We start from the raw sequence: 43,638 nt of genomic DNA on the forward strand, positions 1-43,638 counted from the left end.
GCGACGGTCAGTACGTCGCCCACCCCTCGGGCCACCTCGGCCGCGTCCGGTGGGGTCGTGACCGGAGTGGTCGCGTCCGGAGTGGTCGCGTGCGGTGCGGTCGTCTCCGGTGCGGGAAGCTGCCCGGCCACCGCGTGGCCCGCCACGCTGTCCGGCAGGACGACGAAGTAGTCACGCAGCAGGCCGGGCATCTTCACCTTTCGGAAGTTCTCACACCGTGCACAAGGAGCGGGTCGGCAGATCAGATGATGCGCCGGACCCAGTACTCCTTGTACGAGCCGTAGAAGTAACCGGCGGTCTTCTTCGAAAAGTCGCCCTGCTTGAACAGCGACGGCTTCACGTAAGCCTTCTTCTGCTGCTTCATGACACCTTCCCTTCTGTGCGGTTGACGACCGTTATGCCCAATTATTGTGTGCATAACTGAAGTTATTCCTGCGACTGGTGTTCACCAGGTGAACACCAGGGCCATCATGTCCCGCTGCTGAACCGGTACGCATGATTCCGACTTATCGCGCGAAGTTGGCTGGATAGCGCGAGCGGGAAGGGCGGGGCGGGTCCGGTACCGGGCCGCCGACCGCACGACGGGGCACCGGCCGGTCGGCATGTGCAGTCGCACATCGACGAGCCGCCCATGGGCCCTGGACTGAACCAATGACCGTGCGAAGCCCTCGTACGGGGCAGTGAGCTGCCAAGAAGGTGAAGGGGCGTGGCGAGAACAGAAGAACCAGCCGCCCACGGCCGCCGGCAGCCCCGGCCCGCGGACGGCCGACGCGCCACGGGCATCGGTGAACGCGCGAGAAAGCGTTGCCGTACGGGAATGAGCGCAACAAGTGTCTATTCGGCCAAGCCGACCGCTCGCGACCTCGGCTCCTTGACGGGTCGGGGGCTCCCCGCGACGAGGAGAAGCACCCTCGCGGCGGGGCCCGCGCCCCTCGGCGACGCCGAACGCCGAACGCCGGGCATCAGGTGCCTGAGGGCCGGCGCCGGGCCTCAGGCACCAGACCTCAGGCCTCAGGCGTCCACGTCCGGCGTTCAGGCCTCAGGCGCGTGGCATCAGGCACCTGGCGCCACGCGTCCGGCCTCAGAAGGGACCAGCAACAGCCGTCACGATCGCTCGAAGCGGCTGGGGAAGGGGAACTTCCACTCCAGGAAGCCGTCGACGGCCCGCCGGATCGAGTCCCGGGCCTCGACATCCGTGTCCACGTCGTTGAGGCAGAAGAAGTCGACATCGTTGTGCTTACGCAGCCGCGCGAGCCTGTCGTGCAGGTCCGGCCTGCCGACGTCGACGTACCGGAAGGAGTAGTCGCCGGGAACGGCCCGTCCGGTGAGGATCGCCCAGTGGTGGTGGAAGGTGGCGGCCACCGCGACGTCCTCCGTCGAGCGGAACCGCGAGTGCGTCGTGCGCTCGAGCTCCGGGAAGCCCGCTTCCGCTATCTCCCGCATGACCGAGCGCAACTGGGGGTGCGGAGTGTGCAGGAACTTGTTCGTGATGAACCTGTCGTGCTGTTCCTGGATGACCCGGCGCACGTTCTTGCCCGCCGAGTTCGGGGCCGGCTCCCCACCGTGCGGCAGGCCGAGGCCCAGCTTGTACGGGGAGAAGGGGATACGGGCGATCCCGTTGCCGTGGAAGAAGTGCTCGGCGCGTACGGGGCGGCCGAAGAACACGTCGTCGTTGAGGTACAGGTAGTCCTCGGAGAGGCCGTCTATCCGGTACAGGCAGGTCTCGATGGCGTGCGAGTTGAACACCGGGAGCGCCGAGGCCGGGAGTATGTCCCGGTGGTCGACGACCGTGAGGCCGGGGGCGTTCACGTCGAGCCAGGGAGGCGTCTGGCCGTCCGTCACCAGGTACACGTGGCGGACGAAGCTGGCGTGCATCTCCAGCGACCGCAGGGAGTACCTCAGCTCGTCGCTGTCGGTGTAGCGGGACATCCCGACCTCGCGCCCGGCGATGGCGGAGGAGCCGTCCCGGTAGGCCTCCCGCTTGGCCGCCAGCTCCGGCTCGTCGCCGTCGACCCAGGTGTAGACCGCGTCGACGGCGAAGGAGACCTCGTCGACGGTCCGCTGCGCGAACGGCTGGAACGTCGGAACCTGAAGGCCGCCCACGGTGACCGTCGCCTGCTTCTGCGCCTCCGCCGGTACCACCTCGGATATCCGGTTGAGGCGGGGGGCGACCAGCGACTCCGGAAACGTGTCCGTGAGGTCGCTGCCCGGGACGCTGAACCAGAACTTCCCGTCGCCGCCGGGGGTGCCGCCGGCCTCCTCGCCCCGCTGCCAGAACTCGATGTCGCAGCCGTCCTCGAACCCGCCCAGCACCTGGCCCCGCGGGCCGAGGTGGACGATGCCCATGCGCACCACCGCGGCCTCGCGGACGGCCTGGGGCAGCCGGCCGTCCGAACAGTGCCCGGTGACCGACAGGCCGTCGTCGCGGTCCACGGCTCCCACGTAGACCGGCGTCCTGGACAGCTCCCGGGTCGCCGCCTCCAGGAAGGCCGCCCGGTGCTTCCTCTCCACACTGACCACGTGGCGCAGCCAGTTGTGGCCCGGCACCAGGAAGTAGGGGATGCCGGCCGTCTCCAGCACGTCCGAGACGAGCTTCAGCGACTGCGCCGCGGCCTCGGTGGAGACGTAGCTCTCCGCCGGCCTGCCGAGGACACGCCGTCGCTCCACGACGACGGGCACCACGTCGGGGAGGACCCGCCGCAGCACCGCCCGGCGCCGGGCGACCCGTATCCGCCAGATCGGCGCGACGGCCCCTCGCTCAGCCCTCCGGGCAGCCCGCTTGCCCAGGCGCCAGGCGCGGGAGGCCGTACGGCGGACGAGACTCATTCCGGTGTTCCATCAGATCGCCTTTCGAACGAACTGGGGAACGGGAAATACTCCTCCAGGAAACTGTGCATGCGCACGCTGACTTCTTCGCGCTGGTCCGGAGCGACATCGACGTCGTTCAGGCAGAAGAAGTTGAACCGACGCGTCGTGAGAAGGCCCTCCAGCCGCTTGTCGGCGTCCTCCCGGCTGATGTTCACGTAGCGGAAGCTGTACTTGCCGGGGATGCCCTTCCCGGTGATCAGCGCGTACTGGTAGAGGAGAGGCGCGGTGAGCGCGATGTCCTGGGGCGAGCGGAATCGCGACGCCGTCGTCCGGGAGATGTCCTCGGAGAACGTCTCCTCCAGTTCCAGCAGCGTCTTCCGCTGCTGAGGGAGGGGCGTGTGCATGAAGTTGTTCGTGGTGAGCGTTCCGTACTTCTCCATCAGCAGCCGGCGCACGTTCTTGCTGGCGGAGTTGGTCGCCGTCTCCTCGGCGTGCGGCTTGCCGACGCCGATCTTCAGCGGCGAGACCGGGACCCTCATGACACCACTGGGGTGGAAGAAGGCCTCGGGCGTGACGGGGCAGCCCACGAACACATCGTCGTTGAAGTAGAGATAGTGGTCGGAAATGCCCGGAATGTGGTGAAGCCGCGTCTCAATGGCATGCGAGTTGAAGACGGGGAGAACACCTTCGGGGAAGATGTCCCGGTGATCGACGACGGTGATGCCGTCCGCGTCCGGGTCGAGCCAGGCCGGCGTCTGCCCGTCGGTGACGATGTAGACGTGGCGCACGAAGGGCGCGTACATCTGGAGCGAGCGCAGCGAATACTTCAGCTCGTCGTGGCTGGTGTAACGGGAGGCGTTGACCTCCTTGTCCAGGATCTCGGCGGTACCCAGCCCCTTGTACTTCGCCCGCTTCTCGCGCATGGCCGGCTCTTCGCCGTCCACCCAGGTGTAGACGACGTCGACGGGGAACGTCACGTCGCCGACCGTCGGGCCGGCGAACGGGGCGAACGTCGGTACGTCCCGGTCGCCGATGCGTCGACTGGCGATCTCCTGCTCGGAGTTGGGAAGCACATCGGCGATGCGGTTGCGTCGGGGTGCGACCAGCGCCTGGCTGAAGACGTCCGCCGAGGCCTGCGGCTGCACCTTGGCCAGCTCCCGGTCCCCGTCCTCCCCGGCGAGGAGGTCGGCCCCGTTCTGCCAGAACTCGACGTCACACCCGATCTCGGGACCACCGAGCACCTGCCCCGAAGGCCCGAGGTGGATCTCGCCCACCCGCAGCACCGAGGCCGCCCGGAGGGCCGACGGCAGACTGCCGTCGATATACAGAGCGGGGCGCTTCAGAACGCGCCCCACCGTCGGCTGCCCGATGAAGACCGCCTTACCGGCGTATTCCTCCTCCATCGCATCGTGGAAACGCCCACGGTCCGCTTCGTTGACACCGATGGTGTGACGAATCTTGGAGATGCCGGGTACGAGGAAATAGGAGATGCCCGCACGCTCAAGGGCCCGGGTGGCTATCGCCAGATTCTCCGCGGCCGCGTCGGTCGCCGAGAATCCCGGCACCACACGCCCGTACAGTTCCTGGCCGTTCACGACGACCCTGCGCACATCGGGCTGGCCGCTGACGGCCCTGCGCCGGTTGCGCGCCGAACGCATCCGCCATGACTGTTCAGCGGCCTTCCGCTGGACTCGCGGGCCCATTCTGCGTGCGAATGAACGAACAGTCACATTCTTTCCTCTCTACCGTCGGGAAGCAAGGGGGGAACCGGTCGTGACCCGAGTGCGATCCCTCTGCCCGGTCAGGAGCGTCCACCGCTTCCCACCCGCCGCCCACTCGCCTGGCCGGCGCGCTTCAGCACGCCGAAGGATAGCTCGAAGCCGTCCTTTTACCGAACGGCAGTTTAACGACCAGCAGACAGTTTGAGCACCGTGCAAGTCCGGGCCCCGGAGGGTCACCGCCGGCCCTGTCTCCCCGCCGATCCGGGGCTGTACTGGTCAGTGGCCCGCAACGGGAGCGCCGTCGAGCGCGCCGTACCGCCCTGACCGCCGCCCGCGTTCGCCGGGGACGGTGACCTTTGTCGCATGACGAAACCGCCCCAGGCCGCCGTTCCGGTGCCCAGCAGTAGCGGGATCAAGCCATAGCCGACGACCGACGACGAGTGCGCGTACCACCGGCCGCCGTCGGACACCTGGGTCGCGGTGATCGTCGCGGGGTCGTTCCTGCCGTCGTGGTCCGCGAAGAGGATGCGCGTACGCCCGGTCCGGGCCGGTTCGGGCATGCCGTCCACATGGACGCGCAGCGCCCCCGCGGCGACCCGCTCGCGCTCCGCCTCGTTGGCGCGCTGCTGGGCGGGGCTCTCACCGAAGCAGTGCCAGACGGTCTGCCCCTTCTTCGTCCGCGTGTCGTGGCAGTCGATCCGGCCGAAGGTCTCCACCCGCATGCCGAGGAGGCCGGAGAGGCTCGTACCGACCGTCACGATGAACAGCCCCGCCGCGAACAGGGCCGCGCCCGCGAGGACGAGCCCGGCGCCCTTGATACGTCTGGTACACAGCGCTCCGTCCGACCGTCCGCTGCTTAGCCGCTTCCTGTCCGAGCGCCTCCTGGCCCACCGTCCCCTGTCCGACCGCTCCTTGTCCGACCGACCGCGTTCCGGACCGCTGTTCCCCGCCTGCGTAGCCGTCATGGCCGTACCGCCCCCGTTCACGTGCCGCCCGCGTCCCCCGCGCGCGTAACAACCGTTCCCGCATTGTCCCAGGAGCACCCGCCGCCGCCCTGGACACGCCACAGGGGCGGCACCTCCCGTGAAGGAGGTGCCGCCCCTGCGGGACGTACTGGTGCGTACCGCCCCGACCGGGACGTACGCGGAACTTCGATCAGCCGGAGGGCGCCCCGGGCGGACCCGGGGCTCCGTGGCGGATCAGAAGTCCATGTCACCGCCCGGCATGCCGCCCGGAGCGGCCGCGCCGGCCTTCTCGGGCTTGTCGGCGATGACGGCCTCGGTGGTGAGGAAGAGCGCGGCGATGGAGGCGGCGTTCTGCAGAGCGGAGCGCGTGACCTTCGCCGGGTCGATGATGCCCTCGGCGATCATGTCCACGTACTCGCCGGTCGCGGCGTTGAGGCCGTGACCGATCGGCAGGTTGCGGACCTTCTCGACGATGACGCCACCCTCGAGACCACCGTTGACGGCGATCTGCTTGAGCGGGGCCTCCAGCGCGAGCTTCACGGCGTTGGCGCCGGTCGCCTCGTCGCCCGTGAGGTCGAGCTTGTCGAAGACGGCCGAGGCCTGGAGCAGAGCCACGCCACCACCGGCGACGATGCCCTCCTCGACGGCGGCCTTGGCGTTGCGCACCGCGTCCTCGATGCGGTGCTTGCGCTCCTTGAGCTCCACCTCGGTGGCGGCGCCGGCCTTGATGACGGCCACACCGCCGGCCAGCTTCGCCAGGCGCTCCTGGAGCTTCTCGCGGTCGTAGTCCGAGTCGGAGTTCTCGATCTCGGCACGGATCTGCTTGACGCGACCCTGCACCTGCTCGCTGTCCCCGGCACCGTCGACGATCGTGGTCTCGTCCTTGGTGATGACGACCTTGCGGGCGCGGCCGAGCAGGTCCAGGCCGGCGTTCTCCAGCTTGAGACCGACCTCCTCGGAGATCACGGTGCCACCGGTGAGGATGGCGATGTCCGCGAGCATGGCCTTGCGGCGGTCACCGAAGCCCGGGGCCTTCACGGCGACGGACTTGAACGTGCCCTTGATCTTGTTGACGACCAGGGTGGAGAGCGCCTCGCCCTCGACGTCCTCGGCGATGATCAGCAGCGGCTTGCCCGACTGCATGACCTTCTCCAGCAGCGGGATCAGGTCCTTGACGCTGGCGATCTTCGAGTTGACGATCAGGATGTACGGGTCGTCGAGCGACGCCTCCATACGCTCCATGTCGGTGGCGAAGTAGGCCGAGATGTAGCCCTTGTCGAAGCGCATACCCTCGGTGAGCTCGAGCTCCAGACCGAAGGTCTGGGACTCCTCGACGGTGATGACGCCTTCCTTGCCGACCTTGTCCATCGCCTCGGCGATCTTGGCGCCGATCTCGGTGTCGGCGGCGGAGATGGAGGCGGTCGAAGCGATCTGCTCCTTGGTCTCCACGTCCTTGGCCTGCTCCAGCAGAGCGGCGGAGACGGCCTCGACGGCCTTCTCGATGCCCCGCTTGAGAGCCATCGGGTTGGCGCCTGCGGCGACGTTGCGCAGACCCTCGCGGACGAGAGCCTGAGCCAGAACGGTGGCGGTGGTCGTACCGTCGCCGGCGACGTCGTCCGTCTTCTTGGCGACCTCCTTGACCAGCTCCGCACCGATCTTCTCGTACGGGTCCTCGAGCTCGATCTCCTTGGCGATGGAAACACCATCGTTGGTGATCGTGGGCGCGCCCCACTTCTTCTCGAGGACGACGTTACGGCCCTTGGGGCCGAGGGTGACCTTGACGGCGTCGGCGAGCTGGTTCATCCCGCGCTCGAGACCGCGCCGTGCCTCCTCGTCGAACGCGATGATCTTGGCCATGTGAAGTGGTCCTCCCGGACAGGGGTGGATTCTCCGGACCGAGAGGCGCCCGCGACGGACGGCCTGCGTGCGTGGCGGTTCCTTGCCCCGCCGCGCCTGCGGGCCTCACCGGCCCGGTCCAAGTTTCTGTCACTCTCACCTGGAGAGTGCTAATGCCAATGATTAGCACTCGACCCCCGAGAGTGCAAGCGCCTTCGACCAAGGCACGCCATGCGAAACCGGAGCAGAACAGGGCGGAACCAGAGCGTCCGCAGGAGGGAGCCGGAACGGCGTCCGCAGGACTGAGCCAGGACCGCGCCCGCAGGACGGACCCAGCAGCACCGCGTCCGCAGGGCGGAGCCAGGACGCACGTAGGGCCCGATCCCCTGGTGGCGAACTCCGGGGTCGGGCCCTGCGTGCGTGAGTAGTGACGTCGGACGGCCTGCGCCGAGCTCAGCCGACGGCGAGCTTGACCATGTCGGCCTGGGGCCCCTTCTGGCCCTGCGAGATCTCGAATTCAACTCGCTGACCCTCTTCGAGGGTGCGGTACCCGTCCATCTGGATCGCGCTGTAGTGGACGAAAACATCCGCACCACCGTCGACCGCGATGAAGCCGTACCCCTTCTCCGCGTTGAACCACTTGACGGTGCCCTGAGCCATGCCTAACTCCCCTATAACTGGCCCTTGCACGGGACCGCACTTCGCGGCCCCGGGTCGTAACTCACCCTCCGTCAGGAGAGGTGCGCGGCGCCGCAGCGCGTCGACCGCGGCCGAATGTATCCGCCCAACTGCCCTCTGCAACAGGTCAATCGGACGAGAATTCCGGGCACAGGCGAACGCCCGAATATGCGGGATTGCTGAGATTACGGGCAAGTCGGGCCAGGCAAAGGCCACTTATGCCTCAAGGGGTTCACGCACTTTGGCTGCTTCTTATCGGAGCCGGGCGCATTCTCATATGCGGGCGGCATGCGCAGCGAAGGGGGCTTCCCCAACTGTACCGTGCTCAACCATGCAGAATTGCCCCCTCCGCTTTGTGTCGCGGAGGGGGCAACCGGGGTCAGGCGAAGGCGCGGTGGGGGCGCGGCGGCCCCAGGGGGTTCAGCAACCGCCGGCCACGGCCGGGATGATCGAGATGCCGGCGCCGTCCGGGGTGACCGTGTCCAGGCCGCTCTCGAAGCGCACGTCGTCGTCGTTGACGTACACGTTCACGAAGCGGCGCAGCTTGCCCTGGTCGTCCAGGACGCGTGCGGCGATGCCCGGGTGGTCCTTCTCCAGGGACGCGATGACCTCGGAGAGCTTCGCGCCCTCCGCCGTGACCTCGGCCTGGCCGCCCGTGTACGTGCGGAGGATGGTGGGGATGCGGACCTTGACGCTCATGGTGGGTGCCCTTCTTGCTTCGGACGCGGTCTCGGACGCGGACGGCGGTCTCGGACGCGGTCTCGGACTCGGACTCGGTGGGTCAGGCGGAGGCGAGGCCCGCGGCGCGGAACGCGTCCAGGCTCGGCTTGATGGTGGCCGTCGCCTGCGAGGTCGCGGAGACCGCGTCGAGCGTCTTGAGCCCGTCACCGGTGTTCAGGACGACGGTGGTGAGCGTCGGGTCGATGACGCCGGCCTCGACGAGCTTCTTCGTCACGCCGAGCGTCACGCCGCCCGCCGTCTCGCCGAAGATGCCCTCGGTACGCGCCAGCAGCTTGATCGCGTCTACGACCTGCTCGTCGTTCACGTCCTCCACCGCGCCGCCGGTGCGGCGGGCGATGTCCAGGACGTACGGGCCGTCCGCCGGGTTGCCGATGGCCAGCGACTTGGCGATGGTGTCCGGCTTCTGGGGCCGTACGACGTCGTGGCCGGCCTTGAAGGCGGCGGAGACCGGGGAGCAGCCCTCGGCCTGGGCGCCGAAGATCTTGTACGGCCTGTCCTCGACGAGGCCGAGCTTGATCAGCTCCTGGAACCCCTTGTCGATCTTCGTCAGCTGGGAGCCGGACGCGATCGGGATGACGATCTGGTCGGGGAGCCGCCAGCCGAGCTGCTCGCAGATCTCGTACGCCAGGGTCTTGGAGCCCTCGCCGTAGTACGGGCGCAGGTTGACGTTGACGAAGCCCCAGCCCTCGCCGAGCGGGTCGCCGATGAGCTCGGAGCAGAAGCGGTTGACGTCGTCGTAGTTGCCCTCGATGCCGACCAGCTCGCCCCCGTACACCGCGGCCATGACGACCTTGCCCTGCTCCAGGTCGTGCGGGATGAAGACGCACGAGCGCAGTCCGGCGCGGGCGGCGGCGGCGCCGACGGCACCGGCCAGGTTGCCCGTGGAGGAGCAGGAGAGGGTGGTGAACCCGAAGGCGCGGGCGGCCTCGACGGCGATGGCGACGACCCGGTCCTTGAAGGAGTGCGTCGGGTTGCCGGAGTCGTCCTTGACGTACAGACCGCCGGTGACGCCCAGCTCACGGGCGAGGTTGTCGGCCTTGACCAGCTTGGTGAAGCCGGGGTTGATGTTGGGCTTCTCCGCGACGTCGGCGGGGACCGGCAGCAGCGGGGCGTAGCGCCAGATGTTGTTCGGGCCGGCCTCGATGCGCTTCCTCAGCTCCTCGGGGGAGCCGGTGGGCAGGTCGTACGCCACTTCCAGCGGCCCGAAACAGGACGCACAGGCGAAGAGGGGGCCGAGCTCGAAACGCTCGCCGCACTCGCGGCAGGAGAGCGCCGCGGCGGGACCGAGGTCGACGGCCGGGGCGGAAGAAGAAGCGGTGTTACCTGCAACAGTCTGAACAGCCATGATGGCGGAGGCCCTTTCTCCTCATCTTCCTTGTGACGCGTTTCGCCACAAGACGGAATTGGCACCTTCCCCACCGTGACCTCGCGGTCGGTAGGAGGGTTGCCGGGACTTCAACGGGCCGTTCCCTCAGTCCCTCTGGATGAGCTCTGTGGCACTGGATCTTCGATCCAGGCGTTTGTGTGCGGACGGACCCCGACATGCGACGGTCATCCGCGTTGTTCAAGACTGTAACCGAAGGACTGGACTGTTGAGATAGTCGTCCGCACCGCGAGATGGATCACATACGAGGAGTCCCGACCGTGCTCGAAGAGGTGGAACGCTGGCTGACCAGGCGTTCCTGGTCGTCCGCCGACCGCCCGCTGGACCGGCTCACCGACGCCCGGAACGCCGACCCGCACCGCACCTCGGTGAGTGTGGTGCTGCCCGCGCTGAACGAGGAGGCCACGGTCGGCGCGATCGTGGCGACGATCCGGCGGGAGCTGATGGAGAAGGTCCGGCTGGTCGACGAACTGGTCGTGATCGACTCCGGTTCCACCGACGCCACCGCCGCCGTCGCCCGTGCGGCGGGAGCCCGGGTGGTCCACCGGGACGCGATCCTGCCCCGCGTCCCGGCCCTGCCCGGCAAGGGCGAGGTGCTCTGGCGGTCGCTCCTGGTGACCAGCGGTGAGATCGTCTGCTTCGTCGACGCCGACCTCAAGGACTTCTCCGCCGACTTCGTCTCGGGGACGGTCGGGCCGCTGATCACCGACCCCACCGTCCAGTTCGTCAAGGCGATGTACGACCGTCCGCTGGGTGACACCGCAGGTCAGGGTGGTCGCGTCACCGAGCTGGTGGCACGCCCCCTGCTCAATCTGCACTGGCCGCAGCTGGCCGGCTTCGTGCAGCCGCTGGGCGGCGAGTACGCGGTGCGGCGGTCCCTGCTGGAGCGGCTGCCCTTCCCGGTCGGTTACGGAGTGGAGTTGGGGCTCCTGGTGGACGCGCTGCACACCGTGGGGCTGGACGCGCTGGGCCAGGTCGACGTCGGGGTGCGGCGCCACCGCCACCAGGACGGGCAGGCGCTGGGCCGGATGGCGGCGGCGATCTACCGCACGGCGCAGCTGCGGCTCTCCCGGGGCCATCTGGTGCGGCCCGCGCTGACGCAGTTCGAGCGGGGCGATGAGGGGTTCGTGGCGCGCACCCACGCGGTGGACACGGAGGAGCGGCCGCCGATGCGGGAGATCGAGGAGTACGCGGAGCGCCACGCGGCGTGAGGGGGCCTCCCGGGCGGCCCGCGCGTTTGGGGGCTTCCCGAACGGGCTAGGTTCCGCTACATGGTCTCCGAGCACGCAACCCCCTCGACTGCCCAGGTCCTCGTCGCCTCCAACCGCGGCCCGATCACGTACACGCTCGGCGAGGACGGCACGCTCGACGCCAAGCGCGGCGGCGGCGGGCTCGTCTCCGGGCTCAGCGCCGTCGACGACAAGCTGTGGGTCTGCGCGGCCCTCGGCGACGGCGACCGCGAGGCGGTGCGGCGCGGGGTCGGTGAGCCGGGCGTACGGATGCTCGACATCGACGCCCAGGTCCACGCCGACGCGTACAACGGCATCGCCAACTCCGTGCTCTGGTTCGTCCACCACCTGCTCTACCAGACCCCCGTCGAGCCGGTCTTCGACGCGGAGTTCCGGCGCCAGTGGGCCTCGTACGAGACGTACAACCGGGCCTTCGCCCAGGCGCTCGCCGAGGAGGCGGGCCAGGGGGCGGCGGTCCTGGTGCAGGACTACCACCTGGCCCTGGTCCCCGGCATGCTGCGCGAGCTGCGCCCGGATCTGCGGATCGGCCACTTCTCGCACACCCCGTGGGCCCCGGTGGACTACTTCCGGCTGCTCCCCGACGACATCGGCGAGCAGCTGCTGCACGGCATCCTCGGCGCGGACCGGGCCGCGTTCCTGACCCGGCGGTGGGCGGACGCGTTCATCGGCTGCTGTACGGAGATCCTCGGCGGGACGGGCCGCACCAGGATCGGGGTGCACGGGCTCGGGGCCGACGCGGACTTCCTGCGGCAGCGGTCGCACGAGGCGGACGTGGACGAGCGCATGGAGGCGCTGCGGGAGCAGGTGGGCGAGGGCCGGAAGACCATCGTCCGGGTGGACCGCACCGAGCTGTCCAAGAACATCGTGCGCGGCCTGCACGCCTACCGGGCCCTGCTGGAGACCCACCCCGAGTGGCGCGAACGCGTGGTCCACGTGGCCTTCGCCTACCCCTCCCGCCAGGACCTCTCGGTCTACCGGGACTACACGGCGGCGGTGCAGAGCCTGGCCACCGAGATCAACGGGGCTTACGGCACGGACGGTTGGACACCCGTGGTCCTCCACGTGAAGGACGACTTCGCCCGCTCGCTCGCCGCGTACCGGCTGGCGGACGTGGCGCTGGTCAACCCGATCCGCGACGGCATGAACCTGGTCGCCAAGGAGGTCCCCGTCGTCTCCGACCACGGCTGCGCCCTGGTGCTGTCGCGGGAGGCGGGGGCGTACGAGGAGCTGGGCGAGGACGCGATCGTGGTGAACCCGTACGACGTGGTGGGCACGGCCGAGGCGCTGCACGAGGCCCTGTCGATGAGCGCCGAGGAGCGGACCGGCCGTACGAAGCGACTGGCCGAGGCGGCCACGGCGCTGCCGCCGCAGCAGTGGTTCCTGGACCAGCTGGAGGCGCTGCGGCAGGAGTGAGGGGCCGGGGGGCGGCCGGGCGCCCCCCGGGGCCCGCCTCTCAGAGCCGCTCCGCCAGGGCCGCCAGGAAGTCCACCACCGCGGCCGGGCCGGGCACCGACAGGTCGGCGCGCTCGGCCAGTTCGGGCACCTCCGCGCTGCCGCTGCACACCAGCAGCCCCGGGATGCCGTCCTGGCCGCCGCGCAGCTTCTCCACCGTGGCGAAGGCGGCGAGGTCTCCGAGGTCGTCGCCCGCGTACAGGACGGACTCGGCGCCGACCTCGCGTACGTACTCCGCGAGCGCGACGCCCTTGTCCATGCCCGGTGGGCGCAACTCCAGGACCTGGCGGCCCGGTTCGAGGACCAGGCCGTGGCGGGCGGCCAGCTCGCCGAGGGGGCCGCGCAGGGTCTCGAAGGCCGCCCGCGGGTCGTCGGCGCGGCGGGTGTGGACGGCGACGGCCTGCCCCTTCTCCTCGATCCAGGTGCCGTGCCAGGCGGCGAACTCGTGCAGTACGCCGGGGAGTTCGGCCCTCGCCGTGGCGACGCCGGGGTGCGGGGCGGGGGTGTTCACGGCGCCGGTCGCAGCGTCCCAGCGCTCGGCGCCGTAGTGGCCGAGGACCACGAGGTGGTCGAGGCCGGGGACGCCGGCGAAGCCGCCGTAGCGGACCGCCACGCCTGCGGGGCGGCCGGTGATCACGGCGACCGAGGCGACCTTCGGGGCGAGCGCGGCGAGTGCGGGGACGGCGCCGGGGTGGGCGCGGGCCTGCTCGGGGTCGGGGACGATGTCGGCGAGCGTGCCGTCGAAGTCGAGGGCGATGACCGCGCGGCCGGGGCGGGCGAGGATGGCGTCCAGGCCCTCGCGGCCGGCCGGGGTGGTCGGGGTCGGGATCGGCGGCTGTACGGAGTGGCTGCCCATGGGGTCGAGCCTAGCGGGGTGCGGGCGGGCACGGGGGCGGGCCCGGCCCCCGACACGGGCCGTCAGCGCCGCTCACGCCTCTCCGCTCGCAGCCGGCGCAAGCGGTTCACCGTGACCGGATCCTCCCGCAGCGCCCGCTCGTCCTCGATCAGCGCGTTGAGGAGCTGGAAGTAGCGGACCGGGGACATCCCCAGCTCCTCCCGGATCGCCCGCTCCTTCGCCCCGGGCCCCGCCCACGGCCTCCGCTCCAGCGCGAGCAGAGCACGGTCACGGTCGGACAGCCCCCGGGCGGAAGGCGCGGGCTCGGCGTCGGAAGCGGTCATACAACCAACCTAACCGCGCAACCGGCCCCGACGCGCCCGCCTGCCTGCCTACTCCGCGCCCTCGGCCCTCGTCGCCTCGGCCGCTATCGCCCCGAGCACCCGCTCCGGACTGCCACCGGGGGCGACCGCCTCGCCGATGTTCGTCTTGATCGACTCGCTCACCGTCGCCCAGGACGTCTTGCCGAAGGGGGGCAGCTGGGAGTTGGGCAGCGCCGCCAGGAACTCGCGCAGCTTCACGTGCTTGGTGTCGGTCTCCATCTCGGCGGAGGCGCTGCCGGTCACCGGGAGCATGTCGTACTCGTCGGCGAAGGCGAGCACGTTCTCGTCGGAGTAGGCGTAGTCGAAGAACTTGCCGATCTCCTGGCGGTGGCCGTTCTGCTTGAAGCCCATCATCCAGTCGGCGACGCCCAGCGAGCCCTTCGTCGGCCCGTCGACGCCCGGCAGCGGCACCATGCCGACCTTGACGCCCTTGGCCTCGGCCTCCTCCATCAGGGTGGGGTGGCCGTTCAGCATGCCGACCTCGCCCTCGGTGAACGCCTTGAACGCCTTGGCACGGTCCAGCTTGCCCGGCTCGACGGGTCCGGTGAGGCCCTTGCCGACGAGGTTGTCCCGCAGCCAGGTGAACGTGGCGATGTTCTGGGACGAGTCGATGTCGTACGAGCCGACGTCGTCGACGTAACCGCCGCTGCCGCTGAGCAGCCACATCAGCGTCTCGGCCTGGGACTCCTCCGGGCCGAGCGGCAGGGCGAAGGGGAACTTGACGCCCTTCTCCTTGAGCGCGGTGGCGTCCTTCTGGATGTCGTCCCAGGTCTTGGGGGCGTCGAGGCCCGCCTGGGTGAAGAGCTTCTCGTTGTAGAAGAGCAGCCGGGTGCTGGCGACGAACGGGAGCCCGTACAGCGTGCCGTCGACCTTGCCCGCGTCGGTGAGGGAGGGCAGGAAGTTCGCCTGGGTGCGGATGGCGAGCATCTGGTCGGCGGTGTAGAGCTTGTCGGTCTTGGCGTAGTCGGCGTAGGCGCCGATCTGGGCGATGTCGGGGGCGTTGCCCGCCTTCACCATCTCGGCGACCTCGCGGTCGACGTCCTTCCAGTGCAGGACGTTGACGTCGACCTTGATGCCGGGGTGCTCCTTCTCGAAGCCCGCCGCGACACCGCTCCAGTACTTCTCCGAGCTGTTGGCCGCGGTGGTGCCGTAGTCGGCGGCGACCAGCTTGAGGGTGACGTCGCCCGAGCCGCCGTCACCGCCACAGCCCGACAGTGTCGCCGTCATACCCAGTGCGGCAACCACCGCGGTCAGAACCGTAAAGCGCCGCTGCACAGCCTCGCCCATCCTCGTCGATCACCTTGGCTCACGGACGGTGGGCGCGGCGTCACCGTGCGGACCTCTCGCCGGCCGGCCGCAGCGTCGCCACCCGTCTCTGCCACCGTCCGGATGAACTGCGATTTTCCCCCACAGCGAAGGGGGAGGTCTACACCACCGGCGTATCGCTTCGGCAACGTATGGGAACCCCGGAGGCCACAACTGGCTTACGCGCACTGGCAGTCGAGGCCCCGAACCCGTATCTTGGTCCAGACCATTGGTCGAGCGTGGACCGTACGAGCCCTGCCCCGGGTGCCCATTTCGTGGCTTTCCGGCAGGAAACGGTCCGCCTTCACTCGTTCATCATTTTGTATGGGTGCGCAACAAACCTCGCTAGTGGACTAGACCTTTTAGGGGTCGGCGGGCGAAACTGTCTCTCGTGAGACATGTCATCGCCCTCGATGTGGGCGGCACCGGAATGAAGGCCGCACTGGTCGGGACCGACGGCACGCTGCTTTACGAGGCGCGCCGGGCCACCGGCCGGAAGCGCGGCGCCGACGCGGTCGTCGAGACCATCCTCGCGTTCGCCGCGGATCTGCGCGCCTACGGCCAGGAGCACCTCGGCGAGAGCGCCGTCGCCGCCGGGGTCGTCGTGCCCGGCATCATCGACGCCGAGAAGGGGATCGCGGTCTACTCCGCCAACCTGGGCTGGCGCGACGTACCGATGCGCGCCCTGCTGGGCGCGCGGCTCGGCGGGATCCCGGTCGCGCTCGGCCACGACGTCCGCGCCGGCGGGCTCGCCGAGGGCCGGATCGGGGCGGGCCGGGGCGCCGACCGCTTCCTGTTCGTGCCGCTGGGCACCGGGATCGCCGGGGCCATCGGCATCGGCGGCGCCATCGAGGCGGGCGCCCACGGGCACGCGGGGGAGATCGGCCACATCGTGGTCCGCCCCGACGGCCCCGAGTGCGGCTGCGGCCAGCGCGGCTGCCTGGAGACCCTCGCCTCCGCCTCCGCGGTGAGCCGGGCCTGGGCCGCCGCCTCCGGGGACCCCGAGGCCGACGCCGCCGACTGCGCCAAGGCCGTCGAATCGGGCGATCCGGCGGCGATCGGCGTCTGGCGGGACGCGGTCGACGCGCTCGCCGCCGGGCTCGTCACCGCACTCACCCTGCTGGACCCCAGCACGCTCATCATCGGTGGCGGTCTCGCCGAGGCCGGGGAAACCTTGTTCACACCACTGCGTGCGGCCGTCGAGGAACGCGTCACGTTCCAGAAGCTGCCCCACATCGTCCCGGCGGCCCTCGGGGACACCGCCGGATGCCTGGGCGCGGGGCTGCTCGCCTGGGATCTACTCTCCACGGAGGTTTCCGCCTGATGGCCGGACGCGCAGCAGACAGCACGGTCCTCGCGGGCGCCCGGGTGGTCCTGCCCACCGGGACCGTGGAGAACGGCCGGGTGACCGTCGAGTCCACCCGTATCGCCGGCTCCGCACCCCAGGACGCCCGGGTCGTCGACCTCACCGGCCACTGGGTGGTCCCCGGCTTCGTGGACATGCACAACCACGGCGGCGGCGGGGCCTCCTTCACCTCCGGCACCGTCGACGAGGTCCTCCACGGCATCCGTACGCACCGCGAGCACGGCACCACCACCCTGGTCGCCTCCACGGTCACCGGCGAGATGGACTTCCTCGCCCACCGCGCCGGCATCCTCTCCGAGCTGGTCGAACAGGGCGACCTGGCCGGCATCCACTTCGAGGGCCCCTTCATCTCGCCCTGCCGCAAGGGCGCCCACAGCGAGCAGCTGCTGCGGTACCCGGACCCGGCCGAGGTCCGCAAGCTGGTCGACGCCGCGCGCGGCGCCGCCCGGATGGTCACCCTCGCCACCGAGCTGCCCGGCGGCATCGACTCCGTACGGCTGCTCGCCGAGCACGGGGTGATCGCCGCGATCGGCCACACGGACGCCACGTACGAGCAGACCGTCGAGGCCATCGACGCGGGCGCCACCGTCGCCACGCACCTGTTCAACGCGATGCCCCCGCTCGCCCACCGCGAGCCCGGCCCGATCGCCGCGCTCCTGGAGGACGACCGGATCACCGTCGAGCTGATCAACGACGGTACGCATCTGCACCCGGCCACCCTGGAGCTGGCCTACCACCACAAGGGCGCCGGCCGGGTCGCGCTGATCACCGACGCGATGGACGCGGCCGGCTTCGGCGACGGGCAGTACCAGCTGGGCCCGCTCGCCGTCGAGGTCCGCGACGGCGTCGCCCGGCTGGTGGAGGGCGGCTCCATCGCGGGCTCCACCCTCACCCTGGACACCGCGTTCCGCCGGGCCGTCACCATCGACCGGATTCCGGTGGAGGACGTCGTACGGTCCATCTCCGCCAACCCCGCCCGCCTCCTGGGCGTCGACGACCGGGTCGGTTCGCTGGAGCCGGGCAAGGACGCGGACCTGGTGGTGCTCGACGAGGACTTCGCCCTGACGGGCGTCATGCGCAAGGGCGAGTGGATCATCGAGCCGAAGACGGCCTGAGGACACCAGCTCTCCCCCACGTAACGAAGAGATGGCGGTCGGGCCCGAGGACTGGGCCCGGCCGCCCTCCCTTTGACATGATCAACAGGCCCGTGACCACGGGCATCGGCCATGGGCCACGGACCGACGGCCCGACGGATCGAGGGAGGTGGCCGGACCAGATGATCCTGACCGTCACCCTGAACACCGCGCTCGACGTGACGTACACCGTCGACGCGCTCGTCCCGCACGCCAGCCACCGGGTCGGCGAGGTCGCCGAACGCCCCGGCGGCAAGGGGCTGAACGTCGCCCGGGTGCTGGGCGCGCTGGGCCACGAGAGCGTGGTCACCGGCTTCGCCGGCGGCGCGACCGGAGGCGTCCTGCGCGACCTCCTGGCCCCGCTCCCACCGCGCGACGCCCTCGTCCCCGTCGCCGGGAACACCCGCCGCACCCTCGCGATCACCGACCGCTCGACCGGCGACACCACTCAGCTCAACGAGCCGGGACCGCAGGTCAGCGCCGCCGAGTGGGCCACGCTCCTGCGGACGTACGCGGAGCTCGTCGCCGACGCCGACGCGGTCGCCCTCTGCGGCTCCCTGCCGCCCGGCATCCACGTCGGCGCCTACGCCGAGCTGGTCCGGATCGCCCGCGCCGCCTCCGTACCCGTCCTCCTGGACACCAGCGGCGAACCCCTGCGCCGGGGCATCGCCGCCCGCCCCGACCTGGTCAAGCCGAACACGGAGGAGCTGGCCCAGCTCACCGGCTTCCGCGAACCGCTGCGCGCCGCCCGGGACGCCCGCCGCCGCGGAGCCCACGCGGTGATCGCCTCCCTGGGCCCCGAGGGCGTCCTCGCCGACACCCCGGAAGGCACCTGGCGTGCCGCCCCGCCCGCGCCCGTACGCGGCAACCCGACCGGAGCCGGTGACTCCGCGGTGGCCGGGCTGCTCTCCGCCCTGGCCGAGGGGCTCGACTGGCCCGGCCGGCTGGCCCGCGCGGTGGCCCTGTCGACGGCGACGGTACTGGCCCCGACGGCCGGGGAGTTCGACGCGGCGGCCTACGCGGAGCTGCTGGCGCGGGTGAGGGTGGAGCCGTACACCACGGCCCCCTGACCCTCCGCACACGCCGACGCCCTGACCACCTCGGGGGCGGTCAGGGCGTACAGGCGTGGGCTCGCGGGGAGCCGTCCTACTGGATGTGACCCGCCTTCAGCTCCAGCTGGTCGAGGTTGGCGTCGCACTCGTCGCCCGTCTCGCAGGAGAGCTTGAGGGTGTTGGAGCCCTTGTCGAGCTGGACGTACGCATACGTGTTCGTCCAGCCCTTCTCGAGGTCGCCCTCGGCAGCCTTCGCGAAGTTCTTCATGTTGATGCCGCGCGGCTCTTGCGCGTTGACCGTCAGGGTCGTCTTCGCGTCCTTGCCGGGCACGCCGTAGGTCACGTACAGGGTGTACGCACCGGCCTCGGGCACCTCGACCGTCCAGGTGGCCGACCGGCCGACCTCGTTCAGGTTGATGTAGTTGCCGTTGGCACCCTTGGCGCCCTTGACCGAGCTGTCCAGGGAAGCCGTGCCGCCCAGCGTCAGCGTCGCCGCGTCCTGCTTCGGGAGCTCGACCGGGGCCGGCGTCTCGTCGGTCTTCTTCTCCGGCTCGTCGGCCTTGTCGGACTCCTTCACCTCACCGGCGGGGCCCTCCGAGGACACGGCCTCGTTCTTCTTGTCCTTGTCGCCGTCGTCGCCCGAGAGCAGCGCGGCGCCGATGCCGATGAGGACGACCGCGACCACGGCGACCGCCGCGATCAGCAGCGCCTTGGTGTTCGGACCGCCCCGGCCGCCGGAGCCGCCGCCCGGCACCGAGCCGTGCTGCGCGGGGGGCGCGCCGCCCGGGTAGGTCTCGGGGGCCGCGTACTGCGGGTTCGGCCGGTTGTACTGCTGCGCGGGCGGCTGGCCGTAGTTCTGCTGGGGCGGGTAGCCGTACCCCTGCTGCGGCACCTGCTGCTGCCCGTACTGGCGCTCCCCGACCGTCCGCACCTGGTTGTACGACGTCCTGGGCACGCCCGGCTGCGCGGCCGGGCCCGGGTAGCCGTAACCGCCCTGGCCGGGCGGCTGGGCGCCTGCCGCTTGTCCGTCCGCGTACAGGTAGCCGAACGGATCGTCGTCCTCGGGCTTGCTCGCGCCGTTGTTTCCGGCCGTCATCCCTGGGTCACTCCTCACCATGTCGCCAGCCGTCGCCGACCGGCCGAGCCTACCTCGAACGGAGCACAGCCCGAATTGCGATCACCGGGTGGACCGGGCCCGGAGGCAGGGGTACGCGGCAGGGGGAGAAGGCGGGCGTGAACGTCATCCGGCCCTGCGGTGAACCTTCGACCGCGACCGCTTCTCGACGTACATCCGCTGGTCGGCGGAGCGCAGGACCTCTTCCACGCTCATCCCGCACTCCGCCCAGCCGATGCCGAAGCTCGCCCCGACCCGGACGGCGCGCCCGTCGACCCTTATGGGCGGAATAATGGCATTTCGCAGACGTACGGCCAGGTCAGCGGCGTCCGCCGCCCCGAGGCCGTCCGCGAGAACGACGAATTCGTCACCCCCGAGCCGGGCGACCGTGTCACCGTCCCGGACGCAGGTGGACAGCCGCCGCGCCACCTCGATGAGAACGGCGTCGCCCGTGTGGTGGCCGAACCGGTCGTTGATGGACTTGAAGCCGTCGAGGTCGCAGAAGAGGACCGCGAGCCCCTTCGTCCCGTCGTCGTGCTCCGTGTCCGGGGCGACCGTGTGCACATGGTGGTCGTAGAGCCCTCCGCCGGGCGCCGCCTCCCCCTCGTACCCCTCGGCCTGGTAGCCGTGGGTGAGGGACGACTCCACGTCCCCGTACGCCGCGTCCAGCGCCTCGATCGCGGTCGTGGCCGGGGAGTTCGGCCGCTCGCAGATCCGGGCGCTGAGGCGGGACCGCAGCTCGGCGCTGTTGGGCAGCCCGGTCAGCGCGTCGTGCGAGGCGCGGTGGGCGAGGTTCAGCTCGTGGCGCTTGCGCTCCTCTATGTCCTCGACATGGGTGAGGAGGAAGCGCGGCCCGTCGGCGGTGTCGGCGACGACCGAGTTGCGCAGGGAGACCCAGAGGTACGTGCCGTCCCGGCGCCCCAGCCGCAGCTCCGCCCGGCCGCCCTCGGCGGAGGTGCGCAGCAGGGTGCCGATGTCCTCGGGGTGGACCAGGTCGGCGAAGGAGTACCGGCGCAGTACGGAGGCGGGGCGGCCGAGCAGCCGGCACAGGGCGTCGTTGGTGCGCAGGAGCCGGCCGTGCTGGTCGCCGCCCATCTCGGCGATGGCCATCCCGCTGGGCGCGTACTCGAAGGCCTGCCGGAAGGACTCCTCGCTGGCCCGCAGCGCCTGCTGCTCGCGCTCCAGCCTGACCAGGGCGCGCTGCATGTTTGCTCGCAGACGAGCGTTGCTGATCGCAATGGCGGCCTGGGAGGCGTACATCTGGAGCGCTTCGCGCCCCCATGCGCCGGGGCGGCGCCCGTTGCGCGGCCGGTCGACGGATATGACCCCCAGGAGGTCCCGTCCGCCCCCGGAGGCGTACATCGGGGCGTAGAGCCGGTCCAGCGGGTGCCACTCGTCCTCGAACCGGGGCTCGGGGCCCTCGGTGTGCCACTGCGGTACGTCGTCGTCGAGCAGGACCCAGCCCTCGGTGTGGGGGATGAACCGCAGCTGGTCCCAGGACTCGCCCATGGAGAGCCGGCGCTCCCAGGAGGCCCGGGAGCCGACGCGGCCGGTGATGAGGGCCTCGGCGGCGGCGTTGCCCGCGAAGGCGGCGATGACGAGGTCGCCGTCGGGCCGGACCAGGTTGACGCAGCCCAGCTCGTAGCCGAGACCGGTGACGATGCCGTCCGCCACGGTCTGCAGCGTGTCCGCCAGACTCCGCGCCGTGTTGAGATCAGCGACGGCCTGGTGCAGCTGCCGCATGGTCGCAAGGCGGACGTAGGGTTCCGACTCGGCCTCCATCGCTCGCACTCCCCGAGACCTCGACAGCAACTCCAGGTTTCATATCGACGTACTTGTTGCAGTGTCACGGCCACTGAATCACAGTGAGCTGTGCACCCGGTACACAGGGTCAGCAGAAAATGGACTCTGTGACCCAAGTCACAACAGATGGTTCAGGGGTGCGAGTGACCCTTCGGAGGTTCCGTCGTTTTCCTGGCGCAAATCCAGCCATGGCTATTCGGCCACGGTCAACCCGCCGGAGCGGTCGGACCGAAGTCCTAGGACTGGCCGAAACCATCCTGGTCCCCTGGCCCGATGTCGCCGCCGGTCGCACACGGTTAGCGTTTGGGTGTGCTCCCGACGACTTCCCCCACCCCGCGCCCCCAGCCCATCCCGCATGCTGAGGGGGTGAGCAACGACGAGTTCCGCGCAGCACTCGCGCGGCTGGCCGCCGGAGTGGTGCTGGTCACCGCCCAGGAGCCGCCGCTCGACGAGGAGGGCCGCGGCGAGGACGTCGGGATGACGGCCACCGCCTTCATGTCCGTGTCCCTGGATCCGCCCCTGGTGATGGTGAGCCTGCGCAACGGCTCCCGGATGGACGACCTGCTCGACGAGCAACCCCTGTGGGCCGTCTCCGTCCTGGCGGCGAGCCAGCGGCAGATCGCGGGGCGGTTCGCCATGAAGGGCCGGATCAGCGACCGGCTGCTCTTCGAGGACCTGCCGTACGTACGGGGCGAGGTGGCGCACGCCCCGCTGATCAGCGGGGCGCTGGCGACGCTGGAGTGCCGCACGGAGCAGCGCGTGGTGGCCGGTGACCACACCCTGGTGATCGGACGGGTGCTGACGGCGGAGCTGCCGAGCCCGGAGGGGGACCCGTTGACGTACTTCAAGGGGCGGTACCGGCAGTTGGGGTGATGGGGTTTCAGGGAGCGGTTTCAGGGGGGCGGTTTCAGGGGGCCCTGGGGGCCTGGGGGGGCGGTTCCGAGGGGGCCGGGCGCTGTCGGGCGCTCTAACCCCTCAGGGGCGGTCCTGAGGGGGCGGTTTCGGAGGGCCCCTGCGGGCCCTGAGGGGCGGCCCCGAGGGGGCCGGGCCCTGTCGAACGCTGGGCCCCCAGGAGGCGGTTCCTGTCGGGCGCCGGTGGGGCTACCAGTCCCGGCCCGAACGCCCGCGCTTGGTGTCGCCGCGCTGCTTCTTCTCGCGCAGCCTGCGCTCGTTGATCCCGCGCGGGACCTTGCGCTTGATCCGCGGCTTGGGCGGCGGCGCCGTGGCCTCGGCCAGGAGCGCGGCGAGCCGGACGGCGGCCGTCTCGCGGTTGCGCCACTGGGAGCGGTGCTCGGAGGCGCGTACGGAGACCACCCCGCCCACCAGCCTGCCCGCGAGCCGCTCCAGCGCCCGCGCCTTCCACACCTCGGGGAGCGCGTCGGTCGCCGCGAGGTCGAAGCGCAGCTCCACCTGGGAGTCGCTGGTGTTGACGTGCTGGCCGCCGGGCCCGGAGGAGCGCGAGAAACGCCACATGAGCTCGGCCTCCGGCAAGGAGACCGAACCGCGGATGACATAGGGCCCGGACATGACACCCATGTTCCCCGCCCCGAGCCCGGTTCGTCACCTTCTTTTGCCCCCGAGGTCCCTTCCAGGCGCCTGCCGACGGCACCCAGGGGCCCCAATCGGCTCCCGACAACTCTCCCGACGGTTCTTCCGACGCCCCTTCCGACGCCTCTTCAGGAGGAAGTTCGGCAAAGAAAGTAAAACGAACAGGAACCTCATGGTCTGCTGATTGCGTTAGGACGGGTGACGGTAGCTTTCGTGATGGCACGAATGCCCGCACACGACGAGGAAAGGGACTTCCCATGGCTGTAAGCCTGTCCAAGGGCGGCAACGTCTCGCTCACCAAGGAGGCCCCGGGCCTGACCGCCGTCACGGTCGGCCTCGGCTGGGACGTCCGCACCACCACCGGCACCGACTTCGACCTCGACGCCTCGGCCATCGCGGTCAACACGGACGGCAAGGTCGTCTCCGACGGCCACTTCGTCTTCTTCAACAACAAGTCGACGCCGGACCAGACCATCGTGCACACCGGTGACAACGTCACGGGTGAGGGCGACGGCGACGACGAGCAGATCAACGTCAACCTGGCTGGTTTGCCGGCCGACGTGGACAAGATCGTCTTCCCGGTCTCCATCTACGACGCCGAGACCCGCAGCCAGAACTTCGGCCAGGTCCGCAACGCCTACATCCGCATCCTCAACCAGGCCGGCGGCACCGAGATCGCCCGCTACGACCTGAGCGAGGACGCTGCCACCGAGACCGCCATGGTCTTCGGCGAGCTCTACCGCAACGGTGCCGAGTGGAAGTTCCGCGCGGTCGGCCAGGGTTACGCCTCCGGCCTCAGCGGCATCGCCCGCGACTTCGGCGTCAACCTCTGACCCGAGCGACACCCCAGCTCCACGGGAGCCCCCGGCCGCGCATGCGGCCGGGGGCTCCCGCGCGTGGGCACGACGCTCCGCCAACTCCCGCGTATGGCACGGCACAATCACACCACTCCACCGAATACCGGACACTCAGGCGCCCCAGTCGGACAAGAGCTGGTCAAAAACTTGTGAGGCAATTGTCAGCACACCGTCAATTCCGCTCATTCGGTGGCACGCTCTCCGCTCGTAGTCCCCCCACAGGACGACCGACGGAGAACACACGTGAACCTCCACACCACCCCCCACAACTCCCGTACCGACCACACCCCTCGCACTCCTCGTACGCCTCGCACCTCCCGCACCACCCGTCGACTCGCAGCGCTCGCGGCCGTCGCCGCGATGGTGGTCGCCGGGGTCCAGACCGGGTCAGCGGTCGCCACGTCCGGCGACAGCGGCAACGGCAGCGACGCGCCGACCTCCTCCGCGGCCCCCTCCACGGCTGCCGCGCTCGGCGTCAACTCCTCGGCCCAGCGCGCCACCGCCATCGAGTCGGCCCAGGCGCAGACCGCTTCGGCGGCAAAGGCCCTGAACCTCGGCGGCCAGGAGAAGCTGATCGTCCGTGACGTCATCACGGACGCCCAGGGCACGGTCCACACCCGCTACGAGCGCACCTACGACGGCCTGCCCGTCCTCGGCGGCGACCTCGTCACCCACACTGCGGCCGACGGCAGGCTCAAGAGCGTCGACAGGGCGACGGACGCGAAGATAGCCGTGGCCTCGACCACCCCGAAGCTGAAGAGCACGGCGGCCGACGCCCGCAAGGTCATCTGGGCGGGCGGCGACGGAAAGCCCGCCCTCGCCTTCGAGACCGTGAAGACCGGCGTGCAGAAGGACGGCACGCCGAGCCGCGTCCACACCATCACCGACGCCACGACCGGCGAGAAGCTGCACAGCTACGAGGCGATCGAGACCGGCACCGGCCACAGCCAGTACAGCGGCGAGGTCGAGATCACCACCACCGCGGCCGGCTCCGGCTTCGAGCTGACCGACGGCGACCGCGGCGGCCACCGGACGTACGACCTGAAGCAGGGCTCCTCCGGCACCGGCGAACTCGTCACGGACGACGACGACATCTGGGGCGACGGCACCGGCGACGACCGGCAGACCGCCGCGGTCGACGCCCACTACGGCGCCGCGAAGACCTGGGACTTCTACAAGAGCGCGCTCGGCCGGGACGGCATCCGGGGCGACGGCAAGGCCGCGTACTCCCGGGTCCACTACGGCAACGCGTACGTCAACGCCTTCTGGGACGACAGCTGCTTCTGCATGACCTACGGCGACGGCGAGGGCAACAAGAACGCGCTCACCGCCATCGACGTCGCGGGCCACGAGATGACCCACGGCCTCACCTCCGCCACCGCCGACCTGAACTACGCGGGCGAGTCCGGCGGCCTCAACGAGGCGACCAGCGACATCATCGGCACCTCGGTGGAGTTCTTCGCCGACAACGCCTCCGACGCCGGCGACTACCTCATCGGCGAGAAGATCGACATCAACGGCGACGGCACCCCGCTGCGCTACATGGACCAGCCCAGCAAGGACGGCAGCTCGGCCGACTACTGGGACGAGAACCTCGGCAACCTGGACGTCCACCACTCCTCCGGCGTCGCCAACCACTTCTTCTACCTGCTCGCCGAGGGCAGCGGAAAGAAGACGATCAACGGCGTCGACTACGACTCCCCGACCGCCGACGGCTCGACGCTGACGGGCATCGGCCGGGAGAAGGCGTACCAGATCTGGTACAAGGCCCTCTCCGTCTACATGACCTCCACCACCGACTACGCGGACGCGCGCGTCGCGACCGAGAAGGCGGCGACCGACCTGTTCGGCGCGGACAGCGAGGAGCTGAAGGCGGTCTCGGCCACCTGGACCGGGGTCAACGTCACGTAACGCTCACGGTCGGCGGGTACGGGAAGAGCCGGTCACCCCTCCCGGGGCGGCCGGCTCTTCCCGTACAGCCAGGCGTCCCACAGCTCCGTCAGGTCCCGGCCGGTCTCCTCCTCCACGTACGCGGTGAAGTCCTCGGTCGAGGCGTTCCCGTGCCGATGGGCCTTCGTCCATCCTCGGACCAGGGCGAAGAACCCCGCGTCGTCGTCCATCGCGAGCCGGATCCGATGGACGACCATCGCGCCGCGCCCGTACACCGGCGGGTCGAACAGATGGGCGGCGCCCGGCGGATCGGCGGGCGGGAAGGCCCAGTTGGCCTCGTCCTCGTACGCCGCGTCGAAGCTCTCCCCCACCGGTACGTCGTCCTGGTCGGCGGCCCAGAGCCACTCCGCGTACGTGGCGAAGCCCTCGTTGAGCCACAGGTCCCGCCAGGTGGCGGGGGTGACGGAGTTCCCGAACCACTGGTGGGCCAGCTCGTGGACGAGGAGCGCGGTGTCGGGCGGGCCCGGGAAGACGGGCCGGTTCTGGGTCTCCAGGGCGTACGTCGAGTCGCCCGTGCGCTCCACGATCGCCCCGGCGGAGGTGAAGGGGTACGGCCCGAACTTCTCCGCCGCCCACTTCAGTACGGCCGGGATCTCGTCCAGCACGTCCTTGCTCGCGGCGTCCGACTCCGGGTCCACGGCGGTGAACAGCCGGATGCCGTCGGGGGTTACCGACTGCCGGGTGGAGAACCGTCCGACGGCCAGCGTCGCCACGTGACTCGCCATCGGCTCGACGGTCCGCCAGCGGTAGGTGGTACGGCCGTTCTCCGTACGCCGGGAGACCAGCTCCCCGTTGGAGACGGCCGTCAGCGGATCGGGGACGGTGACCTCGATGTCGTACGCGGCCTTGTCGCTCGGGTGGTGGTTGCCGGGGAACCAGGCCATCGAACCGGTCGGCTCGCCGAGGGCGACCGCCCCGTCCGCCGTCCGCAGCCAGCCCTCCTTCGAACCGTCCGCGTCGGTGACGGCCTGCGGGGAGCCGGAGTAGCGCACGACGGTGGTGAACGTGCGCCCCTTGCGCAGCCGGCCCTCCACCCGGGCCGCCGGACGCAGCGTCAGCTCCTTGCCCGCCCGGTTCACGGCCGCCGGGCTCCCCTCCACGGTGGCGCCCTCGACGTCGAGCCCGGCCAGGTCGAGGTGGAAGGCGCTCAGGTCCTGGGTGGCGCGGGCGGTGATCGTGGCCGTGCCGCGCAGCCGGTCGGCGGCCGGGTCGACGTCGAGCTCCAGGCCGTAGTGGGTGACGTCGTAGCCACCGTTGCCGAGCCCCGGGAAGTACGGGTCCCGGAGCCCGACCGCGCCCGGGGTGCCCTCGACCCCACCGGAACAGCCCGCTCCGAGGAGGGCGAGGGCGAGCAGGAAGGGGGTGGCGGCCGGGGCTCGGAGGTTCACCGGTCGATCCTAGGCGCCGGATTCGGGCCCGGCGGACGGGAAGGGGCCGCCTGCCCTGGGCTGGTCGCGGGACGTCGTCGGAACGCGCGTCAACGTCGTCGGAGCACGCGCCGGACGTCGTCGGAGCGCGCGTGAACGTCGCCGGATCACGCGCGGGACCAGACCCTGCCGGGCGGCCCCCGGTCAGCTCTCCTCGAACACCGCGTCGGCGGTCGGCGCCGTAACGGCCCGCTCGAACCACACATCGAGCACCGGGAGATCCGCGCAGGCAGTGATCCGCTGCCGCACCTCCTCCGGCACCGCGACACCGCGCACCTCGAGAATCCGCAGGATGTCCTCGACGCGGCTCTCCACTCGGCCTTCCACACGGCCCTCGTCGCGGCCTTCGTCACGGAAGGTTTCGGCGACGATGCCACGGAAGTGACTGAGACCAGTGCCCATCAGGTTCCTCCAGATCTCACGGGCCGGGGTGGCGCCCAGACCCGCTTCGGTGAATTCGGCGAAGACCGCTGCGGCGTCGGCATCCGTGGCCCGGAGGGCCTCGGCAAGCGCGTCCAGTATGGCAGCGATGTCGTGATCGTTACTATGGGTGATCGCGGAGAAGACAGCCATCGGGAGGTCTTCGGCGGCTCTCACCGCATCCGTGACCACCGGCACGTTGTGCGGACCGAGCACCAGCGGGAACACCGAGAGACTCGGGTGCTTCTCCAGACCGATGCGGATGGGCTCGGCCGCCCATTCCGCCGTCCCCTTGTCCCGGCAGACGACCAGCAGCACCGGCGGGTACCGGAACTTCGCGTAGAGGTGGGCGAGGTAGTAGGCCCAGCTGCTCCGCTTGTCCGGGTCCTTCCTGCCCTGGGCCTCGATGGCCAGCAGGAGGCAGTCGCCTCCGGCCAGGTCGATGCGCAGCAACGTGTCCACATGCCGTTCGAGCGGCCTGATCTCCGTGAGATCCGTGTCCATGAGCGAGACCGCGACAGGTTCCGGAAAGGGAATGCCCAAGGCGCGGAAGGCACTCGCGAAAAGACCCGGATTCTCCTGGAAGATCCGATGATGAGCCTCATGAGGCGAACTGACCATATGCCGGAGGCTAGGGAACCTCCGGCATATGCGTGAGGCATAACGGCCCCCTTCACTCGATCGTGTCGGCCCTCCGCGACCCGGCATGACACCATCGATCCGTGCTCGACATCGGCTACTCCCTCTCCCGACGCTTCCCCGACCCCCCGCAGACCGACTACCGCCGCGCGGACGTCCGCGCGCTGCGGCACGATCTGTTCTCCGGTGACGTCTACCTCGCGGACACCAAGGCCGACCGCGAGGTGTCCACAGCCTGGGGATGGGTTCCGGTGCTCGACTTCGCGTGGGCGCTGTGCGACATCGTCGAGCAGATCGACCAGGACCCCCGCGGCAACCGGTCCCACCGGCGGCAGTACGCGGAGCTGGACTTCACCGAGTCCTCGGACCGGATGCTGTTCGAGCGGCGCTTCGGCTGGGTCGACGTCGAGGCGGACTGGATGCCCGGCGACGAGCCCCCGCTCACCTTCGGCCACTCCCTGCTGCGCCGCGAGGCCCGCGACTTCCTGCACGACCTGATCGCCGACCTGGCAGACATGCACGAGGGCCTCGCCGACAACCCCGTGATCTGGGACCTCCAGGCCCGCTTCCCCCGTATCTGACCGCACACCCCCCGCGGACGCCCCCACCCGGCCCCTTGCGGACACCTCACCCCTCCACCCGCACCCCGATCTGCGCCGCGAACGCCGGGGCCAGCTCCATCAGCTGCGCCGGGCTGATCACCGCACCCGCCAGCCGCTCCACCCCGCGCGCGATGTCCAGCTCGGCCACCGTCCGCAGGTCCACCGACTCCATCCGCACCGCGCTGAAGTCGGCCCGCTTCAGCACACAGTCCCGGAACTCCACCCGCACCAGGTGCGCGTCACCGAAATCGGGCTCGGAGAGCACGCAGCCCTCGAAGACCACGTCCTTCAGCCGGGCCTTGCGCAGATTCAGGTAGTCGATCTTCCCGCCCCGCACCACCACCCGCTCCAGCACCGCCCCATGCAGCTGCACCCCGCCCAGGCGCGCGTCCACCACCTCCACGTCCCGCAGCGACGCCCCCGCGAGGTCGGTGCCCACACCCCGTACGCCCGTGAGCACCGAGTCGATGAAGCGGGCCCGCGCCAGCTCCGTACGGTCGAGGGCGCAGCCCTCCAGCGCACAGTCCATGAACCGCGCCCCCGGCCCCGACGCGTCCGCCAGGTCCACCCCGTCGAACCGCACCCCGTCGTAGTCGCCGTCCGGCTCCAGCCCCTCGCCCCCGTACGGAACGAGCGGCGGCAGCCGCACGTCCGGGCGCCGTGCCGCCGCGATGGTGTCCTTCTTGCCCCTGGTCGTCCTGCCCGCGCTCGCTGCCATACCCCCCATCGTGACGCACCCCACTGACAGCCACGGAGCGCCAACGCCCCGGGGCATCCCGCACGGACACCACCGGACGCGGTCCGGGGTTGACCTCAACCAGACTTGAGGTACGAGGCTGGGGTCACCGCCCGCAGCCGTGCGGGCGCCACCGCACGAGGGAGCCCTCCATGCACGCCATCCGCCTCCACACCTTCGGCCCCGCCGAGAACCTCACGTACGAGCGGACCGAGGACCCCACGCCCGGCCCCGGCCAGGTCCGCATCACCGTCGAGGCGGCCGGCGTACACCTCCTGGACACCGCCCTGCGGGAAGGGCACACCGGCCCCTTCCCCGCCCCCGCCGAACTCCCCACCATCCCCGGCCGCGAAGTCGCCGGAACCGTCGAGTCGGTGGGCGAGGGCACCGACCCCGACTGGCTCGGCAAGCGCGTCGTGGCCCACATCGGCACGGCACCGGGCGGATACGCCGAACTCACCGTCACCGAGGCCGACAAGCTCCACGAGATCCCCGGCAACCTCGGCGCCGCCGAAGCCGTCGCCATGATCGGCACCGGCCGCACCACCCTCGGCATCCTCGGCTTCACCGACCTCGGCCCCGACTCCGTCGCCGTCGTCACCGCGGCCGCGGGCGGCATCGGAACCCTCCTCGTCCAGTACGCCAAGAACGCCGGGGCCACCGTGATCGCCCTGGCCGGAGGCCCCGCCAAGGCCGCCCGGACCGAGGCGAACGGCGCCGACCTCGCCCTCGACTACACCCTCCCCGACTGGCCCGACCAAGCCCGCGCCTTCCTCGACGCGACCGGCCTGTGGGCCACCGTCGTCTACGACTCCGTCGGCGGGACCACCGCCCGCAGGGCGGTCGACCTGCTCGGCAAGGACGGCCGGCACATCGTCTACGGCTGGTCCGGCGAGGGGCTCCACGACGGGCAGCCCCTCACCTTCACCCCGGAGGAGCTCGCCGAGCGCGCCATCACGTCCACCTCCGTCCTCGGCCCCCAGCTGATCGAGCGGGGCGGCGGCCTGCGCGCCCTGGAGACCCGCGCCCTCGCCGAAGCGGCCGCCGGCCGGCTGCGCCCCGCGATCCAGCGCTACCCGCTCGCCGAAGCCGCCGCCGCCCACCGCGCACTGGAGACCCGCGGCACGATCGGCAAGGTGGTGCTGGAGCCGTGACGCCTTGACTCCGGGGCGCCGGGGCGCCGGGGCTCCGCGATGCCGGGGCGCCGACGTGCCGGGGCGCCGAGGTGCCGACGTGCCGTGATCAGGGCGTGCCGTCGGTGGCCCAAGCCCTCAGGTCCCCGACCGGCCCCCGTCCCCTCGGCTGTCAGCTGTCAGCTTCGGCTCTCGGCCTTCGGCTCTCGGCCCTCCGGCACCAGCCGGTCGCCCGCGCCTCCCAGGCGCGCCAACGCCCCGTCCGTCAGCCGGTACACCGTCCACTCGTCCTGCGGCCGCGCGCCGAGGGACTCGTAGAACGCGATGGACGGGGCGTTCCAGTCGAGCACCGACCACTCCAGCCGCCCGTACCCGCGCTCCACGCAGATCCGCGCCAGCTCCGCCAGCAGCGCCTTCCCGTGTCCGCCGCCGCGCCGGTCCGGGCGGACGTACAGGTCCTCCAGGTAGATGCCGTGCACCCCGCGCCAGGTGGAGAAGTTCAGGAACCACAGAGCGAAGCCGACCACCTCACCCCCGCCGCCGTCTCCGCCGTCCTGTCCTCCGCCGCCACCGCCGTCATCAGCCGTCGCCACGTGCGCGTACGCGGCGGGCCGCTCGCCGAACAGCGCCTCCCGCAACTGCTCCTCGGAGGCGACCACCTCGTCGAGGGCCTTCTCGTACGCGGCGAGTTCACGCACCAAGGCGTGCAGGACAGGGACGTCGTCAGGCGTAGCGGTACGGATCATGGGACCAGCGTAAACAGCCCCCTTCGGCGCGGTGCAGGGCCGAAGCCCTCCGGCAGGCCCGGCGGAAAGCCTCGTTGTTTCGCGGCAACCAGAGGCCCCGTACGTAGGCGCCACCGCCCCTCCACGAGACCGCAGGCCACAGCCCCCAGCCCCGGCCACCGCAGACCGTCACCGCACCGCAAGCAACCGCCGCGCGATCTCCACGTGGTCCGGGGCCAGTTCCCGCTCCCCGTCCCCGACCGCCCACACCGCGTTCTGGAGCACCCGGCCCAGCGTCCAGGCCCGTGCCCGCTCCCGGTCCCGCTCCATGCCCAGCGCCTCCGTCAACGCGTCGAACCGCCACACCACCTCCCCCGCGTCGAACAGGTTGTCCAGCGCCGGGAACAGCTCGAACCCCGGGTCCCCCGCCAGCGGCTTCGGGTCGAGCGCCACCCACTCCCCCGCACGCCCCGCGTCCGCCCGCCCCGCCAGGATGTTGTCGTAGTGCAGGTCCCAGTGGAGCAACCGGTCCCCCGGCTCACCCGCCACCTCCCGCACCGCCGCCGCGCAGTCCGCGAGCAGCCGCCGCTCCGAGGCGTCGGCCAGCCGCCCGGCCGCCTCCGGGGCCGCCGCCAGCATCCGCTCCACCGCATCGCCCAGCGTGCGCAACCCGTCCGGCGCGGGCACCGCCGCCAGCCGGGCCAGCACCCCGCCGAGCACGGTCACCGCCTCACGCGCCCCGGCCACATCAACCACGCCACCGCCCCCACAGCCCCCAACACCCCCACCAGCCCCACCAGCCCCACGGGCCACCCCCGACACCCCAGCCCCATGGGTCACCCCAGCCACTACACCCCCACGGGCCACCCCAGCCACCCCAGCCACCCCCGACAACGGCCGCCCCTCATCCAGCCGTTCCAGCAACAGCGCCCCGGTCTCCTGGTCGTGCCCGAGCACCCCCACCGCCCCGGCCCCCGCCGCACCCCACGCCCGCAGCGCGACCGGCTCGCCCACCGTCTCCTCGTCCACCAACTGGAGCTTCAGCGCCGCCGGTACCCCGTCCGCCTCCCGCACCACCGGCAGGACCAGCGCACACATGCCGTACATCGCGGCCCCGTCCCGCCGCAGCCCCCACTCCTCCAGGAACCGGCCGGCGAGGCCCGGCAGCGCGGCGACGAAGGCCCGCCCGGCCGCACCGTTGTATGCGTACTGAGAGGCGATCAGTTCGTCCGGGATGTCAATCACGCCATGGATCCTAGGGGCGTGCGTCAATCGGACCATGCCCCGAGAACAGCCGGGCCCCGCCACCGGCCACCACGGCGGGAACGCCCGGAGCGCGGCCCGCCACCGGAGCAGCGCCGTCCGCCACTGGATCGCCACCGCCCCCGGCACGTACGTCTGGCTGGGCGCCCTCTTCGTCACCACCGTCGTCCTGCACCGGATGCCGCCCGCCTTCGAGGACGACTTCCTGCGGCAGCGCTCCACCGACCTCCGCGAGCTGTCGCAGACCCCTGTCCGCGCCCTGACCTACGGCGCGCTGTGGATCGACGGCGGCCGCTGGCTCCCGTACGCCGCCCTGTTCACCGTCTTCCACGCCACCGCCGAACACTGGCTCGGCACCCTGCGCTGGCTCACGGTCGCCGCCGCCGCACACGTCCTGGCCATCCTGGTCGTCGCGGGCGTCCTCGCCTGGGCCGTCCGGCACGGCCACGCCCCGGCCTCTTCCACCAACACCCTGGACGACGGGGTGGGTTACGCCCTCGCCGGGGTCGTCGCCGTCCTCACCTACCGGGTGCCGCACCCCTGGCGGTACCTCTACGCCTTCGCCGTCCTCGTCTTCTACGGTGTCCCCCTGGTCGCCGACGGCCGCACCTTCACCGACCTGGGCCACGTCACCGCCGTACTGACCGGCCTGGCCTGCTACCCCCTCACCCGCACCACCAGTACCACCCACACCACCCACACCACCCGAAAGCGACCGGCACAGAAGACGAAACGCCCCGCCGGGCAGTAACGTCCCGCCACACATACGCTCAGCACCACATCGGACACCGGCATACCGGCATACCGGCGCACCGGACAGGGACACCGGCGCACCGGCTGCACCGGACAGGGACACCAGGGACACCAGGGACATCATGAACACCGTCAGTACCGTCAACGGCGGCATATCGTTCTGGTACGCGCAGGAGGGCACCCCCGCCCCCCGCGAACCCCTGCCCGGCGACGCGAGCGCCGACGTCTGCATCGTCGGCGGCGGCTACACCGGCCTCTGGACGGCGTACTACCTGAAGAAGGCCGTCCCCTTCCTCAACATCACCGTGCTGGAGGCCAAGTTCTGCGGTTACGGGGCCTCCGGCCGTAACGGCGGCTGGCTGTACAACGGCATCGCGGGCCGCGAACGGTACGCCAAGGCGCACGGCCACGAGGCGGCCGTACGGCTCCAGAGGGCGATGAACGAGACGGTCGGCGAGGTCGTCCGGGTGGCCGCCGAGGAGAAGATCGAGGCCGACATCCACCAGGGCGGCGTCCTGGAGGTCGCCCACACCCCGGCCCAACTCGCCAGGCTCAAGGACTTCCACAGCGTCGAGATCGCCTTCGGGGAGACCGACCGGATCCTGCGCGGCGCCCGCGAGACCGCCGAGCGCGTCCATGTCACCGGAGCCGTCGGCTCCACCTGGACCCCGCACGGCGCCCGGCTGCACCCGGCCAAGCTCGTCACAGGGCTGGCCGACGCCGTGGAGGCGCTCGGCGTCACGATCCACGAGTCGACCCCGGTCACCGAGATCAAGCCCAAGCACGCCGTCACCCCGTACGGCACCGTCCGCGCCCCCTACATCCTGCGCTGCACCGAGGGCTTCACCGCCGGCCTCAAGGGGCTCAAGCGGACCTGGCTCCCGATGAACTCCTCCATGATCGCCACCGAACCGCTCCCCGCCCGCATCTGGGACACCATCGGCTGGCAGGACCGCGAGACCCTCGGCGACATGGCCCACGCCTACCTCTACGCCCAGCGCACCGCCGACGACCGCATCGCCCTCGGCGGCCGCGGCCACCCCTACCGCTACGGCTCCGCCACCGACCACGACGGCCGCACCCGGCCCGCCACCATCACCGCCCTGCGCGACCTGCTGGTCCGCCTCTTCCCCACCACCGCGGGCGTCCGCATCGACCACGCCTGGTCCGGCGTCCTCGGCGTCCCCCGCGACTGGTGCGCCACCGTCACCCTGGACCGCTCCACGGGGCTCGGCTGGGCAGGCGGGTACGTCGGCTCCGGCGTCGCCACCGCCAACCTCGCCGCCCGCACCCTGCGCGACCTGATCCAGCAGGACTCCGGCCAGGCGGGCCCCACCGACCTGACCACCCTCCCCTGGGTCAACCACAAGGTCCGCCGCTGGGAACCCGAACCCCTCCGCTGGCTCGGCGTCCACGGCCTGTACGCCGCCTACCGGGCCGCCGACCGCCGCGAGACGGCCTCACCCCGCCCCGGCACCGACCCCATCGCGAAGGCGGCGGACCGCCTGGCCGGCCGCCACTGAAACCGGCCTACCGCGCGGGGCGCTCCGCCACCAGCACACCCACCTCGTCGATCCGGTGCTCCGGACTGCCGAGGCCGTCCCGCCAGAAGTTCCCGGCCGCGTCGTCCTCGGGCGTCGCACAGGTGGAGAGGGTGATCAGCGCCCGGGGCGGTTCGCCGCCTGGGCCACGGGGTCCACGCGGTTCCACTGGGTCCACGGGGGGCACGGGGGGCACGGGTCCACGGGGGTCAGTCGCGGGGCCAGGGCCGCCCGTCGAGACGCTCGATGGAGAGGTTCAGACGGCTGAGCGAGTCGGCGAGCTGCTCGGCCTCCTCGGGCGTCCAGCCGGCCATGACCTTCGCCAGGCCCGCCACGTTCCGGCTGCGGTCGCTGTCGAGCCGCCGCGCGCCCTCGTCGGTGATGGCGAACTTGCGGGCGATGCCCCCGTCGGGGTCCGGGATGCGCTCGACGACGCCGGCGCGGAGCATCGCGGCGGTCTGCCGGTTGAGGGTGGAGGCGTCCAGACCGAAGGCCTCGCTGAGCTGGCTGATGGACATGGGGCCCTCCACCTCGATCCGGCTGAGCAGGATGTAGGCGCTGCGATCGAGCCGCCACTCCACACGCGGGGTGAGCAGGTGCATGTACCGGCCGAGCAGCATGGTCTCGCGTTCGATCCGGTCGAGGGGCATGTCCACGCGTCCGCTTCCTTCGGCTCAGGCTCGCTCGCACTGCCACGGGACGGGGCGAGCTTGTGACCAGGTATATCACGATAGATGTGTACGATGCATAAGCCATGCATGATGCACATTTCATGTACCTTGCATAGTCGAACGCAGACCTCAGCACAGACCTCAGCACAGACACAGACACCGGCGCCGGCACAGACACCGTTCCCGGCACCAGCACCGGCACGGACACCGGAACGACTCCGGCACCGACACCGGCGCGCCCCCGGCACAGACACCGGCAACAGGCCCATAAGGGCCGAGAAGGAGACACTCCGTGGAGAGTTCACCCCCCACAACCCGGCCGGAGGAACCTGCGGCCCACCCGGAAGGACCCGCGGCCCGCCCGGGAGGCGTGGTCGGCATCCTCGCCTTCGCGGGCATCGTGGCAGCGCTCACCCAGACCCTGGTGGTGCCGCTGATCGCGCAGCTGCCGACGCTGTTCGACACCTCCGCGTCCAACGCCTCCTGGGTCATCACCGCCACCCTGCTGGCCGCCGCGGTCTCCACCCCCGTCGCCGGACGGCTCGGCGACATGTACGGCAAGCGGCGCATGCTGCTCGTCTCCCTCGTACCCCTGGTCCTCGGCTCGGTGGTCTGCGCCCTGTCGTCCTCGGTGGTCCCGATGATCACGGGCCGCGGCCTCCAGGGCCTCGGCATGGGCGTGGTGCCCCTCGGCATCAGCCTGCTGCGGGACGTCGTCCCGGCGAAGAAGCTCGGCCCCTCCATCGCGATCATGAGCGCGTCGATGGGCGTGGGCGGCGCACTGGGCCTGCCGTTCGCCGCCGCCATCGCGGAGAACACCAGCTGGCGGGTGCTGTTCTGGGTCGTCGCCGTACTCGCCATCGCGGTCGGCGCACTGATCCTGGCCCTGGTCCCCGCCGACCGCCCCGCCACCACCACCACCACCACCAGCTTCGACCTGCCCGGCGCCATCGGCCTCGGCGCCGCCCTGATCGCCCTCCTGCTCGCCGTATCCAAGGGCGCCGACTGGGGCTGGGGCAGCGCCACGACGCTCACCCTCTTCGCCGCCGTGCTCGTCCTGCTGCCCGCCTGGGGCTGGTGGGAGCTGCGCCTGCGCGACCCGCTGGTCGACCTGCGCGTCACCGCCCGCCCCCAGGTCCTGATGACGAACACGGCCTCGATCCTGGTCGGCTTCGCGATGTACGCCCAGTCCCTGGTCGTCCCCCAGCTGCTCCAGCTGCCCGAGGCCACCGGCTACGGCCTGGGCCAGTCGATGCTCGCCATGGGCCTGTGGATGGCCCCGGCCGGGCTGATGATGATGGCGATGTCCCCGGTCGGCGCCAAGCTCTCCGCCGCCAAGGGCCCCAAAGTCACCCTCGCCGTCGGCAGCCTGCTCATCGCCGCCGGCTACGGCCTCTCCGTCCCCCTGATCGGCTCCGGCTCCCCGTGGAGCCTGCTGATCGTCACCCTCGTCTGCAACTCGGGCGTCGGCTTCGCCTACGGCGCCATGCCGGCCCTCATCATGAGCGCGGTGCCCCAGTCGGAGACCGCCTCGGCGAACAGCTTCAACGCCCTGATGCGCTCGATCGGTACGTCGTTCGCGGCAGCCGTCATCGGCGTGGTCCTGGCCCGCATGACGACCGACTTCGGCGGCTTCCCGCTCGCCTCCGAGAACGGCTTCCGCGTCGCGATGCTGATCGGCTGCGGGGTGGGCCTGGCGGCGGCGGTGGTCGCCGCGCTCATTCCCGTACGTACGACGAAGGCACCGCTCCAGCCGACCGAGACCTCCGGTTCGACGACCCCCGAAACGGCACCGGCGACCAAGGCCTGACCCCGCCCCGCCCGGCCACTGCCCCGTGCCTGCCCGCCCGCCTCACGCACCGCCACCGCGCGGAAGCCGCGAGGCGGGCGGAAGCCGCGACGGGTGGCGTAAGCCGCGACGGGTGGCGTAAGCCGCGACGGGTGGCGTAAGACAGCGAAAACCACGGGGAACGGCCGCACGACACAAGCAAGTCACACGGACCAAAGCGCACGCCCCGCCGCAGAGTGGACGGGACCGGGCCCCACCGCTCCCCCGCAGAGTGGACAGGACCACGCCCACCACCCCACCCACTCCGGGAGCCCCCCATGCCCCAGCCCTCCATCGAACCGGACGGCGCCACCACGTTCCTGGCCGTCGGCAGCCACACCCACCTGTTCCCAGGCGCCCGCTGCCGCATCCAGGGCCTGCCCAACCCCCACACCTTCGCGGCAGCCCCACACCCGCTCGACCTCTACCTGCGCTTCTCCGACGGAGCGGCCACGGACGCGGAACTCCGCACGGCGGATCCGGCGGGCCCGGTCCTCCATGTACCGGCGTACACGACCGGCGCGGGCACAGCCATCGACGCCCGTACCTGGATCGTCCGCAAGTTCACCGGAACGGGTGAAGAGGTCGAGCTGACGATCGGCGCCAACAGCTCGATCCAGACCTCTTGAGCACACCGCCGAAACAGCAAGAAAGCCCAGGTCAGAACGGATCTGACCTGGGCTTTGCGCTGAGCCTCCTGTCGGATTCGAACCGACGACCTATGTATTACAAGTACATCGCTCTGGGCCGGACTGAGCTAAGGAGGCAAGGACGCGCGTTATGGACGCACGCCAAGACGCCACAACTCTACACAGCCCCGCTCCCCCACGGAGAGGCATATCGGAGGGCCGTAACCACTCACTCACCTGTTCGTTGAACGCACTGAAGTGCCATCCGGACAGCGGGCAGGGGGAGGGGCCGTGGTCAAGGCCACAGGGGAGGACGGACGGAGCCGCGTCACCGACGCGGAGGCCAAGCGCGCCGAGCGCGTCACGTACAAGGCATTGGGCATCCCCGACCGCGTCAAGCACCAGCAGCGGGTGGCCGTGCCGATGCAGCGGCGGACCCCGGAAGCCGGCACCCGCCAGCGTGTCTACCGGTACCGCTGCTACCCCGCCCCCGCCCAGGCCGAGCAGCTGATCAAGACGTTCGGCGCCTGCCGCTGGGTCTACAACGAAGGCCTCGCCCTGAGGGACAAGGCATGGCGCGAGCACCAGGTGTCCCTCGGGTTCGCCGAGTCCTGCCGGGCTCTCACGGGCTGGCGGAACGCTGAGGGGACGCGATGGCTGCGGGAGGTGTCGTCGACCGTTCTCCAACAGGCACTCCGCCATCTCGATGCAGCGTTCGGGCAGTTCTTCAGGGGCTCGACGAAGCACCCGAAGCGCAAGAAGAAGGGCCGCTCCCGGGACTCGGCGACCTATGTCCGTACGGGCTTCCGCTGGGTGGAGGACCCGGAGCGGCCGGGGACGGGGCTGATCGCGTTGGCCAAGCAGTCCGGGCCGTTGCGTATCCGGTGGTCCCGGCCGCTCCCGGCGGGGACGCGGCCGGTGAAGCTGACCGTGAACCGTGACCGGGCAGAGCGGTTCTTCGTCTCGGTGCTGGTGGAGGAGCTGATCGAGCCGCTGCCGCCGGTGTTCCTGCGGGAAGGCGGCGCGCCGCGTGCGGTCGGTCTGGATCTCGGGCTGGCCGCGCTGATCACGCTGGACGACGGGGAGAAGGTGGACCACCCCAGGCTGCTCAAGAAGTACGGGGCGAAGCTCGCGCAGCTTCAGCGAAGCCTGCACCGCAAGAAGAGGGGATCGAGGAGCAGGGAGAAGGCACGGCAGGAGATCGCCCGGTTGTACGCCCTGATCGGCGATGTCCGCAGAGACACGTTGGACCAGCTCACCACCCGCCTCGTGCGCGAGAACCAAGTGCTCGTGGTGGAGGACCTGTCCATCGCCTCTCTCGTACGGTCCCCGAAGGGGAAGGGCCGTCGGCGAAAGGCGGGGCTGAACCGGGCGATCCTGGACGCCTCGTGGGGCGAGTTGCTGCGGCAGTTGCGGTACAAGTGCGCGTGGTACGGCCGAACGCTGGTCGTCGTGGACCGCTTCTTCCCGTCGACGCGGCGCTGCTCCGCATGTGGGGTGACGGGGCCGAAGCTGGATCTGGCCGTGCGCGGCTGGTCGTGCGGCGGGTGCGGAGCGGTGCACGACCGCGATGTGAACGCGGCACGGAACCTCCGGGAGGAGGGGATGCGGCTGTACGAGCTGGTGGCGTCGGCGCTGCCACCGGGGCGGGCCATGCCCTCGATGATCAAGGCGTCCGAGGTGCCGGACGTGGTGCAGGATGTGGTGCCGGACGTGGTGCCGACGGCTCAGGCGGCTCAGGGAACGTAGAAAAGTGCGTACCGGACCGACGGGCCGTCGGCCGTAACGCCTGTGGAATCCGTGTGAGACCGGCAGGGTGTCGCCTCCAGGGCGGTGTCCGGTCGGCCGTGGGTGTCGAAGCAGGAAGGCCCCCTGTACGGGGGCCGGGTCAAAAGACGGCTGCTCTGGCATCCCTGTCCCACATCTCCCGTTCACCGGGCGAGCTTTTCGTGACCCAAGAGGTACTGACAGGACACATGAACGCCAGGTAACGTCACCGCAGGTTCACCTCAGTGGACCAGACCACTCCCTACTCGGATCGTCCGGCACGTTCCTGCCGGTTGAGGAGAAGATTCAGCATGGCCAGTGTCACGTTCGACAAGGCGTCCCGCGTCTACCCCGGCTCCACGAAGCCGGCCGTGGACCAGCTCGAGATCGACATCGCGGACGGTGAGTTCCTCGTCCTCGTCGGTCCTTCCGGTTGTGGCAAGTCGACCTCCCTGCGCATGCTCGCGGGTCTCGAGGACGTCAACGGCGGTGCGATCCGCATCGGTGACCGCGACGTCACGCACCTGCCGCCCAAGGACCGGGACATCGCCATGGTGTTCCAGAACTACGCGCTCTACCCGCACATGTCCGTCGCGGACAACATGGGCTTCGCGCTGAAGATCGCCGGTGTGAACAAGACCGACATCCGGGCGAAGGTCGAAGAGGCCGCCAAGATGCTGGACCTCACCGACTACCTGGACCGCAAGCCGAAGGCGCTCTCCGGTGGTCAGCGTCAGCGTGTGGCGATGGGCCGGGCCATCGTGCGGGAGCCGCAGGTCTTCCTCATGGACGAGCCGCTGTCGAACCTCGACGCCAAGCTCCGTGTCTCCACCCGTACGCAGATCGCCTCGCTCCAGCGCCGCCTCGGCATCACCACCGTCTACGTCACCCACGACCAGGTCGAGGCCCTCACCATGGGCGACCGGGTCGCGGTGCTGAAGGACGGGCTGCTCCAGCAGGTCGACTCGCCGCGCAACATGTACGACCGCCCGGCGAACCTGTTCGTCGCCGGCTTCATCGGCTCCCCCGCGATGAACCTCATCGAGGTCCCGATCACCGACGGTGGCGTGAAGTTCGGCAACAGCGTCGTCCCGGTCTCGCGTGAGGCGCTGTCCGCCGCCGCGGACCGCGGTGACACCACCGTCACGGTCGGCATCCGCCCCGAGCACTTCGACATCGTCGAGCACGGTGGCGCCGCCGCGAAGGCCCTCTCCAAGGACTCCTCGGACCAGCCGGCCGGTCTCGCCGTCTCCGTGAACGTCGTCGAGGAGCTCGGCGCCGACGGGTTCGTCTACGGTGGCGCACAGGTCGCCGGCGAGCACAAGGACCTGGTCGTCCGCGTCGGTGGCCGTGCCGTGCCGGAGAAGGGCACGGAGCTGCACGTCGTCCCGCGCCCGGACGAGCTGCACGTCTTCGCGACCTCGACCGGCGAGCGCCTCACCAACTGACGTAACAGCCGGTACCGGCGAGCGCCTCGCCCACGGGCGGGGCCCGCTCTCCCTGTCGTACGCTCGGCCCCGTACCCCCTTCGCGGAGGTGCGGGGCTGTTTGCGTGGTCCGTGGTGGGTTCGGGTTTCAGTGCGGCGCGGCGTCAAATAACCCGGCACACAGGGCATTTCCCCCCGGTTCGTCAACCTGGCATTCGAAAGGACGCGTCGAACCATCCCCCACGAGAGTGACGAAATGTCACCAAGTCACCACCGACCGCTACGCTCGACTGCGTGACCCACACCGCTCGGCGCCTCGGCCGATCCTTCGCCCTCGTCCTGCCCGTCGTCATGGTGCTCTCCGGGACCCTCGCGGTCACCAGCGTTCCGTGGGCGGCAACGGACAAAGACTCCACGCTGCTGGCCGCCTCCTCGGAGACCGTGTCCACGCCCGCGAAGCCCCGCGCCGCCCAGGACATCCTGCGCGACAAGCTGCTCGTCGAGCTCCAGGAGAAGGACCCGGGCACCGCGCTCACGGGCCTCCAGCGCGCCGTCGAGCAGCGTCCCTCGTTGGCGCGGCACTGCATGTCGATCGCCAAGGCGCTCGGCAAGGCCGCGGTCGAGCAGTACGGCCCGACGCGCGCCCAGCGCTTCTCCCGTCCCGTCTGCGACACCTCGTTCGCCTCGGGGGTCGCTCAGTTCAGCTGAGCCGTGCCGTGCGTACGGCCACGTCAGGCCGTACGTACGGGCCGACCGCCGGGCGGTGCCGTACGTGCTGACGTGACCGTACGTACGCGCTGAAGCGTCAGGGCGCCTGCCCCGACACGGGCACCGCATATCGTGCGTGGCATGCATACGTATCCGACGCAGGCCGTGATCCTCGCCGGTGGCCAGGGGTCGCGGCTGCGGCCGTACACCGATGACCGCCCCAAGCCGATGGTCGAGATCCCGGGTACCGGGACCCCGATCATCGGCCATCAGCTTTCCTGGCTGGCCGCCGAGGGCGTGACCGACGCCGTGGTGTCCTGCGGGCATCTCGCCGAGGTGCTCCAGGAGTGGCTGGACTCCGCCGTGCTGCCGCTGCGCGTCACGACCGTGGTGGAGAAGGAGCCGCTGGGCCGGGGCGGCGGGCTGAAGTACGCGGCGCGACGGCTGCCCGATCCGGAGCAGCCCTGGTACGCCACCAACGGCGACATCTGGACGCGGTTCTCGTTGCGGGAGATGGCCGCGTTCCACGCGGAGCGCGACGCCACGGCCACGCTGGCCCTCGCCCGGCCCCGGATTCCGTGGGGTGCGGTGGAGACGGACGCGTTCGGCCACATCACGGACTTCATCGAGTCGCCGCCCTCGCCGTATCTGATCAACGCGGGTGTATACGTGTTCTCCCCCGCGTTCACGGGGATGCTGCCGGACCAGGGTGACCATGAGCGGACGACGTTCCCGCGGCTGGCCCGGGAGCGCCGACTGGCCGGGTACCCGCTGCCCCATGGGGCGTACTGGCGGGCGATCGACACGGCGAAGGACCTGACCGAGGCGGCGCGTGAGCTGGGCGCTCAGACGGGCGGCTGACCCGCACGGTAGGCGCGGGCTGACTGTACGCGGGCTGGCTGACTCGGACGGTACGCGCGGCGCGGACTGACCCGTACGGTACGCCCGGACTGGGTGTGCGCGGGCTGACTGACCCGGACGGTACGCCCGGACTGGGTGTGCGCGGGCTGACTGACCCGGACGGTACGCCCGGACCAACCCGGACGGTACGCGCGGGCTGACCGGTACGGTCTGTGCGGGCTGACTGACTCCTGCGGTACGCACCGCAGGACGTGGCGTGCGCAGCGAGAGAAGGGGCGGGGCCCCCCCCCCAGGTTAGGGGGGGGGGGGGGCCCCCCCGCGGGGTTA

At 70.8% G+C, this 43,638-nt stretch carries 38 protein-coding genes, 1 tRNA gene, 2 pseudogenes and 1 riboswitch; of the genes and pseudogenes, 18 read left to right on the top strand and 23 right to left on the bottom strand.

Going from position 1 to position 43,638, the window contains the following annotated elements; all coding sequences use genetic code 11:
• The 9 genes and pseudogenes from AB0917_RS16065 to thrC all read right to left on the bottom strand — a co-directional run.
• A pseudogene (locus AB0917_RS16065) lies at positions 1–191 on the bottom strand (hypothetical protein); the annotation flags it as partial.
• 50 nt (positions 192–241) lie between these two features.
• A complete protein-coding gene (locus tag AB0917_RS16070; RefSeq protein ID WP_018511015.1) occupies positions 242–364 on the bottom strand; it encodes a keywimysin-related RiPP in 123 nt (40 codons plus the stop codon).
• Between the two features lie 740 nt (positions 365–1,104).
• Entirely contained in the window at positions 1,105–2,826 is a 1,722-nt protein-coding gene (locus AB0917_RS16075) for a stealth family protein (protein ID WP_366820152.1), read from the bottom strand.
• Entirely contained in the window at positions 2,823–4,466 is a 1,644-nt protein-coding gene (locus AB0917_RS16080; RefSeq protein WP_366820153.1) for a stealth family protein, read from the bottom strand. The genes AB0917_RS16075 and AB0917_RS16080 overlap by 4 nt, the downstream gene beginning before the upstream one ends.
• Before the next feature lie 296 nt (positions 4,467–4,762).
• Positions 4,763–5,494, bottom strand: coding sequence for a hypothetical protein (locus AB0917_RS16085; protein WP_366820154.1), 732 nt, complete (start codon positions 5,492–5,494; stop codon positions 4,763–4,765).
• Between the two features lie 234 nt (positions 5,495–5,728).
• Positions 5,729–7,351 (bottom strand): chaperonin GroEL, encoded by a 1,623-nt coding sequence (gene groL / locus AB0917_RS16090; protein ID WP_366820155.1) that lies wholly within the window; start codon positions 7,349–7,351, stop codon positions 5,729–5,731.
• Between the two features lie 432 nt (positions 7,352–7,783).
• Positions 7,784–7,990, bottom strand: coding sequence for a cold-shock protein (locus tag AB0917_RS16095; RefSeq protein ID WP_003967346.1), 207 nt, complete (start codon positions 7,988–7,990; stop codon positions 7,784–7,786).
• A gap of 438 nt (positions 7,991–8,428) precedes the next feature.
• On the bottom strand, positions 8,429–8,707 hold the full coding sequence (locus tag AB0917_RS16100; RefSeq protein WP_366820156.1) for a MoaD/ThiS family protein: 279 nt from the start codon (positions 8,705–8,707) through the stop codon (positions 8,429–8,431).
• An 82-nt stretch (positions 8,708–8,789) separates the two neighbouring features.
• Positions 8,790–10,094 carry a threonine synthase gene (gene thrC / locus AB0917_RS16105; RefSeq protein ID WP_366820157.1) on the bottom strand — a complete coding sequence of 435 codons (1,305 nt, stop codon included), beginning with the start codon at positions 10,092–10,094 and terminating at the stop codon, positions 8,790–8,792.
• An 18-nt stretch (positions 10,095–10,112) separates the two neighbouring features.
• Positions 10,113–10,240: riboswitch (SAM riboswitch) on the bottom strand.
• A 153-nt stretch (positions 10,241–10,393) separates the two neighbouring features.
• On the opposite strand from thrC, the gene AB0917_RS16110 reads away from it, so the two are divergent.
• Positions 10,394–11,344, top strand: coding sequence for a glucosyl-3-phosphoglycerate synthase (locus AB0917_RS16110; RefSeq protein WP_366820158.1), 951 nt, complete (start codon positions 10,394–10,396; stop codon positions 11,342–11,344).
• 60 nt (positions 11,345–11,404) lie between these two features.
• Positions 11,405–12,796, top strand: a complete 1,392-nt coding sequence (locus AB0917_RS16115) for a trehalose-6-phosphate synthase (RefSeq protein ID WP_366820159.1) — start codon at positions 11,405–11,407, stop codon at positions 12,794–12,796.
• 40 nt (positions 12,797–12,836) lie between these two features.
• Here AB0917_RS16115 and otsB read toward each other — a convergent pair whose 3' ends face one another.
• From otsB to AB0917_RS16130, 3 genes are all read right to left on the bottom strand, one after another.
• Positions 12,837–13,691, bottom strand: a complete 855-nt coding sequence (otsB, locus tag AB0917_RS16120) for a trehalose-phosphatase (RefSeq protein ID WP_366820160.1) — start codon at positions 13,689–13,691, stop codon at positions 12,837–12,839.
• A gap of 62 nt (positions 13,692–13,753) precedes the next feature.
• Positions 13,754–14,014 (bottom strand): DUF3263 domain-containing protein, encoded by a 261-nt coding sequence (locus AB0917_RS16125; protein ID WP_366820161.1) that lies wholly within the window; start codon positions 14,012–14,014, stop codon positions 13,754–13,756.
• Positions 14,015–14,062: 48 nt separating this feature from the next.
• Positions 14,063–15,340 (bottom strand): extracellular solute-binding protein, encoded by a 1,278-nt coding sequence (locus AB0917_RS16130; protein WP_366820162.1) that lies wholly within the window; start codon positions 15,338–15,340, stop codon positions 14,063–14,065.
• Positions 15,341–15,749: 409 nt separating this feature from the next.
• Between AB0917_RS16130 and AB0917_RS16135 the strand changes: the two genes are divergently transcribed.
• The 3 genes from AB0917_RS16135 (at position 15,750) to AB0917_RS16145 (ending at position 18,927) form a co-directional block, all read left to right on the top strand.
• Positions 15,750–16,682 carry an ROK family protein gene (locus AB0917_RS16135; protein WP_366820163.1) on the top strand — a complete coding sequence of 311 codons (933 nt, stop codon included), beginning with the start codon at positions 15,750–15,752 and terminating at the stop codon, positions 16,680–16,682.
• A complete protein-coding gene (gene nagA / locus AB0917_RS16140; RefSeq protein WP_366820164.1) occupies positions 16,682–17,839 on the top strand; it encodes an N-acetylglucosamine-6-phosphate deacetylase in 1,158 nt (385 codons plus the stop codon). The genes AB0917_RS16135 and nagA overlap by 1 nt, the downstream gene beginning before the upstream one ends.
• Before the next feature lie 161 nt (positions 17,840–18,000).
• Complete coding sequence (locus AB0917_RS16145) at positions 18,001–18,927, top strand: 1-phosphofructokinase family hexose kinase (protein WP_366820166.1); 927 nt, start codon at positions 18,001–18,003, stop codon at positions 18,925–18,927.
• A 76-nt stretch (positions 18,928–19,003) separates the two neighbouring features.
• On the opposite strand, the gene AB0917_RS16150 is transcribed toward AB0917_RS16145, so the two are convergent.
• Complete coding sequence (locus AB0917_RS16150; RefSeq protein ID WP_366820168.1) at positions 19,004–20,005, bottom strand: carbohydrate-binding protein; 1,002 nt, start codon at positions 20,003–20,005, stop codon at positions 19,004–19,006.
• Between the two features lie 144 nt (positions 20,006–20,149).
• Positions 20,150–21,805: a diguanylate cyclase CdgB gene (gene cdgB, locus AB0917_RS16155; RefSeq protein WP_366820169.1), complete on the bottom strand. Its 1,656-nt coding sequence runs from the start codon at positions 21,803–21,805 to the stop codon at positions 20,150–20,152.
• 387 nt (positions 21,806–22,192) lie between these two features.
• On the opposite strand from cdgB, the gene AB0917_RS16160 reads away from it, so the two are divergent.
• Positions 22,193–22,699, top strand: coding sequence for a flavin reductase family protein (locus tag AB0917_RS16160; RefSeq protein ID WP_366820170.1), 507 nt, complete (start codon positions 22,193–22,195; stop codon positions 22,697–22,699).
• A gap of 228 nt (positions 22,700–22,927) precedes the next feature.
• Here the strand turns inward: AB0917_RS16160 and arfB are convergent, their stop codons facing one another.
• Complete coding sequence (arfB, locus tag AB0917_RS16165) at positions 22,928–23,362, bottom strand: alternative ribosome rescue aminoacyl-tRNA hydrolase ArfB (protein WP_029182636.1); 435 nt, start codon at positions 23,360–23,362, stop codon at positions 22,928–22,930.
• Between the two features lie 269 nt (positions 23,363–23,631).
• Here arfB and AB0917_RS16170 point away from each other — a divergent pair, with 269 nt between their 5' ends.
• Complete coding sequence (locus AB0917_RS16170; protein WP_366820171.1) at positions 23,632–24,207, top strand: TerD family protein; 576 nt, start codon at positions 23,632–23,634, stop codon at positions 24,205–24,207.
• Positions 24,208–24,591: 384 nt separating this feature from the next.
• Entirely contained in the window at positions 24,592–26,142 is a 1,551-nt protein-coding gene (locus AB0917_RS16175; protein WP_366820187.1) for a M4 family metallopeptidase, read from the top strand.
• 32 nt (positions 26,143–26,174) lie between these two features.
• On the opposite strand, the gene AB0917_RS16180 is transcribed toward AB0917_RS16175, so the two are convergent.
• Both AB0917_RS16180 and AB0917_RS16185 read right to left on the bottom strand, forming a co-directional pair.
• Positions 26,175–27,569, bottom strand: coding sequence for a M1 family metallopeptidase (locus AB0917_RS16180; protein WP_366820172.1), 1,395 nt, complete (start codon positions 27,567–27,569; stop codon positions 26,175–26,177).
• A 183-nt stretch (positions 27,570–27,752) separates the two neighbouring features.
• Positions 27,753–28,649, bottom strand: coding sequence for a hypothetical protein (locus AB0917_RS16185; protein ID WP_366820173.1), 897 nt, complete (start codon positions 28,647–28,649; stop codon positions 27,753–27,755).
• Between the two features lie 101 nt (positions 28,650–28,750).
• On the opposite strand from AB0917_RS16185, the gene AB0917_RS16190 reads away from it, so the two are divergent.
• Entirely contained in the window at positions 28,751–29,248 is a 498-nt protein-coding gene (locus AB0917_RS16190) for a hypothetical protein (protein ID WP_366820174.1), read from the top strand.
• 46 nt (positions 29,249–29,294) lie between these two features.
• Here AB0917_RS16190 and AB0917_RS16195 read toward each other — a convergent pair whose 3' ends face one another.
• Entirely contained in the window at positions 29,295–29,987 is a 693-nt protein-coding gene (locus AB0917_RS16195; protein WP_366820175.1) for a pentapeptide repeat-containing protein, read from the bottom strand.
• 170 nt (positions 29,988–30,157) lie between these two features.
• On the opposite strand from AB0917_RS16195, the gene AB0917_RS16200 reads away from it, so the two are divergent.
• Positions 30,158–31,159 (top strand): zinc-binding dehydrogenase, encoded by a 1,002-nt coding sequence (locus AB0917_RS16200; RefSeq protein WP_366820176.1) that lies wholly within the window; start codon positions 30,158–30,160, stop codon positions 31,157–31,159.
• Positions 31,160–31,317: 158 nt separating this feature from the next.
• Here the strand turns inward: AB0917_RS16200 and AB0917_RS16205 are convergent, their stop codons facing one another.
• Both AB0917_RS16205 and AB0917_RS16210 read right to left on the bottom strand, forming a co-directional pair.
• Entirely contained in the window at positions 31,318–31,884 is a 567-nt protein-coding gene (locus AB0917_RS16205; RefSeq protein WP_366820177.1) for a GNAT family N-acetyltransferase, read from the bottom strand.
• Between the two features lie 168 nt (positions 31,885–32,052).
• On the bottom strand, positions 32,053–33,108 hold the full coding sequence (locus AB0917_RS16210; protein WP_366820178.1) for an aminoglycoside phosphotransferase family protein: 1,056 nt from the start codon (positions 33,106–33,108) through the stop codon (positions 32,053–32,055).
• 34 nt (positions 33,109–33,142) lie between these two features.
• Here AB0917_RS16210 and AB0917_RS16215 point away from each other — a divergent pair, with 34 nt between their 5' ends.
• Both AB0917_RS16215 and AB0917_RS16220 read left to right on the top strand, forming a co-directional pair.
• Positions 33,143–33,877 (top strand): rhomboid-like protein, encoded by a 735-nt coding sequence (locus AB0917_RS16215; protein WP_366820179.1) that lies wholly within the window; start codon positions 33,143–33,145, stop codon positions 33,875–33,877.
• A gap of 124 nt (positions 33,878–34,001) precedes the next feature.
• Positions 34,002–35,402: an FAD-dependent oxidoreductase gene (locus AB0917_RS16220; RefSeq protein ID WP_366820180.1), complete on the top strand. Its 1,401-nt coding sequence runs from the start codon at positions 34,002–34,004 to the stop codon at positions 35,400–35,402.
• Positions 35,403–35,409: 7 nt separating this feature from the next.
• Here AB0917_RS16220 and AB0917_RS16225 read toward each other — a convergent pair.
• Positions 35,410–35,565: pseudogene (locus AB0917_RS16225) on the bottom strand (sortase); the annotation flags it as partial.
• Positions 35,566–35,629: 64 nt separating this feature from the next.
• Positions 35,630–36,076, bottom strand: coding sequence for a MarR family transcriptional regulator (locus AB0917_RS16230; RefSeq protein ID WP_366820181.1), 447 nt, complete (start codon positions 36,074–36,076; stop codon positions 35,630–35,632).
• Between the two features lie 385 nt (positions 36,077–36,461).
• Here AB0917_RS16230 and AB0917_RS16235 point away from each other — a divergent pair, with 385 nt between their 5' ends.
• Entirely contained in the window at positions 36,462–37,901 is a 1,440-nt protein-coding gene (locus tag AB0917_RS16235; RefSeq protein WP_366820188.1) for an MFS transporter, read from the top strand.
• Between the two features lie 296 nt (positions 37,902–38,197).
• Complete coding sequence (locus AB0917_RS16240) at positions 38,198–38,548, top strand: hypothetical protein (RefSeq protein ID WP_366820182.1); 351 nt, start codon at positions 38,198–38,200, stop codon at positions 38,546–38,548.
• A 62-nt stretch (positions 38,549–38,610) separates the two neighbouring features.
• On the opposite strand, the gene AB0917_RS16245 is transcribed toward AB0917_RS16240, so the two are convergent.
• A tRNA-Thr gene (locus AB0917_RS16245) sits at positions 38,611–38,686 on the bottom strand.
• A 153-nt stretch (positions 38,687–38,839) separates the two neighbouring features.
• Here AB0917_RS16245 and AB0917_RS16250 point away from each other — a divergent pair.
• The 4 genes from AB0917_RS16250 (at position 38,840) to AB0917_RS16265 (ending at position 43,311) form a co-directional block, all read left to right on the top strand.
• Complete coding sequence (locus AB0917_RS16250; protein ID WP_366820183.1) at positions 38,840–40,297, top strand: transposase; 1,458 nt, start codon at positions 38,840–38,842, stop codon at positions 40,295–40,297.
• 329 nt (positions 40,298–40,626) lie between these two features.
• Positions 40,627–41,763 (top strand): sn-glycerol-3-phosphate ABC transporter ATP-binding protein UgpC, encoded by a 1,137-nt coding sequence (ugpC, locus tag AB0917_RS16255; RefSeq protein ID WP_366820184.1) that lies wholly within the window; start codon positions 40,627–40,629, stop codon positions 41,761–41,763.
• A gap of 273 nt (positions 41,764–42,036) precedes the next feature.
• Complete coding sequence (locus AB0917_RS16260) at positions 42,037–42,450, top strand: hypothetical protein (protein ID WP_366820185.1); 414 nt, start codon at positions 42,037–42,039, stop codon at positions 42,448–42,450.
• A gap of 141 nt (positions 42,451–42,591) precedes the next feature.
• On the top strand, positions 42,592–43,311 hold the full coding sequence (locus AB0917_RS16265) for a nucleotidyltransferase family protein (RefSeq protein WP_366820186.1): 720 nt from the start codon (positions 42,592–42,594) through the stop codon (positions 43,309–43,311).
• The last annotated feature ends 327 nt before the right edge of the window (positions 43,312–43,638 follow it).

The organism is Streptomyces sp. NPDC007346, from assembly GCF_040703535.1.
Classification (GTDB): Bacteria; Actinomycetota; Actinomycetes; order Streptomycetales; family Streptomycetaceae; genus Streptomyces.

What these genes read in the sequence shown, in the direction of transcription:
- AB0917_RS16070 (WP_018511015.1), bottom strand. Translation starts at nt 364, where the DNA reads ATGAAGCAGCAGAAGAAGGCTTACGTGAAGCCGTCGCTGTTCAAGCAG.
- AB0917_RS16075 (WP_366820152.1), bottom strand. Translation starts at nt 2,826, where the DNA reads ATGAGTCTCGTCCGCCGTACGGCCTCCCGCGCCTGGCGCCTGGGCAAG.
- AB0917_RS16080 (WP_366820153.1), bottom strand. Translation starts at nt 4,466, where the DNA reads ATGCGTTCGGCGCGCAACCGGCGCAGGGCCGTCAGCGGCCAGCCCGAT.
- AB0917_RS16085 (WP_366820154.1), bottom strand. Translation starts at nt 5,494, where the DNA reads ATGACGGCTACGCAGGCGGGGAACAGCGGTCCGGAACGCGGTCGGTCG.
- groL (WP_366820155.1), bottom strand. Translation starts at nt 7,351, where the DNA reads ATGGCCAAGATCATCGCGTTCGACGAGGAGGCACGGCGCGGTCTCGAG.
- AB0917_RS16095 (WP_003967346.1), bottom strand. Translation starts at nt 7,990, where the DNA reads ATGGCTCAGGGCACCGTCAAGTGGTTCAACGCGGAGAAGGGGTACGGC.
- AB0917_RS16100 (WP_366820156.1), bottom strand. Translation starts at nt 8,707, where the DNA reads ATGAGCGTCAAGGTCCGCATCCCCACCATCCTCCGCACGTACACGGGC.
- thrC (WP_366820157.1), bottom strand. Translation starts at nt 10,094, where the DNA reads ATGGCTGTTCAGACTGTTGCAGGTAACACCGCTTCTTCTTCCGCCCCG.
- AB0917_RS16115 (WP_366820159.1), top strand. Translation starts at nt 11,405, where the DNA reads ATGGTCTCCGAGCACGCAACCCCCTCGACTGCCCAGGTCCTCGTCGCC.
- otsB (WP_366820160.1), bottom strand. Translation starts at nt 13,691, where the DNA reads ATGGGCAGCCACTCCGTACAGCCGCCGATCCCGACCCCGACCACCCCG.
- AB0917_RS16125 (WP_366820161.1), bottom strand. Translation starts at nt 14,014, where the DNA reads ATGACCGCTTCCGACGCCGAGCCCGCGCCTTCCGCCCGGGGGCTGTCC.
- AB0917_RS16130 (WP_366820162.1), bottom strand. Translation starts at nt 15,340, where the DNA reads ATGGGCGAGGCTGTGCAGCGGCGCTTTACGGTTCTGACCGCGGTGGTT.
- nagA (WP_366820164.1), top strand. Translation starts at nt 16,682, where the DNA reads ATGGCCGGACGCGCAGCAGACAGCACGGTCCTCGCGGGCGCCCGGGTG.
- AB0917_RS16145 (WP_366820166.1), top strand. Translation starts at nt 18,001, where the DNA reads ATGATCCTGACCGTCACCCTGAACACCGCGCTCGACGTGACGTACACC.
- AB0917_RS16150 (WP_366820168.1), bottom strand. Translation starts at nt 20,005, where the DNA reads ATGACGGCCGGAAACAACGGCGCGAGCAAGCCCGAGGACGACGATCCG.
- cdgB (WP_366820169.1), bottom strand. Translation starts at nt 21,805, where the DNA reads ATGGAGGCCGAGTCGGAACCCTACGTCCGCCTTGCGACCATGCGGCAG.
- arfB (WP_029182636.1), bottom strand. Translation starts at nt 23,362, where the DNA reads ATGGGTGTCATGTCCGGGCCCTATGTCATCCGCGGTTCGGTCTCCTTG.
- AB0917_RS16170 (WP_366820171.1), top strand. Translation starts at nt 23,632, where the DNA reads ATGGCTGTAAGCCTGTCCAAGGGCGGCAACGTCTCGCTCACCAAGGAG.
- AB0917_RS16175 (WP_366820187.1), top strand. Translation starts at nt 24,592, where the DNA reads ATGGTGGTCGCCGGGGTCCAGACCGGGTCAGCGGTCGCCACGTCCGGC.
- AB0917_RS16185 (WP_366820173.1), bottom strand. Translation starts at nt 28,649, where the DNA reads ATGGTCAGTTCGCCTCATGAGGCTCATCATCGGATCTTCCAGGAGAAT.
- AB0917_RS16195 (WP_366820175.1), bottom strand. Translation starts at nt 29,987, where the DNA reads ATGGCAGCGAGCGCGGGCAGGACGACCAGGGGCAAGAAGGACACCATC.
- AB0917_RS16200 (WP_366820176.1), top strand. Translation starts at nt 30,158, where the DNA reads ATGCACGCCATCCGCCTCCACACCTTCGGCCCCGCCGAGAACCTCACG.
- AB0917_RS16205 (WP_366820177.1), bottom strand. Translation starts at nt 31,884, where the DNA reads ATGATCCGTACCGCTACGCCTGACGACGTCCCTGTCCTGCACGCCTTG.
- AB0917_RS16215 (WP_366820179.1), top strand. Translation starts at nt 33,143, where the DNA reads ATGCCCCGAGAACAGCCGGGCCCCGCCACCGGCCACCACGGCGGGAAC.
- AB0917_RS16220 (WP_366820180.1), top strand. Translation starts at nt 34,002, where the DNA reads ATGAACACCGTCAGTACCGTCAACGGCGGCATATCGTTCTGGTACGCG.
- AB0917_RS16240 (WP_366820182.1), top strand. Translation starts at nt 38,198, where the DNA reads ATGCCCCAGCCCTCCATCGAACCGGACGGCGCCACCACGTTCCTGGCC.
- ugpC (WP_366820184.1), top strand. Translation starts at nt 40,627, where the DNA reads ATGGCCAGTGTCACGTTCGACAAGGCGTCCCGCGTCTACCCCGGCTCC.
- AB0917_RS16265 (WP_366820186.1), top strand. Translation starts at nt 42,592, where the DNA reads ATGCATACGTATCCGACGCAGGCCGTGATCCTCGCCGGTGGCCAGGGG.